This window comes from Roseomonas sp. USHLN139 (assembly GCF_037145735.1).
Taxonomy (GTDB): domain Bacteria; phylum Pseudomonadota; class Alphaproteobacteria; order Acetobacterales; family Acetobacteraceae; genus Pseudoroseomonas.
In genome coordinates this window covers 166,234-220,956 of record NZ_JBBCWY010000006.1, presented here as the reverse complement: position 1 = coordinate 220,956, position 54,723 = coordinate 166,234, and the positions used below count along the sequence as shown (strand labels likewise).

Below are 54,723 nucleotides of genomic sequence, written 5' to 3'. Positions count from 1 at the left end.
ACCGGCGGCAGGCGAGGTGGCGGCATGGGCGGCTGCCTGGCGCAGCATCGCCTCGAGGGCGGCGCGGAGGGTGGGATCGACCGGCATGATTGTGGACGTTGGGGCGTTTCCGCCGGCGTCAAGACCGGGGCCGGGCGGGCGATGCCGCCGCACATCCATCGGCCGGCTGCGGCGTTGTCCCGCCAGCCGCCCCCGCGAGGAACCGCCGATGTCCGACCGCCTCCCGCCCGCCAACCGCCGTGGCATGCTGAAGCTGGGCAGCGCCGCCGCCGGGCTGCTGCTCGGCACGCCGGTCCTGGCGCAGCCCCGCTACGCCCCGCCCAGCCCGGTCGATACCGGCCGCGTCGCCGAGGGCCGCGTCACCTTCCCCGACTGGCGCGCCGAGGCCGATCCGCGCACGCCGCCGCCGCCGGCGCCGCTGCCGCCCGGTGAGCGCGTCGGCTTCGCCATCGTCGGCCTCGGCCGGCTCAGCCTGGAGCAGCTGCTGCCGGCCTTCGCCGAATGCCGCCTGGCCCGGCCGGCGGCGCTGGTCTCCGGCACGCCGGAGAAGCTGCGCGCCGTCGCCGCGCAATACGGCATCCCGGAGAGCGCCTGCCACGACTACGCCTCCTTCGAGCGGCTGCGCGACAACCCGGCGGTGCAGGTGGTCTATGTCGTGCTGCCCAACGGCATGCACCGCGAGTTCACCGAGCGCGCCGCGGCGGCCGGCAAGCATGTGCTCTGCGAGAAGCCGATGGCCAACAGCGCCGAGGAGGCGCGCGCCATGATCGAGGCCTGCGCCCGCGCCAGGGTCCGGCTGATGGTCGCCTACCGCATCCAGTACGAGCCCTACAACCTGGCGGCGCTGCGCCTGGCGCGCAGCGGCGAGCTCGGCCGGCTGGTCGGCATGAGCGCGGTCAATGTGCAGACCGTCGCCGCCAACGGCGCCGAGCAGTGGCGGCACAAGAAGGCCATGGCCGGCGGCGGCGCGCTGCCGGATATCGGCCTCTACGGCCTGAACACCGCGCGCTTCCTGAGCGGCGAGGAGCCGGTCTGGATCCAGGCCAGCCAGTTCAGCCCGCCCGGCGACCCGCGCTTCGCCGAGGTGGAGGAGACGCTCTCCTTCACCCTGCGCTTCCCCTCCGGCTTCATTGCCCAGTGCCTGACCAGCTATGGCGCGCGCGACGACAAGGTGCAGCGGCTGAACTTCGCCGGGGCCACGATCGACATGCCAAACGCCTACAAGTACCAGGGCCAGCAGCTGCACCTGGCGCGCAACCTCGGCGGCCAGGACCAGCGCAGCAGCGTCATCCTGCCGCACCGCAACCAGTTCGCCGAGGAGATCGACCACATGGCGCAATGCGTGCTGCGCGACGCGGCGCCGCGCACGCCCGGCGAGGAGGGGCTGCAGGACCAGGTGCTGATGGAGGCGATCTACCGCAGCGCCGCCGAGGGCCGGGCGGTCGAGCTGCCGCCGCAGCCGCGGCGCGACATGTTCCGCCGCCTGCCGGACGGGATCGGCTGAGCGGCGGCCCCCCGGCGCCAGCGGGTGCCGGGGGGGAGGCAGCGCCTCAGAAGTCGAAGCTGGCGGAGACGATCACCGTGCGCGGCGAGCCGACGGTGACATAGGTGCCGGTGGTCAGCCAGTATTCCTCGCCGAACAGGTTCTCCAGATTGGCGCGGAAGGTGACCGGCTTGCCGGAGATCTCGGTGCGGTAGCGCGCGCCGATGTCGACCCGCGTCCAGCTGTCGAAGCGCGCCGTGTTCGCCGTGTTGATATAGGCGCCCGAGGTGTAGATGACGCGGCCATTGACCGCGAGGCCGTCGACGCCCGGCACGTCCCAGTCCAGCGCGCCGGAGAAGCTGCGGTCCGGCACGCCCTGGGCGTCGTTGCCGCGCTCGGCGGCGGTTGCCGGGCTGGTCAGCTCCGGCTTGATGAAGGTGGCGCTGGCCATGGCGCGCAGCCCGGGCAGCACCTCGCCATAGGCAGCCAGCTCGAGGCCGCGGTTGCGCTGCTCGCCGTCATAGGAGAGGTCGTTGGCCGGGGTGCGGATGGCGTTCGGCCGGGTGATCTGGAACACCGAGGCCGAGGTGATCACCCGGCCCCAGTCGACGCGCACCCCCGCCTCCATCTGCTCCGACTTGTAGGGCGCCAGCACCGCGCCGAAATTGCGGTAGCCGGCGCCGACGATCTGGCCGCGCGTCAGCCCCTCGGCGTAGTTGGCGTAGAGCGAGACGTTCTGCAACGGCTTGACCACGATGCCGAACATCGGCGTGGTGGCATCGGCGTCGTAGCGGCTGCTGCGCGCGCCGGTCGTGGTGCTGAAGCTGTCGAGCTGCACCTGCTGGTAGCGCACGCCGCCGGTCAGCAGCAGCCGGTCGCCCAGGAAGGAGAGCGTGTCGGCGACGGCGAAGCTGGTCAGCGTCGTCTCGGAGGCCTTGCGCGGATCGGTGCGCGGCAGCGTCACCGGCGGCAGCAGCGCGGGTCGGTAGATGTTGGAGGCGATGCTGCCCGGCTGGGCGATATAGGCATTGCCCGCCTCCTGCTGGAAGCCGGTATAGCCGACATTCAGCGTGTGGCCGACGCCCCCGGTGCTGAAGCGCAGATTGGCGCCGACCGTGCCGCTGACCGTCTTCGAATAGGAATCGTAGAAGGAATTGCCGACGCGGAAATTGCCGGCGGCGTCCACCGCCTGCGAGCTGACCGGGAAGACCTGCTCGTTCCAGCCGTCGCGATAGCCGATCGCGCCATAGACCGTCAGCTGCTCGGTCAGGTCGTATTCCAGCCGGGTGGCCAGGGTGCTGTCCTGCTGCCGCAGATTGGTGTTCGGATACCAGTTGCTGCGCGCGTCCGGCGGCGCCGGGATGAAGGCGGTGGTGGACAGCAGCTGGATCTGCGGCCGGAAGTTCTTGGTGTTGTCGCGCTGGAAGATGCCGTCGACCGACCAGCGCAGCCGCTCGCCGCGATAGTCGAGGCCGAGGGCGGCGACATAGTTCTGCAGGTTGCCGTTGTCGATCGTCGCCTCGCCGTCGCGGTGCATCCCGTTGAAGCGGATGCCCCATTCGCCATTGGCGCCGTAGCGGCGGGCGATGTCGGTGGCGACGCCGAGATTGCCGCTGCCCAAGTAGGTGGTGGTCAGCCGGGTCAGCGGCAGGTCCTCGGCCCGCTTGGTGACGATGTTGATGCCGCCGCCGATGCTGCCGCCGGGGGCGATGCCGTTGATCAGCGCGCCGGGGCCGCGCAGCAGCTCGATCCGCTCGGTGATCTCGGCCGGCACCCGGTTGGAGGAGACCAGACCGTACAGCCCGTTCAGCCCGACATCGGTCGCCGGCACGGCGAAGCCGCGGATCTGGAAGGTGTCGTCGAAGCCGCCGGCGCCGGTGGTCAGCCGCACCGAGCTGTCATTGACCAGCGTGTCGGCGATGGTGCGGGCCTGCTGGTCGGCCATCACCTGGCGGGTGTAGCTGGTCGTGCTGAAGGGCGAGTCCATGACGCTGCGCGCGCCGAGCAGGCCGAGCGAGCCGCCGCGCGCCACCTGGCCGCCGGCATAGGCGGGCGCCAGCGCGCCGGGGGCGGCGGCGGCGCTGACATCAACCGCCGGCAGGGCGACGGCGCCGGCCGGCGTTCCGGAGAGGGCCTGCGCCGGGTCGGCGGCCTGCGCCTGGATGGGGGTCTGCGCCTGAACTGGGGTCTGCGCCTGGGCAGCCGGCCCGAGGGCCAGGCCGCAGGTCAGCAGGGCCGCGGCGGCGCTGCCGGCCGGGGCGGGGGCGGCGCCCGGACGGCGGGAGGATCGAAGCATCGGAGGCGGCCCTTTGTGACGCAGGCTGTCACTGCATTGCGAATGCTTCTCACTAGCTGAAGACATGACGTTCCGGCAAGGTGGCCAGAGCCCTGCGCCGCCGAAGAAATGCCGTGGATCTGGTGCCAATCCTGCCGCGCGCCCCGCCGTCGCCGCGCTGCCTGCGGCACCCGTCACGCAGTTTCGCCTTCCGCTTCGCCGCCAGTTGTGATGAGACTCCAGGGCCTGTCTGTTTCATCACCATGACAACGGAAAACGGGAGCAACGGCCGATGACCGCCGAGATCGAGGACTACCCGACCAGGCCCGACGACTACCTGCCGCACATCATCGCCCGCTGCGTCGACAAGGCGCGGGCGCATCAGCGGCCCTTCCGCTTCAGCCTGAACGGCGCCACGGTGGTGGTGCAGCCCGGCCAGAGCGCCGCCGATGTCAACGACGCGGTGCAGCAGCAATGGCAGGCCGCGCGGTCGCGGCCGGCCAGCGCGGCGGGCCTGCCCGCCTAGCCGGCCGCCGCCGCCCCAGGGATCGCCGCCTCAGGGATCGAAGCGGACCCAGCCCGGCACCTGCGCCGTCAGATTGACCTCGCGCCATTTCGGATGGCGCGGGGGCTGCAGCAGCTCCGGGAATTTCTGACGGAAACGCTCGGCGAAGCGGACCAGCTTGGCGTGCCGCTCGCTGCCCGGGGTCCAGGCATAGACCGCCAGCACGGCGCCGACCGCGACGGTCTGCACGCTCGTGCCCTCGGCCACCAGGCCGGGATAGTCGGCCGGCTCGATCGGCGCCGGCAGGTAGGTCTGCAGCAGCGGCGGCCGCGGCGGCAGTGGCAGCAGGTGCAGCCCGTCCTCGGCGCGCAGCCCGGAGAACAGCCGGGCCGGCTTGCCGGTGACATAGACCAGCGCCGCGATCTCGCCGCGCTTCAGCCGCTCCAGCGCCAGGTCCTGCGGCGCGTGTACGGCCTGCACCGCGACGCCCAGCATGCCGAACAGCACCGAGGCGGTCATCGCCGTGCCGCTGCCGCGCAGGTCGACATTGACCGGGCGGCCGGCCAGATCCTCGACGCGCGTGACCTCGCGGCGGGCCAGCACATGCACCTCCTCGTCGTAGAGCTTGGCGAGGTACTGCACCAGCTGGCCGAGATTGGGCAGCAGCCGGTCGCGCGTCGCCGCCGCCAGCACATCCGATTGCACGATGGCGACGTCGATGCCGCGCACATAGAGCAGGTCGGACAGGTTCTGCAGCGAGCCCTTGCCGATCACCGGCAGCACCCGCATCGCCTCGCCATCATCCAGCACCGCGGCCAGGTCGGCGGCAATGCGGACATAGGTGCCGTCCACCCCGCCCGAGATGACGCCGATCGTGCCGGCATTGGCCGCCCGCGTGGCCTCCGCCAGGCTGCGCCCCGGGCGCGGCGTCTGCGCGCGGGCGGCGCCCGCCACCGTGCCGGCCAGCGCGCCGGTACCGGCCAGCAGGGCGGCGCGCCGGGAAAGGGGATGCATCGACATGGGGCAGGCTTCCTCCTGGGGGGGCGGCGGCTCAGGGTGCGGGCGGGCGGGCGGGCGCCGCCTCGCCCAGTTGTTCGGCCACGGCGCTCCAGCGGGCCGCCAGCGCCGGATCGGCCCGGATGCCGCGGACGCCGAGGCCAGCCAGATAGGCCGGATCATAGGTCCGCCCGAGTCCCGCCGCCGCCCGGCCGCTGCCGGCCTCGGCGGCATAGGCGAAGAGCCGGCGGGCGGCGGAGATGTCGCGCAGGGCCAGCATCTCCTCGGCGCGGCGCAGGATGGCCTCCAGCGCCTCGGGGGCGAGGCGCGGCGCTGCCACGGGGGCGGGGGCCGGGACGGGGGCTGGAACGGGCGCCGCCACGGCGGCGGCCTCGGGCGCCGGGGGGGGCGTCTCGGGCGGTGCCGGGGAGGGGGCCGGGGGCAGCGTCGCGACGGGGGCCGGGGCCGGCAGCGCGGCGGGGGGTTCCGGCGTCGCCGGAAGCGGCGCCTCGGCCGCCACGGCCGGTTCCTGCGCCGCCAGCGCGGCCGCCCGGCGCGACCAGACCAGGGCCAGCAGCGCATCCGCCGGCGTGCCCGCGGCGCCGATGCCGCGCAGGAAATCCGGCTCGTAGGTGCGGCCGAGCGCGGCGGCGGCGCGGCTGCTGCCGCCCTGCGCCGCCTGCCGGTAGAGCTGCCGCGCTGGCTCCACCGCGCCCAGCGTCAGCTGCTCCTCCGCCGCGCGCAGCAGGGCCGCCACCTCGCCGGGCGGGAGCGGCACCGGTGGCGGGGCGGCCAGGGCTTCGACAGGGGCCTCAGCGGGGGCTTCGGCCGGCGGGGCGGCGGTGGCGGCCTCGGCCATGGCGGGCGGCGGCCCGGCCGGCGGCGCCTCGGCGACAGGCGCGGGATCGGCCTCGGGCGCGGCCGGCGCCGCGTCCGGCGTGCCCCCGGCCATCTCGCGGGCCATTTCCTCGGTCATCCCGCCGGAGGTGTCACCGGACACGTCTTCCGCGGTCTCTGAGGGCGCGAGAGGCGGCGGCAAGGGCAGGGCGTCGCTCAGCGCGGTGCTCTCGGGCGCAGGCAGTACCGCCCCGGCGAGCTGCAGCCCCGCGTCATGCGGCGGCGGCTCCCCGGCCGGGGCGGCGGCATCGGGCGCCGGCTCGGCATCCCGCCGGGCCAGCTCGCGCGACAGATCGGCATCGAGCTGGTCGGCGGTGGCCAGCAGCCGGGCGATCTCCGCCTGCAGCGCCGCCATGTCCTGCGGGGGCGCGGCCGCCGGGCTGGCCAAAGGCTCCGCCGCGGGCGGCGGCGGCGCGGCGGAGGGCGCGGCAGCCAGCAGGGCGGGCGGCGGCGGGGCGGGGCCGGGCTCCAGCCAGTGCGGCAGCTGCAGGATGCCGAGCCCGCCGAGGCCGAGCAGCGCCGCCGAGCCGGCGAAGGCCAGGATCCGCGCCGGCCGCCAGCCGGCCTCGTCCTCCGGCGCGCGGGGATACCCGCCCGGCTCGACCGAGGCCGGCCGGGCGGGCTGCGGGGCATGCCGGGGGCCAGGCTGGGGGGCATGCTGGGGAGCACGGGGCGGCGCGGGGCTCATGGCGCCGCCACCGGGCCGGCAGGCGGTCGGAAGCCCGGCTTCCGGGCAGGGCAGGCCGGGCGCATCACATTCACTCACCGAGTAATTTCAATGAAAGAAATTTTCGTTTCTTACATTTACTATCGAGGACTGAAGGACACGCTATGGCCGGCCAGTAGGATCCACAATCTATTTCTTGCCGGCGCCGTCGCGGCTACCGCGCCAGGGCCGCCCGGAACCGCGCCACCCGCGCCGCCTCCCGCGCGGTGACCACCAGCACGGCGGTCGCGCCATCCAGGCTGGCGGCCAGGCCGGCGGCGAGATCGCCGCCCAGCTCGCGCCGCGCCAGCCGGTCGAGCAGGGCGGCGAGCTTCTCCTCCGGGCTGGTGCGCTCCAGGGTGAAGACCTGGGTGGTCCAGCCCTCCCGCTTCGGGATGGCGGCCAGCGCGGCGCGGCGCAGCGCGGCGCGCAGCTCGGCCCCCGGCGCCAGCCGGAAGGGGCGGCCGATGTCGCGGATATCGGCCGCATAGGCGCGGACGCGGAAGCAGCGGGCGGGATCGGTGTCGGTCATGCGGCGCAGCCTGCCATGCGCGGGGCGGCGCGGAAACCGCCGCTCAGCCGGGCAGCCAGGCGGCGGGCAGCACCGCCGCGCGGGCCGGGCGCGGCGCCTGGCGGCGGCGGGCCAGCGCGTCCTCCATCGGCATCAGCCCCTGCAGTGCCTCGTGCAGCGCGGCGCGCGTCGCCTCGCCGGCCCTGAGCAGCGGCAGGCGCGGCGTCGCGTCGCACAGCCCGAGCAGGCCGAGCGCCGCCTTCACCGGCCCCGGATTGCTCTCGGCGAACAGCGCCTGGTGCAGCGGGAAGAGCCAGTCCTGCAGCTGCCGGGCGCGCTCGATCTCCTGCTCGTCCCAGGCCTGCTGCAGGGCTGCGCAGAGCCCGGGCACCAGGTTGGCGGTGACCGAGATGCAGCCCGCCCCGCCCGCTGCCCGATGCGCCAGCGCCGTGGCATCGTCGCCCGAGAGCTGCGGCAGCTCCGCCCCGCAGAGCCGGCGCAGCGCCAGCGGCCGGGTGAGATCAGCGGTGGCGTCCTTGATCGCGGCGATGACGCCCTCCTCGAACAGCCGGGTGATGGTGGCGTCCTCGAAGCGCACCCCGGCGCGGGCCGGCACGTCGTAGAGAATGACCGGCAGGCCGCAGGCGCCGGCCACCGCCCGCAGATGCGCGCGCAGCCCCTCCTGCGAGGGCCGCAGATAGGGCGGCGCGGCGCAGAGCAGCGCCGTGGCGCCGCAGGCCTCGGCCGCCGTGGCCAGGGCGATGGCGGCCGCGGTGCCGGTGGCGGTGGCGCCGGCGATGACGGGGACGCGGTGGCCGACCGCCTCGGCGACCGCGTGCAGCGCGCGCGACTGCTCGTCGGGCGTCATCGCGGCGGCCTCGCCGGTGCTGCCGCAGACGACGACGCCAGCGGCGCCGCGGCTGACGGCGCGCTCGGCCAGCCGGGCCAGCGCGGCGGCATCCAGCGCGCCGTCGCCGGGGCGGAAGGGAGTCGCCAGCGCGGGAATGGCGCCGCCGAGCGACAGGCGGGCATGATGCATCGGCACGGGGCGGCCCTCAGGCGATCGACGACAGGATGGGGAAACGGCCGGTGACCACCAGCGCCGCGCCGGCGCCGCGGCGCAGCCGCAGCCCGGCATAGCCGAGGGCCTGGAGGCGGGCGATCAGGCGGCGGGCGAGGCGCGGCGGCGCGCCGCGCAGCCGCATCGCCAGGCGGCCGTCATGGCCGCCCTGCCGCAGCGCCTTGCGGGCGCAGCAGGCGATCGCCTCCGCCTGCTCCAGCGAGGCGACGCGCGGCGCCACCACGACCTCGGCGGCCTCCGGATGGCCAGGGGGGCGGCAGACGCCGGTGGCGGCGCGGCAGCCGCGGCGGATCGAGGCGCAGAGCAGCTCGGCGGTGCTGCCGCCGACGACGAGGACGCGGTCCTCGGTCGAGGCGTCGACGACATCGAGCAGGCCGCCATCAGGCTCGCTGGACTGGCTGAGGATGGCATGGATGCGGGCGGGGCGGGTGAGCAGGGACATCGCGGCACCGGGCAGACTGTGCGGGTCGGTGCTGTCGGCGGGAATGGGCATGGGTACCTCCACGCCGCGGTTCTGCGCCCTGCCGCCATCAAGAAGCGATGCGGATCGCGGCAGGGATTCATAAAAAGCCGATAAAGGCGCGCTCAGAAATTCCGGCTCAGCACCAGCATCACGCGGTCGTCGCAGATCTTCTGGCCGCCGGCGCAGCGGCCGCGCGCGATGTCGGTGCCGTAATAGCCGATGGCCAGCGTGACGCCGGCGGCCAGCGCGCGCGACAGGCTGGCAGACCAGGTGGCGTAGTCGGGCGTGCCGAAGCGCGGCTCGCGCTCGATCCACTGGTGGCCGAGGCGGCCGGAGGCGGTGAGGCCGAGCGGCAGCGCGACATCCAGCCCGCCCTCGAGATAGACGCCGAGGCCGGACTGTCCGAAGTAATCGGGCGAGACCGCCACCGAGCCGAGCAGGGTGACGGCGTCGAAGCTGCGGCTCGCCTTCAGCACCGCCTCGGCATAGTCGAAACGGTAGCCGCCGGCCGGCCGCGTATAGCCGGGATAACTGTAAAGAACACCGCCGAGATCCCAGGCGATGTCGAGCGCGGTGAAGCGGTAGCCGGCCAGCAGGTCGAGCTCCTGCCGCGCATCGCTGCCGGCGAAAGAAACATTGCTGGCGAAGGCGCCGAGGTAGAGGCCGCTGTCGTGCAGCGCCTCGAGGGTCAGCTGGGCGGCCGGGCGGTTGCGCGTCTGGCTGAGGCCACGGAACAGATAGTCGCTGGCGAGGGCGGGTGTCGCGCCCAGCGTCAGGCCGAGCGCCTCGACGCGAATCTGCGCCGAGGCGGCGACTGGGGCGAGAAGGGCGGCGGCCATGGCGAGGCCGGCCGCGCAGGCAAGGCGGGTCATGTCGGGATCCAGGATGGAGAAGGAGAGGGGAGCCGCGATGGCAGCCCCCCCTGGAAAAAAACTAGCGCAGCGCGTCGAGCGCCAGGTTCAGCCGCAGCACGTTGACGCGCGGCTCGCCGAGCAGGCCGAGTTCGCGGCCCTCGACATGCTCCTGCAGCAGCGCCCGCACGCGGGCCTCGGGCAGGTTGCGGGCGGCGGCGACGCGCGCCACCTGCCGCGCCGCGTTCTCCGGCGAGACATGCGGGTCGAGCCCGGAGCCGGAGGCGGTGACCGCATCGGCCGGCACCGGCCGCGGGCCGGCGGCGGCGACGCGCTCGCGCACGGCCTCCACCAGCTTGGCGCTGGTCGGGCCGAGCTGCGAGGCGGCGCCGGCCGAAGCGTCATAGCCCTCGCCCGCCGCCGAGGGGCGCGGCTGGAAATAGCGGGGTTCGGCGAAGGCCTGGCCGATCAGCGCCGAGCCCACCACGGCACCATTGCGGGTGACCAGGCTGCCGCCGGCCTGGACGGGCAGGGCGGCGCCGGCGAGGCCGGTGATGGCGGCGGGTGCCGCCAGGCCGAGCAGCGCGGTGAACAGCACCACCGTGGTCACGGCAGGACGAAGAACACTGTCCATGGCTCAGGCAACCCCCAGCAGAACTAAAAGAAAATCGATGATCTTGATGCCGATGAAGGGCGCGACAATGCCGCCCAGACCATAAATCAGAAGATTGCGCCGCAGCAGCGCCGCCGCGCCCGAGGGCGTGTAGCGCACGCCGCGCAGCGCCAGCGGCACCAGCGCCACGATGATCAGCGCGTTGAAGATCACCGCCGAGAGGATGGCGCTTTCCGGGCTGGCCAGATGCATGACGTTCAGCGCGCCGAGCTCCGGATAGGAGGCGACGAAGATCGCCGGCAGAATAGCGAAATACTTGGCGACGTCGTTGGCGATCGAGAAGGTGGTCAGCGCGCCGCGGGTGATCAGTAGCTGCTTGCCGATCTCGACCACCTCGATCAGCTTGGTCGGATCGCTGTCCAGATCGACCATGTTGCCGGCCTCGCGCGCCGCCTGGGTGCCGGTCTGCATGGCGACGCCGACATCGGCCTGGGCCAGCGCCGGCGCGTCATTGGTGCCGTCGCCGGCCATGGCAACCAGCCGGCCTTCGGCCTGGGCCTTGCGGATATAGCCCAGCTTGTCCTGCGGCGTGGCCTCGGCGATGAAATCGTCGACGCCGGCTTCCGTCGCGATGGCGGCGGCGGTCAGCTTGTTGTCGCCGGTGACCATCACCGTGCGGATGCCCATGCGGCGCAACTCGGCGAAACGCTCGCGGATGCCGGGCTTGACGATGTCTTTCAGCTCGACCAGGCCGAGCAGCCGGCCGTTCTGCGCGACGGCCAGCGGCGTGCCGCCGGCGCGGCCGATGCGCTCGACCTCCTGGCGAAGCGCGGCCGGCGCCTCCATGCCCAGCGCCTGCAGCAGCGAATCCACCGCGCCCTTGCGGAAGTTGCCGTCCGGCGTGTCGAGGCCGGAGATCCGCGTCTGCGCGGTGAAGGGCACCACCTGCGCGCCCTCGGGCAGGGTGGGCAGCGGCAGGTGGTGGCGCTCGCGCGCGAAGGCGACGATCGAGCGGCCTTCCGGCGTCTCGTCGGCGAGCGAGGCCAGCAGCGCCGCCTGGGCCAGCGTGCCGATCTCGACGCCCGGCGCCGGGACGAAGCCGGCGGCCTGGCGGTTGCCCAGCGTGATGGTGCCGGTCTTGTCCAGCAGCAGCACGTCGACATCGCCGGCCGCCTCGACCGCGCGGCCGGAGGTGGCCATGACGTTGAAGCGCACCAGCCGGTCCATGCCGGCGATGCCGATGGCCGAGAGCAGCCCGCCGATGGTGGTCGGGATCAGCGTGATCAGCAGCGCCGCCAGCACCGGCACCGAGGGCGGCCGGCCGTTCCAGGAAGCCAGGCCGACCAGCGTCGCCACCGCGATCAGGAAGATGATCGTCATGCCGGCGAGCAGGATGTCGAGCGCGATCTCGTTCGGCGTCTTCTGCCGCGCCGCGCCCTCGACCATGGCGATCATGCGGTCGAGGAAGGTCGAGCCGGGGGCCGAGGTGATGCGCACCACCAGCCAGTCGGAGACGACGGTGGTGCCGCCGGTCACCGCCGAGCGGTCGCCGCCGGATTCACGGATGACGGGCGCGCTCTCGCCGGTCACCGCCGCCTCGTTGACCGAGGCGATGCCCTGCACCACCTCGCCATCGGAGGGAACCAGCTCGCCGGCCTCGACCAGCACCAGGTCGCCGACGCGCAGTTCCGTCGCGGCGCGCGGCTGCCACAGTGTGCGGTCGTCGGCGCGCAGCAGCAGCTTGGCGCGCGCCTCGCTGCGGGCGCGGCGCAGGCTCTCCGCCCGCGCCCGGCCGCGGCCCTCGGCCACGGCTTCCGCGAAGGTGGCGAAGAGCACGGTGACCCAGAGCCAGCCGGCGATGGCGGCCTGGAAGCCCCAGGGCTCGCCGCGCAGCGCGGCGGCGATGGCGAGCACGCTGACCAACAGCGAGACCGCCTCGGTGACGAAGATCACCGGGTTGCGCAGCAGCTTCGCGGGATTCAGCTTGACCAGCGCATCGACCGACGCGCGGCCGAGCAGCGCGCGGTCGAGGCCGAGGCCGCCGGCCTCGCGCGGGCGGCCGGTGTCGGCCTGCAGTGACATGTCCATGGGATCGAGACCTCAGAAGGTCTTGCCGGCGAGCATGGCAAAATGCTCCGCCAGGGGACCGAGGGCGAGCGAGGGCAGGAACTGCAGCCCGCCCAGGATCAGGATGACGCCGGCCAGCAGCCCGGCGAAGAGGGGGCCATGCGTCGGCAGCGTGCCGCTGCCTTCCGGCGTCTTCACCTTGGCAGCCAGGCTGCCGGCGATGGCCATGACCGGCACGACATAGGCGAAGCGGCCGAGCAGCATGGCGAGGCCGAGCGTGGTGTTCAGCCAGGGCGTGTCGGCGGTCAGCCCGCCGAAGGCCGAGCCGTTGTTGCCGGCCGCCGAGGTATAGGCATACAGCATCTCGGTCAGGCCATGCGGACCGGCATGGGCCAGCGAGGCGACGGCGGCGGGCAGCACCATCGAGACGGCGGTGAAGCCCAGGATGGTCGCCGGCAGCACCAGCACCGCCAGCATGGCCAGCTTGATCTCGCGCGCCTGCACCTTCTTGCCGAGATATTCCGGCGTGCGGCCGACCATCAGCCCGGCCACGAAGACCGCCAGCAGCGCGAAGACCAGCATGCCATAGAGGCCGGAACCGACGCCGCCCGGCAGGATCTCGCCGAGCTGGATCAGGAACAGCGGCACCATGCCGCCGAGCGGCGTGAAGCTGCTGAACATCGCATTGACCGCGCCGCAGGAGGCGCCGGTGGTGGTCGCCGTGAACAGCGCGGCCAGCGCCAGGCCGAAGCGGACGTCCTTGCCCTCCATGTTGCCCTGCGCCGGATCGACGCCCAGCGCCGCCATGATCGGCGTGCCGGCGGCCTCGGCGGCATAGATCGCGAGCGTCGCGGCCAGGATGAAACCCAGCATCACCAGCATCAGCGCGCGGCCCTGGCGGGCATCGCCGACGATGCGGCCGAAGCTGACGCAGAGCGCGATCGGGATTACCGCCTGCGCCCAGATCTGCAGCGCGGTGACCAGCGCGCCCGGCCCTTCGAAGGGATGCAGCGAATTGACGCCGAAGAAGCCGCCGCCATTGGTGCCCAGATGCTTGATGGCGATCTGGAAGGCCGCCGGGCCGAGCGGGATCAGCTGCGTGCCGCCCTCCAGCGTCGTGGCCTGGACATAATCGGCGAAGCTCTGCGGGATGCCGAGGGCCACGAAGACCAGCCCGAGCACCACCGCCATCGGCAGCAGCAAATAGAGGCAGATGCGGGTGAAATCGGCCCAGAAATTGCCCAGGCTCTGCAGCCCGCCGCGCGCGAAGGCGCGCGACACCGCCATCGCCAGCGCGATGCCCGTCGAGGCCGACAGGAAATTCTGCACGGCGAGGCCGGCCATCTGCGAGAGGTAGGACATCGCCACCTCGCCCGAATAGGCCTGCCAGTTGGTGTTGCTGACGAAGGAGACGGCGGTGTTGAAGGCGAGCCAGGGCGGGATGCCCTCCAGCCCGCGCGGGTTCAGCGGCAGCAGCCCCTGCAGCCGCAGGATGGCATAGAGCAGCAGGAAGCCGGCGGCATTGACCGCCAGCATGGCCAGCGCATAGCCGCGCCAGCTCTGTCCCGCCGCCGGGTCGATGCCGCCGGCGCGGTAGAACAGCGCCTCCACCGGGCGCAGCCAGCGGATGCGGCCCCCGGCGACGGCGGCGATGTAGCGGCCGAGGGGGAGGGCCGCCGCGACCACCGCGGCGAGCACGAGCGCGATCTGCGCCCATCCGATCAGGGTCATGGGATCACAGGTCCTCGGGGCGCAGCAGCGCCCACAGCAGGTAGCCGAGCAGGCCGAGGGCGACGGCCGCGCCCAGGAGCAGGTCGAGCATGGCGGTCAGACCTTCTCGCAGGCGGCGACATAGGCGGCCATCAGGCCGAAGAAGCCGAGGCCGAGCGCCAGCAGCAGGATGTCGATCATCGGGAGGAACTCGCGCGATGGAGAACGGGAAGCCTGGTCGAGGCCTGCCGTTGCTAGGACCGCGGCGCGCAAAAATTCGATATGTCCTGCCGGGCCGCCGCGTAAAAAGCCCATAAAGGCGCGGCATCGGGGGCAGCATTTTTATGGGCTTTTTATGCCGGGGCCCGCGACCTGCTATAGCCTCTTGATGCCGCCGCCGGGTAAGGCCCGGCCGACCGTCCGGAACCGCCGCCGATGCCCCGCTGCTGATGCCCCGCTGCTGATGCCCCGCTGCTGATGCCCCGTCGCCGATGAACGAGCCGCCGCCGCGCCCGGATCCCGATGCCCTGCTGGCGCTCGTGCAGCGCGAGGGGCGCGGGCGGCTGAAGGTCTTCCTCGGCGCCGCCCCCGGCGTCGGCAAGACCTACGAGATGCTGGGCGAGGCGCAGCGCATCCGCGAGGCCGGCACCGATGTCGTCATCGGCCTGGTCGAGACGCATGGCCGCCAGGACACCCTCGATCGCATCGGCGACCTGGAGATCCTGCCGCGGCGGCAGATCCCCTATCGCGGCCAGGCGCTGGAGGAATTCGATCTCGACGGCGCACTGGCCCGCCGCCCGGCCGTGCTGCTGGTCGACGAGCTGGCGCACAGCAACGCCCCCGGCAGCCGCCACCCCCGCCGCTGGCAGGATGTCGAGGAGCTGCGCGACGCCGGCATCGAGGTCTGGACGGCGATGAACGTCCAGCACCTGGAGAGCCTGTCGGAGGATGTCGCGCGCATCACCGGCATCCGCGTGCAGGAGACGGTGCCCGACCATGTGCTGGCCGGCGCCGACAGCGTCGCGCTGATCGACATCCCGCCGACCGAGCTCCTGGAGCGGCTGCGCCAGGGCAAGGTCTATCGCCCCGACCAGGCGGCGCGCGCGCTGAAGGGCTTCTTCCGCGAGGGCAATCTGGCGGCGCTGCGGCAGATCGCGCTGCGCCGCACCGCCGAGCGGGTCGATGCCGATGTCACCGGCTACATGCGGGCGAATGCCATCGCCGGCCCCTGGCCCTCGGCCGACCGGGTTCTGGCGCTGGTCGGCCGCGACGCCACCGCCGAGGAGGTGGTGCGCCAGGCCCGCCGCATCGCCGATGCGCTGCACGCGCCGCTGCTGGCGCTGCATGTCGAGATGCTGGGCGCCCATGCCGGCTTCAGCCCCTCGCCGGCGCTGCGCCTGGCCGAGCAGCTGGGCGCCGAGGTCGCGACCACCGTCGCCCGCGACCTGCCGGCCGCCGTGCTGCGCCACGCCCGGGCGCATAATGCGACGCATCTGGTGATCGGCCGCGGCCGGCCCGGCTTCTGGCGGCGGCTGGCCGGGCGGACGCTGACCGCCGCGCTGGTGCGCCAGGCCAGCGCCTTCACCCTGCACCTGGTGCCCGCCCCCTCCGGCGTCACCCCGCGCATCCGCCGCGAGGCCGCCGGCCTGCCGCGCTGGGCCGCCTGGATCGCCGTGCCGGCGATGGCCGGCGCCACCACCGGGCTCAGCCTCTGGGCCGATGGCATCGTGCCGGAGGGCGGGCTCGGCATGATCTACCTGGCCGGGGTGGTGGCGCTGGCGGCGATGCTGGGCCCGGTGGCGGCGGCGGCCGGCGCCCTGCTCTCCTTCCTCCTCTGGGACTTCTTTTTCCTGTTGCCGCGCTACACCTTCGCCATGTCGGGCATGCAGGAGGTCACCGGCGCGGCGATCTTCTTCTGCGTCGCCCTGCTGCTGGCCGGCACCACCGGCGGGCTCGGGCGCTCGGTCAGCACGGCGCGCGCCCGGCTCGACGGCATGCGAAGGCTGGTCGAGCTGGCGCGCAAGCTCTCCGCCGCCAGCTCGACCGGCGACCTGCTCGGCGTCATCGCCCATGAGGCCGGGGGCCTGGCCGACCGCCCCGCCTGCGTGCTGCTGCCGCTCGATGCCGAGCCGGTGGTGCGCGCCGCGCGTCCCGTCGAGGCCGAGCCCGACGCCGCCTCGATGGCGGCGGCGCGCTGGGCGCTGGCGCGCGGCACCCGGGCCGGCCACGCCACCGACGCGCTGCCCTCGGCCGACTGGCAGTTCCGCCCGATCCGCACCGCGAATGGCGTCATGGGCCTGCTCGGCCTGCGGATGGCCGGCGGCGTGGCGCGCGAGATCGATGCCGAGCGCGACCGTGCCCTCGACGCGCTGATCGACCAGGCCGCCATCGCGCTGGAACGCGCCCAGCTGATGGAGGCGCAGGCGCGCAGCGCAGCGCGCGCCGAGACCGAGGCGCTGCGCTCGGCGCTGCTGGCCTCGATCGGCCATGACCTGCGCACGCCGCTGACCTCGATCCGCGGCGCGCTGGAGACGCTGCAGAATGCCGGCCACCAGCTCTCCGACGCGGTGCGCGACGACCTGCTGGCCACCGCGCGCGAGGAGACGGTGCGGCTGGCGCGCTACCTCGGCAATGTCATCGACATCGTCCGGCTGGAAAGCGGCCAGGTGGCGCCGAAGCGCGAGCCGGTCGACCTGGCCGATGCGCTGCGCGTCGCCGCCGAGCGTGTCACCCGCCGCAGCGGCCGCGCCATCACCCTCGACCTCGCGCCGCGCCTGCCCGAGCCGCGCCTGGACCCGGTCCTGCTCGACCAGATTTTTGCGAACCTCCTCGACAATGCGGTGAAGTTTTCCGAGGCGGAGACGCCGGTCGTGGTGCGCGCGGCGCGGCGCGGGCCGGAGGTCGCCATCGCCGTCGAGGACCAGGGCATCGGCGTGCCGCCCGACCAGCTGACGCAGATCTTCGACCCCTTCTTCCGCGTCCGCCGTGGCGATGCGGCGCCGGCCGGCAGCGGCCTCGGCCTGGCGATCTGCCGCGGCCTGACCCATGCCATGGGCGGCCGCCTCAGCGCCGAGAGCCCGCTCGCCGATGGCCGCGGCACCCGCATGACGCTACACCTGCCGGCATGAGCGCCAGCCGCCCGAAGCTGCTCGTCGTCGATGACGAGCCGCAGATCCACCGCTTCCTCGGCCCCGCCCTCGACGCCGCCGGCTACGAGCCGATCCGCGCCATGACCGGGGAGGAGGCGCTGCGCCTGGCCGCCACCCGGCATCCGGCGCTGATCCTGCTCGATCTCGGCCTGCCCGATATCGACGGCCAGCAGCTGATCCCGAAGCTGCGCGCCTTCCTGGCCGCGCCCATCGTCGTCGTCTCGGCGCGCGGCCAGGAGGACGAGAAGGTGGCGGCCCTCGACGCCGGCGCCGACGACTACGTCGAAAAACCCTTCGCGCTGGCCGAGCTGCTGGCGCGCATCCGCGTCGCCCTGCGCCGCGCCGCGCTGGGCGAGGCCACGCCGGAGGAGACGGTCCTCGCGGTCGGCCCGCTGACCATCGACCTGCCGCGCCGCCAGGCCCGGCTCGACGACGACCCGCCGCTGCACCTGACGCCGCGCGAATGGTCGCTGCTGGTGACGCTGGCGCGCGCCCGCGGCCGGGTGCTGACCCAGCAGCAGCTGCTGACCGCCGTCTGGGGGCCGGCCCAGGCCGAGGAGGCGCAGTATCTGCGCGTCTATGTCGGGCATCTGCGGCAGAAGCTCGGCCGCGCCGCCGGGCTGCTGCGCACCGAGCCGGGGGTCGGCTACCGCTTCGCCGAGTGAGGCGGCGGGGCGCCGTCCCGCCCCAGGCCGACGGCCAGGGCGGCGAGCAGCATCAGCGCGGTGACGGCCGCCAGCATCACCGACAGCGACACCGCCGTCAGCAGCGCGCTGGCCAGGATCACCCCCACCGCATTCGCCGTCCGCAGCAGGGCGAAGACCTCGGCGCGGCGCTGCGGCGGCGCCAGCCGGTCGAGCATCAGCGAGTAGTGCGTGCCCAGCGGCGTCAGCACCAGCCCGACCGCCACGGCGCCGGCCATGCTGGCCTCGACCGAGAGCTGCAGCGCCACCAGCGCCGCGCCCAGCGTCATCAGCCCGAGCTGCGCCGCCACCACCCGCCGCGCCGCCAGCCGGGCGCGCCAGCTGGCCCAGACGCCGCCCGCCACCGCTGCCAGGCAGAGCGGCACGGTGAACAGGAAGGCGAGCTCCGGCGCATGGCCGAAGCGCAGCGCCAGGGCGACGGCGCCGATCTCGATCGCCGCCACCGTGGCGCCGCCGGCCATGGCGCAGAACAGCCAGGGCAGGATGGCGCGGCCGGGCAGCCGGCCGCCGCCGCTGGCCGGGTCGGCCGGCTGCACCGCCTGGCGCAGCCCCGGCACCAGCAGGATCGGCGCCGCGCCCAGCGCGGTCAGCGCCAGCACCGCGACGACCGGCGACAGGCTGCCGAGGCCCGAGGCGGCGACCGGCGCGATCACGAAGGTCAGCTCGTTCAGCGTGCCGGCGATCGCCAGGGCGCGCGGCAGCCGCCCGGCCGGCGCCAGCTGGTTCAGCACGGCGCGCAGATAGCCATGCGCCGCGCCGCTGACCGAGCCGGCCAGCGCCGCCGCCGCCACCAGCCCGGCGAAGGGCGCCTCCAGCGCGGCCAGCGCCGCGACCGCCGCCAGCGCCAGGCTGCGCAGCCCGACCAGCAGCTTCAGGTAGAGCACCGCCGGCAGCCGCTGCCCCAGCCGCGCCACGGGGATCGCGCCCAGCACCTGGGCCAGGGTCATCGCCAGGACCAGCGCGGCGCCCTGGCCGGCATCGCCGGTCAGCTCCAGCGCCAGCAGCGCGAAGGCGATCGGCGCCGCCGCCTGCGGCACGGCATAGCCGGCGGAGGCGGCGAACCAGCGCAGCAGCCGCCGGTCCGGCGCCGCCGCCCCGTCAGTCGCCGGCATCGGCCGCCGCGGCGTTCAGCGCCGCGCGATACTTCGCCGCCGTGATGTTGCGGCCGCAGAGCACCACCGCGACGCGGCGGCCGCGCATCGCCCCGGCCTGCGACAGCAGCCCGGCCAGCGCCAGCGCGGCGGCGCCCTCGACCATCCAGCGGTCATGCTCGGCCAGCAGCCAGAGCGCGCGGCGGATCGCCGCCTCGCTGACGGTGACGCGGCGGTCGATGATTCGGGCGCAGATCTCCAGCGTCATGGCGCCGGGCTCCAGATTGCCGGCGGTGCCGTCGGACAGCGTCGGCTGCTCGGCGACCATGTGGATATGCCCGGCCTCCAGCGCGCGCAGCAGGCAGGGCGAGGTCTCGGGCCAGCAGCCGACCACCTCGGCCTTCGCGCCATGCGCCTTCAGCGCCGTGCCGATGCCGCCGATCAGCCCGCCGCCGCCGACGGCGACGAAGACCGCGTCGAGGTCCGGCGCCTGCTGCAGCAGCTCGAGCCCGACGCTGCCCTGGCCGGCGATGACGTCGGCGTCGTTGTAGGGCGAGAGGAAGACGCGGCCGCTCGCCTCGGCCGCCTGGCGGCCGGCCAGCTCGGCATCCAGGCTGTCGCCGTCGAGCAGCCGCAGCTCGGCGCCATGGCCGCGGATGGCGGCGAGCTTGGCCGGCGAGGCGTCGCGCGCCACGAAGACGGTGACCGGCACGCCGGCCCGCCGCCCGGCCAGCGCCACCGCCTGGCCGTGATTGCCGGTGGAGGCCGTGACCACCCCGCGCGCCCGCCGCTCCGGCGCCAGCCGGCGGATCGCATTGGCGGCGCCGCGATACTTGAAGGAGCCGGTGGTCTGCAGGTGCTCGGCCTTCAGCAGCACCTCGCAGCCGAGCAGCGCGGACAGGCCCGGGCTCGGCAGCAGCGGCGTCACCAGCATGTCCGGCGGACGGCACGCGGCGGCCTCCTCGATGGCGTCGATCAGCGGCATGGGCGGCGTTTCCTCGTTTGGCTGGCAGGTTTATGCCCGTGGCCGGCCAGCGGCAACGCAGCGGGGCGGCCGGCGGCGTCCCCCCGCCGCTCGACGGCCGGCCCCGGGCGTGACAGGCTGGGCCGCCGCGCGACAACCCAGGGTTGCGCCCGGCAATGCGGGACAGGCCGATGCAGAGGACACGCCAGGCGACCCCGATGACCGAATGGAGGGCCTTCCTCATGCGGCACCGCCGGAGCCTCGGCGATCTCGGCCTGCTCTTCGCCGGCCTGGGCGTGCTGCTCTTCCTGGCGCTGGAGCTCGACATCTTCCTGTCGGAGAGCGCCGGCACGGCGCGCGCCGAGGGCCTCGAGCTCGACGAGGCGCTGGCGCTCGGCGCCTGCCTGGCGGTCGGCCTGCTGGTCTTCTCGATCCGCCGCCATCGCGAGCAGAAGCGAGAGATGCACCGCCGCCTCGTCGCCGAGCAGCAGATCCGCGCCCTGGCCTATGAGGACCCGCTGACCGGCCTGCCCAACCGCCGCCGCTTCGACGAGGCGCTGGCGGTGGCGCTGGCGGCGCCGCCCGGCGCCGGGCTGGTGCATGCGGTCCTGATGCTCGACCTCAACGGCTTCAAGCGGATCAACGACGTGCACGGCCATGGCGTCGGCGACGAGGCGCTGATGGTGGTGGCGCAACGGCTGCTCGGCGCGCTGCCGCCGGGCGACCTGGTGGCGCGGCTGGGCGGCGACGAATTCGCCATCCTGGCGCAGCACCTGCCGGGCGCCGAGGCGGCGATGAACCTGGCGCTGCGGGTGATCGAGGCGCTGGCCCCGCCGGTCGCCGCCGGCGAGGCGCAGCACGCCCTCGGCACCGGCATCGGCATCGCGCTGATCCCGCGCGACGGCGACACCGCCGCGGCGGTGCTGCGCCGGGCCGATGTCGCGCTGTACCGCGCCAAGGCCGAGCGCCGCTCGGCGCTGCGCTTCTTCGAGGCGGAGATGGACCACCATGTGCGCGAGCGCGCCCAGCTGGAGCAGGAGCTGCGCGCGGCGCTGGAGGCGGATGCCATCCGCCCGGTGTTCCGCCCGACCGTCGAGCTGCGCAGCGGCCGGGTGGTGGGCTTCGCCGCCGATCCGCACTGGGCGCATCCGCGGCTGGGCACGGTGCCGGCCGAGCGCTTCCTGGCGATCGCCGAGGAGACCGGGCTGATCCACCGGCTGGCCGACCGGCTGCTGCGGCACGCCCTCGCCGCCGCGCGCGGCTGGCCGGACGGGGTGGTGCTGTCGCTCGCCCTGCTGCCCAGCCAGCTGCGCGATGCCGGGCTGGTGCAGCGCATCGTCGCAGCGCTGCAGGAGGCCGGCCTCGACCCGGCGCGGCTGGAGCTGGAGGTGGCCGAGAGCACGCTGGTGCAGGAGCTGCAGGCGGCGCAGCAGGTGCTGGGCGCGCTGCGCGAGCACCGCATCCGCATCGCGCTCGGCAATTTCGGCACCGGCTATTCCAGCCTCTACCACCTGCGCAACTTCCGCCTCGACAAGATCCGCATCGATCGCGGCTTCGTCGAGAGCCTGCAGGATGGCGGCGAGAGCGCGCGCATCGTCAGCGCGCTGGTCGGGCTGGGCCAGGGCCTCGGCATCACCGTGACCGCCGACGGCGTCGGCAGCGAGGCGCAGCAGCGCGCCCTGCTCGGCACCGGCTGCGAGCAGGGCCAGGGCTTCCTGTTCAGCGAGGCGGTACCGGCCGAGCAGACGGCGCGCTTCTTCGACGCGGCGGCGCCGCGCCCCTGAGGCGGCGCCCGCCCGGCGGCCCGGCGGCCCCGGCTATTCCGCCGCCAGCGGCTGCGGCGCGGCGCTGTCCGCCGGCGGGTCGAAGGCGCGGATCGGCGGCAGGTTGCCGGTGAACTTCTCCACCTCGACCACGGTCAGCTGGCCGGTGCAGCCCTGCGCCAGGCCGGAGGTGCCGATGTCGCGCGTCAGCACGTTCGGATTGCCGTGCACGCAGAGGGAGACATCCTCGGCCGGGTCCTCGGGGTCGTACCAGGCGCCGGTCGGCAGCTGCACCACGCCGGGGCGGATGTCCTCGGCCACGCGCACCGCCGCCAGGCAGGCGCCGCGCTGGTTGAACAGGCGGATGATGTCGCCATCCTCGATGCCGCGGGCGGCGGCGTCGGCCGGGTGCAGGGTCGCCACCTCGCGCTCGCGCCGCTTGGCGGCGGCGCTGTGGCCGCCGAAGTCGAGCTGGCTGTGCAGCCGCGTCGCCGGCTGGTTGGCGACCAGGTGCAGCGGGGTGGCGCCGCCCGGCGCCTCCTCGGGCGGGATCCAGGTCGGGTGGCCCGGACAGTCGGCCTCGCCGAAGCCGGCGACGGTCTCCGAGAAGATCTCGATGCGCCCGCTCGGCGTCGGCAGCGGGTTGGCGTCCGGGTCCTCGCGGAAGGCGCGCCAGGGGCCGCCATCATCCGGCTCCTGCGGCAGGGCCAGGCTGCCCATCGCCCAGAATTCCTCGAAATCCGGTGCGGGCAGGCCCTTCTCCGCCAGGCCCTGGCGGGTGCGCTCATACAGATGCGCCAGCCATTCGCGGCTGCTGCGGCCCTCGGTGAAGGCCGCCTCGGTGCCGAGCCGCCGCGAGAGCGCGGCGAAGATGTCGTAATCGTCGCGCGCCTCGGCATAGGGGGGGGCGACGCGCTGCATGGCGACCATCAGCGGGTCGTGCGAGCTGTAGCCGATATCCTCGCGCTCCAGCGTCATGGTCGCCGGCAGCACGATATCGGCATGGCGCGCCGTCGCGGTCCAGGCCAGCTCGTGCACCACCAGCGTGTCGACGCGGGCGAAGGCCTGGCGCAGCCGGTTGAGGTCCTGGTGGTGGTGGAAGGGATTGCCGCCGGCCCAGTAGACCAGCTTGATCTCCGGGTATTTCCGGGTCTGGCCGTTGTAGCGGTAGTCCTGCCCCGGGTTCAGCAGCATGTCGGCGATGCGCGCGACGGGGATGTAGTTGCCGTGCCGGTTGCGGCCCTGCGACAGGGTCGGGCTCGGCACCGCGTTCGCCCGGCGGCCGTAATAGCCGATGGCGCCCAGCGCATAGCCATAGCCGCCGCCGGGCAGGCCGATCTGGCCCAGCGCCGCCGCCAGCACCGCGCCCATCCACACCGGCTGCTCGCCATGCTCGGCGCGCTGCAGCGCATGCGCCACGGTGACCAGCACCCGCTTGCCGTGCAGCCGGCGGGCCAGGGCGACGATCTCCGCCGCCGCGACGCCGGTGATCGGCGCCGCCCAGGCGGCATCCTTGGGCTGGCCGTCGGCCTCGCCCATCAGGTAGCGCTCGAACACTGCCCAGCCGGTGGTGTAGCGGTCGAGGAAGCCGCGGTCGTGCAGCCCCTCCGCCACCAGCGTGTGGACCAGGGCCAGCATCAGCGCGGTGTCGGTGCCGGGCGTGTTGGCGATCCACTCGGCGCCGGCCTCCTCGGGGAGGTCGCTGCGCAGCGGGCCGATCAGGACGAAGTCGCAGCCGCGTGCGCGCGCCGCCTGCATCGCCGGGCGCTCGACATGCTCGCTGATGCCGCCGCCGGCGACCATCGCGTTCTTCAGCGCCATGCCGCCGAAGGCCAGCACCAGCTCGGTCTGCGTGGCGATCTGGTCCCAGGTGACGTTGTGCTTGGTCAGCGCCTCGTAGTTGCCGAGGATATGCGGCACGATCACCGAGGCCGCGCCCGAGCTGTAGCTGTTGACCGAGGCGACATAGCCGCCGAGCGCGGTGTTCAGGAAGCGGTGGATCTGGCTCTGTGCATGGTGGAAGCGCCCGGCGCTGGCCCAGCCATAGGAGCCGCCATAGACCGCGCCCGGCCCGTGGCGGTCGCCGACGCGGCGGATCTCGGCGGCCAGCAGGTCGAGCACCTGGTCCCATTCCATGGCGACGAACTCGTCGCGGCCGCGCTGCCGGTCGGGGCCGGGGCCACGCTCCAGCCAGCCGCGCCGCACCATCGGCCGGGCGATGCGCGCCGGATGCCGCAGGGCGGCCGGGAAATTGTCGAGGATGCCGTTCGGGTCCGGGTCGCCGGGATGCGCCTGGATCACCAGCCCGTCCTCGCCCAGCGCCGCCTTGAACACGCCCCAGTGCGAGCTGTGCTGGCGGAAATCGGCGGCGGTCGGAGCCTTGTTGCCCATGGCGAGCTTCCCTGTCTGGCGCGCAGAACGGTGCGCGGCCGGCGATCTTGCGCGAAGCGCCGGCGGTTGCAAGCCTTTCGCCTGGCGCGGCGGCTTTCCCGGGGCGCGGCGCCCTGGCTATACCGTGCCTGGACCGGCGGCCGGGACCCGCCGCGGCAGGGGAGGGCGGCCATGCTCTGGGAGACCATCGCGCCGCCCGCCGATGTCGCGGCGCCGCAGCCGATGCGGGTGCGCGCCCAGTCGATCCCGCCGCGCCATCACTTCCCCGAGCATGCCCATGCCTGGAAGCAGGTGGTCTATGCCGTCTCCGGCGTGCTCACCGTGGCGGTGGCGGGGCGCTCCTTCGTCATCTCGCCGGAACAGGCGGTCTGGCTGCCGACCGGGCTGGCGCATCGCGTCGGCTCGCTGCTCGGCGCCGAGTTCCGCAGCCTGTGGATCGCCGACAGTGCCGGCGCCGGCCTGCCCGACAGCCCGACGGTGTTCGGCGTCTCGCCGCTGCTGCAGGCGCTGATCCTGGAGGCGGCGGCGATCGAGGGCGCGGCCGATCCCGATGGCTATGCCGGCCGCGTCGGCGTGCTGATCCTCGACCAGCTGCGCCGCGCCCGGCCGCTGCCCGGCGCCCTGTCGGGGGCGCTGTCCTGGCCGCGCGGCGGGCCGCTGAGCACGGTCTGCGAGGCGCTCTACGGCAATCCGGCCGATCCGCGCGGGCCCGAGGAATGGGGCCGCGCGCTCGGCATGTCCGGCCGCACCCTGGCCCGCCGCTTCGAGGCGGAGCTGGGGATGAGCCTGCGCTCCTGGCGGCGGCGGCTGCGGCTGTTCAAGGCGATCGAGCTGCTCGGCGGCGGGCTGGACGTGACCCGCACGGCGATGCAGCTCGGCTATGCCTCGACCTCGGCCTTCATCTATGCCTTCCGGGCGGAGATGGGCTGCAGCCCGCGCGCCTATGGGCGCGGCCGCGCCGCCGGTCAGCCGGCCGCGGCGCCCGACTCCCTGGCCCCTGCCTCTCCGCCCGAGGCGGCCTGCCGCAGCATCGCCAGGTAGCGGCGCTGCGCCAAAGTGCGGCTGCGCACCAGGCCGATCGCCTGGGCCGGCGACACCGCCTGGAAGCGCAGCCGCTGCCGGCTGCGCAGCTGCACGAAGCTGTCCAGGCTGGTCGACAGCACGGTGGCGATCTTCGGATAGCCGCCGGTGCTCTGGTGGTCGGCCAGCAGCACCGTCGGCACCGCATCGCCCGAGACCTGCACCGAGCCGCGGGCGATCGGCTCCGAGGGCATGTCGAGCGCGGCATTGGGCGGCAGCGCCGGGCCGGTCAGCCGCACGCCCATGCGGTCATAGGCGTCGCTCAGCGCATAGGTGGCGCCGAGGAAGGTGGCGATGGTCTCGGGCGCGAAGAAGCGGTCCTGCGGGCCCAGCACCACCGGCACCTCGGCAGGCGGCCGCGCCCAGACCGGCAGCGGGATGGCGCGCGGCGCCAGCCGCCGGGTGTCCTCGATGGTGATGGTCTGGCCCTCGGCCAGCAGCCCGCCGCCCAGCCCGGTCGGGCCATGGGTCGACAGGCTGTCGAGCCAGGGCGCCACCTGCAGCCGGCCGGCGAAGGCCAGGTAGGTCCAGCAGCCCCAGAAGCCGGGGCGGATGGTCAGGCGGCTGCCGGCGCGCAGCGTCAGCACGCTCCAGGCGCCGTGCCGGGCGCCGTCCAGCATCACCTGGAAGCCGCCGCCGGCCACGGCGAGGCTGACCTCGCCCGCCTCGCAGGCCAGCGTCAGCCCGCCGGGCGAGATCTCGATGGCGCCGGCGTCCTCCGGATTGCCCAGCGCGGCCTGGGCGGCGGCGAAGCTGGCGCGGTCCATCGGGCCCGAGGTCGGCACGCCGAAGCGCAGCTTGCCGAAGCGGCCGGCATCCTGGAAGCTGACATGCGGGCCGGCCTGGGTGACGGTGAGGCGGGCGGTGCTCATGCGCGGCTTTCCGCCTCGAACTGGTCGCGGGTGATGCGGGTGAAGCGCACGCTGTCGCCGACATCGAAGAGGAAGGGCCGGTCGCTGTCGCCGCCCTCCAGGATGCGGGTCGGCGAGCGGCCGATATTCCACCAGCCATTCGGCATGATCATGGTGGTGACCAGGCATTGCGGCCCGGCGATGGTGACGCTGCCGGCCGGCGTGCCGCGCACCGGCGCGGTCTTGCGCGGCTGGCGGATCGCCTCGGGCACCCCGGCCAGATAGGCATAGCCGGGGGCGAAGCCATACATGTAGACGCGGTAGTCGCCGGCCAGATGCGCGGCGATCACCGCCTCGGTGTCGAGCCCGGTCGCCGCGGCGACCTGCGCCAGGTCGGGCGCCAGCTCGGCCTCGTAGCAGACGCGCACCTCGCGCAGCGGGCCGGGCCGGGCGACGCCGTCCGGGCCGCCGAGCAGGCGGCGCAGCGCCGCCTCGACGCTATCGTGGTCGGCCAGCATCGGGTCGAAGCGGACCAGGATGTTCACATAGGCCGGCACCGCCTCCAGGAAGCCGGGCACGCTGGCGGGCGAGAGCTGGGCATCCAGCCGCAGCACCCGGTCATGCACGGCGCGGTCGATGCGGTCGCCGAACTCGACCAGCAGCGCGTGGTCGGCGACCGGCCGGAACACCGGATCGGCAGCACTCATGGCTTGGCGAGGAACGGCGCCACGGTGATGCCGGCCTCGTTCAGGCGGCGGCGGATGTGCTGGGCCATGGCCACCGCGCCGGGGCTGTCGCCGTGCACGCAGACCGAGACGGCGTCGAGCTTGATGGGCGGCCCATCGACCACCGGCATCAGCCCGGTCTCGAGGAATTCGATCAGCCGGGTCGCCGCCTCCTCGGGGTCGTGCAGCATGGCGTCGGGCCGGCTGCGCGGCACCAGCTGGCCGTTCGACAGATAGCCGCGATCGGCGAAGATCTCGCTGAAGGTGGGCAGGCCGGCCGCGCGCCCGGCGCGGTCCAGCGCGGTGCCGGAGATCGCCAGCAAGGCGAGGTCCGGCGAGATGGCCTTCACCGCGCGGGCGACGGCGGCGGCGACCTCGGGCTCGGCGGCGGCCCAGTTGCCCAGCGCGCCATGCGTCTTGACGAAGCGGATCTCGGTGCCGACCAGGGCGGCGGCGCCCATCAGCGCGCCGACCTGGGTGGCGACCAGCCGCTCGACCTCGCCCATCGTGTGCGGGATCAGCCGGCGGCCGAAGCCCTCGCGGTCGGCGAAGCCCGGATGCGCGCCGGCGACGACGCCCTGCTCGCGCGCCAGGGTCAGCGTCCTGAACATGGTCTCGGGGTCGCTGGCATGCGCGCCGCAGGCGATATTGGCGCTGGTGACGACCCGCAGCAGCGCGGCGTCGTCGCCCATCTGCCAGGGGCCGTAGCTCTCGCCGAGATCGGAATTCAGGTCGATCGTGCGCGCCATGGGGCTGTCCTCACCGGTTCGCGCCGATCCTATGGCGGGACCGGCGTGGCCGCCAGGGGGGGCGCCCAGGGGGAGGCACCGGGGGGGCGACAGGGGAGGGGTCGCGGCGCCGGCGCGTGGCGCGGCCGGCCTGGGCAGCCGGAAGGCCATCGGCGGCTCCCGGGCCGGGACATGGTCGCGGAACAGCGCGGCATGGCCGGTCGGTCGCCTGGCCATTCCTGCCCGATATCACAGCGAAAACTATGACAGGTGGTGAACGATCACCTAGCATGGTCCGCGCAACGGCGAAGGACGACAGCCCGATGCAGACGCCGGAAGCCCTGCGCCGCCGCCTGGCCTGGCTGCGCGCGGGACCGGGCGCCGCCCTCCCCCTGGCCGAGCCGCATCCGCAGCCCGACCTGAAGCGCGCGGTGCTGATCATGCTGGCCGGCATCGCGCTGTTCTCGGTGCTGAACGGCGTGGTGAAGGACCAGGCGCAGCGCTTCCCGGTCAACCAGATCACCTTCTTCCGCAATGCCTTCGCGCTGCCGCCGCTGCTGCTGATCCTGGCGGCCGGCGGCAGGATCCACCGGCTGCGCATGCGCCAGCCGCTGCGCCACCTGACCCATGCGGCGAGCATGACGCTGGCGCTGATGCTGGCCTATCTCGGCTTCCGCCTGCTGCCGCTGGCCGAGACCACCGCCATCTCCTTCATCCGCCCGCTGATCGTCACCGCGCTGGCGGCGCCGCTGCTGGGCGAGCGCGTCACCTGGATCTCCTGGCTGGCGGTGCTGCTCGGCTTCGCCGGGGTCATCATCGTCGTGCAGCCGGGCGCCGGCGAGATCATCGCCATCGGCGCGCTGTATTCCCTGGCCGGCGCCTTCATCGGCGCGCTGAACACGCTGCAGCAGCGGGCGCTGTCGCTGACCGACCACACCATCGGCATCGCCGTCTGGTACATGGCGATCTCCTCGGCCATGCTGCTGCCGACCCTCTTCTTCTGGTGGGTGACGCCGGGGCTGGCCGATCTGCTCGGGCTGATCGGCATGGGGGTGGCCTCGGGGCTGTGCACCTATCTGGTCATGCGACCGCTGGCCTATGCGGGTGCTGCCGCCCTGGCGCCGGTGCAATATACCGGGCTGCTCTGGTCGATCGTCATCGGCTATCTGTGGTTCGGCGACGTGCCGGGCACCGCGGTGCTGCTGGGCTCGGCGGTGGTGATCGCGGCGACGCTGCTGGTGCTGCGCCGCCGCTGAGGCTGCCGTGCCGCCGGCGCGGCTCAGCCGACCGCTTCGGCGACCGGCGCCGGGGCCAGGTCGGGCGCCTGCCGGGGGGCCAGCTGGCGCAGCACCGGCAGCACTTCGCGGCCGAAGCGCTCCAGCGAGGCCAGCACGCGCGGCGCGGGCAGGCCGGTGAAGCCCATGTAGAGGCTCCAGTGGCTGGGGGCGAGCAGCTCGAAATCCTCGACCAGCCGGGCGGTGACCTGCGCGGCCGGGCCGATCGGCGCATTCTCCAGCAGCCAGTCGATGCTCGGCTCGCCCTCGAAGGGGACTTCCCGCATGAAGGCGCCGTCGCGCGGCGGCACGGCGTCGCGCAGCGACAGGGTGGTGCGCATGAAGCGCAGCATGCCCTCGGCGGCGCGGCGCTGCTCGGCCGGGTCGTCGGTGACGAAGACATAGCGCTGGATGGCGAGCTTCAGCGCGCTGTCCGGCAGGCCGTGCTGGCGCAGGGCGGCCAGCAGCTTCTCGCGCATGCCGAGCGCCGCCGCGGCCCGGCGATGCCCCTGGCTGATGAACAGCGAGGCGCCGGCGCGGGCGGCCCGCGCCAGCAGCCTCGGCTCGCCGCCCGCCAGGAACAGCGGCGGCATTTCTCCTGGATAGGCCGCGATCGGCGCGTCGGGCACCTGGTAATGGGTGCCGTCGAGCTGCACCCGGCCGGTGGTCAACCCGCGCTCGATCAGCGCCCAGCCCTCCTCGAGGATCGCCGTCCGCTCCGCCATCGGGATGGAATAGGTCGAGAATTCATGCGGCTGGTGGCCGGTGCCGAGGCCGAGATTGACCCGGCCCCCGGTCAGCGCCTGCAGCATGCCGAGCTCCTGCACCACGCGCAGCGGGTGGTGCAGCGGCAGCACCACCACGGCCGGGCCGAGCCGCAGGGTCTTCGTCACCGCTGCGCAATGGGCGACCATCATCAGCGGCGAAGGGCAGACCGAGTGACTCGTAAAATGGTGCTCGGCGAACCAGGCGGCGTCGAAGCCGAGCTGCTCGGCCAGCCGCACCTTCTCGACCGTCATGCCGAGGATCTCGGCCGGCGTCTCGTCGGCGCGGTTCTGCGACATCAGGTTGAACAGGGCGATGTCCATGGCAGGCGGGCTCCGGCGTCGTCGTCAGGGATGGAATGTTGCAGTGCGGAAGCGAACGGCCGCCGTCAAGGGGGGCGACGGGCTTGTCCGGCGGCCGGTGGCCTCCCTACATGCCCGGCCAGGCCCCTCGCAGGGCTGCCCCGGCGAAGTATCCGTCGACGCGGCGGCGCATCGGGCGTAAGTCTGGGCCCGCTCCGGCCGGTCTGGCCGGCGGGGCAAGGAAGTCACGATCCATGGGGACGTTTTCTTGCGTAATACGAACTACGGCAATGTGAACCAGCGGCTGGATGATGCCGCCAAGGCCAAGCGCGCGATGCTGGAGGCCTTCAAGGCCCGGCCCGCCGCCGATGATGCGGAAGTGGCGGCGCGGCGTGCCGAGCGCCTGGCCATCGCCGAGGCCCGCGAGGCCCGCCAGGCCGCCAAGCGCGCCGAGCGCGAGGCCGCCCAGGAGGCCGCCCGCCAGGCGCGCGCCGCCGAGGCCGCCGCGAAGCTGGCGGAGGAGGAGGCCGCCGCGGCCGCCCGCATCGCCAATGCCCGCAAGCGCCCGAGCATCACCGCCCTGCTGGCCAGCCATGAGGCGGCCAAGGCGGCGCGCAAGGGCGGCCGCTGACCGGCCCAGGGTATCGGGCCGGGTAGGGATCGGGGAGAAGCGCCGCCACGGCGGCACTTGTCCCCGCGTTTCACCGCTATCCACGTTATCCCCATCTCGCTGCCCGCCGCGTTCCGGTCCATGCAGGGACCGGACCGACGGGCAGCCGAGGAGGGCGCGATGGACTGGGAGCGACAGACGGGCGTCAGGATCACCGTGAACGGCGCCGATGACGTCGCCGTCGAGGCGGCGGCCGGGGAGCTGCGCGCCCGCTTCGGCAACCGCTTCGCCGTGGTCGGCCGGCGCCGCCAGCGTTCGCGCGGCGCGGTCGAGGTCGAGGCCATGCTGCTGGTCAGCGTCACCGCCAGCGAGGATGCCGGGGCGGCGGACCTGCTCGACCTGCTCTATGCCGGCCGCGCGCCGGTGCCCGCCGCCGCGGCCTAGCCGCGCGCCTTGTCCGGCCCCGTTCCCGGCGCCGTTTCCGGCTCTGGGCCGGGCGGGACCGGGCGGGCGGGCCGCGACCGCAGCGGGCCGCGCCAGAACATCACCAGATTGCCGAGCAGCGTCAGCCCGAGGCCGGCGAGCGCCGCCGCGTCCCAGCGATAGCCCTCGAAGACGGTCGAGAGCGACAGCGCCACCACCGGGAAGAGCACGGTCGCATAGGCGGCGCGCGACGAGCCGATCCGCGCCACCAGCATCAGATAGGCGGTGAAGCCGATCACCGAGCCGACCACCGCCAGGTAGAGCAGCGCCGCCAGGTAGCGCCCGTCGGGCGGCGCCACCATCGGCGTGCCGGTCAGCCCGATCAGGCCGAGCAGCAGCGCCGCGCCATAGGACATGCCCCAGGCATTGGCGGTGAGGGGCGAGATGCCGGCGGCGCTGTTGCGGCGCGAGACCATGTTGCCCAGCGAGAAGAGCAGCGTGCCCAGCGCCGCCAGCCCGACGCCCCGCAGCGTGTCGCCGCCGGGATGCAGCAGGCCGTCGCGGCCGAACAGCAGCAGCAGCCCGCCGACCCCGAGCAGCGCCGCCAGCAGCGTGCGCCCGGCGATGCGGTCGCCGAAGAACAGCCGGGCATTGACCGCGTTGCCCAGCGTCGACAGCGAGAAGATCACCGAGAGCAGCCCCGAGGGCAGGTGCGCGGCGGCGCCGTAGAAGCAGAGGAAATTGCCGCTGAACAGGCACAGCGCCTGGGCCAGCAGGAAGGGCTGGTGGCGCCAGCCCGGCAGCGGCAGCCGCCGCAGCGCCGCCAGCAGCGGCAGCAGGATCGCCGCCGCCGCGGCGAAGCGGTAGAAGACCGAGACCGGCACCGGCACCGGCCCGACCTGCCAGGCGATGGCGATCCAGGTGCTGCCCCAGATCAGCACGGTGGTGAGGAAGAGAAGCAGGTTCTGCATGCGGCGCGCTCTAGCAGCCGCGCGCCGCCCGGGTTTGCAGGATCTTGCGGCCGATGCCGCTTGCCGCCGCGCGCGCCGCGCCGCATCCTGGCGCCTCCCCAGCCGCCGGTCGCCGCCGATGCCTTCCAAGCCCTGCACCGTGGCGGCGGCGCTGTCCGCCTCGCGGGCGCGCCTGCTGCACGGCCTGCCGCTCGGCGCCGGACGCGCCGCCGCGATCTGGCGCAACAGCCATGACCGCGTCTTCTATGCGCGGCCCGAGGGGCACACGCTCAGCCTCTATCTGCAGGGCGGCGAGGGCACCCGCCGCCTGGGGCGGCAGGCCGGGCCGGGCCATCCCGGCGCGGTCTGCATCATGCCGGAGGCGCAGTCCTCCGACTGGGAGATCACCGACCCCTTCGCCTTCGTGCATCTCTATCTGCCGGATGCGGCGCTGCGCAGCGCCTTCGCCGAGACCTTCGACCGCGACGCGCGGCTGATGGCGCTGCCGGACCTCACCTTCGGCGAGGCGCCGGTTTTGGCCGCCGCGCTGCGCCGGCTGGCGGCGGCGCTGGTGGCGGGGGACGCGGCGGCGGCCGATGCGGCGGTGGCCGAGGCCATGCCGGCCGCCCTGGCGCTGTCGGCCGGCCAGCGGCTGCCGGTGGTGAAGGGCGGCCTGGCCCCGCATCTGCGGCGCCGGGTGGTCGAGCATGTCGAGGCGCATCTCGACACCGCGCTGCGGCTGGACGCGCTGGCGGCGCTGGCCGGGCTCAGCGCCTTCCACTTCCAGCGCATGTTCCGCCTGAGCCAGGGTGTCTCGCCGCAGGGCTGGATCCTGCAGCGCCGGCTGGCGCGGGCCCGGCTGCTGCTGCGCGGCGCCCTGCCGGTCGCCCGCATCGCCCCGGCCTGCGGCTTCTCCAGCCAGAGCCACCTGACCCGCGCCTTCCGGGCGGCCACCGGGACCACGCCGGCGGCCTATCGCCAGGCCGTCCGGGCGCCGGCAGCGGCCGACCGCCCGGCCGCGTAAGGCCCGCTGGGCTCAGCCTCCGGCTGCGGCCTCCAGCGGCAGCAGCGCGGCCAGCGTCGCGTTGAAGGCCTCGGCCGCCTCGAAGGCCACCCAGTGGCCGGCGCCGGGGATGATGCGCAGTGGCGCCGCCGGGCAGAGCTCCGCGAAGAGGCGGATGCGCTCCTCCATATAGGGATAGGCGATGGCGTCGCGCTCGCCATAGATCACGGCCAGCGGCCGCTCGATGCGCGGCAGCAGGTCGCGCACGGCGGCCTCGCCGACCACCTTGCGGCTGCGCAGCCGGGCGTGGTCGCTGTTCCAGGCCTGGATCGCCAGCGCCAGCTCGTCGATCGCCGCCGGGTCGGCCAGCATCAGGCTGGCCAGGTTGGCGCGATGCGCCGCCAGGCGCTCGGCGCCGTGGCGGTCGCGCACCGGCAGCAGCGGCGTCGGGTCGCGCCGCAGCCCGAGCGCGCCGCAGCCGACCAGGGTGACGCTGTCCAGCAGCGCGCCATGCGCAGCGGCGAGATGCGCCGCGATCACCGCGCCGAAGGAGAAGCCGACCAGGTCGGCCGGGGTGCCGCCGGCCTGCTGGCGGAGGCCCTCGGCCAGCGCCCCGGCGATCTCCCACAGGCCGGCGCCCGGCGGCGGCGGGTCGGACTCGCCGAGCCCCGGCGTGTCCGGCGCCAGCACCCGCCGGCTGCGGGCGAGGAAGGGGATGGTGCGCGCCCAGTGCCGCCAGGAGCCGGCGCCGCCATGCAGCAGCAGCAGCGGCGGCCCGTCGCCCCATTCATGCCAGACGATGCGGCCGCCGCCGAAGGCGGTCTCGCTGCGGCGGGCGGAGGCTTCCAGGGCGTCGAGGATCGGGTGCATGGGCCGGATGATCGCGCTGCCCCGGCGGGCTGGCAATCGCCGGCCCGGCCGGTCAGTCCTGCCGGTCAGCGCGGCATCCAGTCCGCCAGCACCCCGGCGGCCGCCGCGCTGTGCTCGCCGAGCATCAGGCAGTGCGGCGCCTCGGGCAGCAGGCGATGCGTGCCGCCGAGGAAGCCAGCGATCGCCGCGTCCTGCCCGGCCGGGTGGCGCGCGGCATCGTCGCGCCCGGCCTCCAGCACCAGCACCGGCCGCCCGCGCAGCGCCGCCGGATCGACCCGGATACGCAGCGCATAGCGGTCGTTCAGCGCGCGCGGGCTCTCGGCGCAGAGGCTACCCAGCCAGGCCTCCTTCAGCGGCGAGGGCGGCGGCCGGCCGCCCATCCAGCGCTCGATGGCGATGGCCTCGGGCGGCGGCGGCAGCAGCGCGCCCTCGGGCACTTCCGGCACCGCTTGCACCCCCGGCAGGTTGCCGGGCGGCGAGGGGGCGAGCAGCGCCAGCCCGGCGCAGGGGGCGCCAGCGGCGGCGGCGGCCAGCACCACCAGCGCGCCCAGGCTGTGCCCGACCAGCACCGGCGCGCGGCCGGTCTCCTGCTGCAGCAGCGCCGCGGCCTCAACCACGTCGGCGGCATAGTCGAGCACGCCGGTGGTGGGCGGGAAGCCGGCGGCGGCCAGCGCGCCATGGCCGCGCAGGTCGAGCGCGGCGCTGGCCAGGCCGCGCGCCGCCAGCAGGGCGCGCCATTCGGTCCAGCAGGCGGCGGCGTGGTAGCCGCCATGCACCAGCAGCAGCGGCGCGGTGGTGGCGTCCCAGGCGGCGGGCGGGTGCAGCAGCGCCTGCGACAGGCGCCGCGGCGGCGGCACGCTCACTCCGGCTCGATCCGGGCGATGCGCACCCATTCGCGCCAGCGCGCCGTGTCGGCGGCCAGGAAGTCGCGCGCCGCATCGAGGCCGAGGCTGCGCGGGGTCAGGCCCTGTTCCTCAAAGGCATTGCGGACCTCGGGCGCGGCGACGGCCTCGGCCATCGCCGCATTGGCGCGGGCCAGCAGGGCGGGCGGCGTGGCGGCGGGGGCGGCCAGGCCCATCCAGCCCTCCATCGCGAAGCCGGGCAGCGTCTCGGCCACCGCCGGGATCTCGGCGCGGCGCGGATTGCGCTGCGGCGCGCTGGTGGCGAGGGCGCGCAGCCCGCTGCCCTCCTGCAGGGCGGGTGCCGCCGACAGCGCGTCGAGGAAGGCGAAGGCCACCTCGCCGCCGCGCAGGTCGGTCAGGATCTGGGTGACGTTGCGGTAGGAGACGCCGGTCAGCTCGGTGCCGGTCGCCTCCCGCAGCAGCTCGGCCGGCACGCGGGAGGAGGAGGAGTAGTAGCCGAAGAACAGCCCGCCCTGCTTCGCCTTCGCCGCCGCCACCAGCTCGGCCACGGTGCGGTAGGGCGCGCGGGCGTCGGTCACCAGGATCGAGGCGAAGCTGCCGAACAGCCCGACCATGGCGAAGTCGCGCACCGGGTCATAGGGCAGCTTCTTGAACAGGAAGGGATTGGCGGCGTGGGTCGAGTTGGTGGCCAGGACGAAATTATGCCCGTCGGCCGGCATCGACTTGGCGGCGTCGGTGCCGATCACCGCGCCGGCGCCGGGCCGGTTCTCCACCACCACCGGCTGGCCGCGCCGCTCCAGGAAGCGGCCGAAGACGCGGGCGGTGAAATCGGCGCCGCCGCCGGGGGCGGAGGGGACGATGATGCGGACCGGCCGCGCCGGCCAGGCCTCCTGCGGGGTCTGGCCAGTCTGCGGGGTCGTCTGGGCCTGCGCCCGGCCGGTGCCGGCGGCCAGGGCCAGGGCAAGACCGGCCGCGGCGCGGCGGCGGATCGTCAGCATCGTTTCACTCCGAGTCTTTGTCGGCGGAAAGAGAATACCGCCAGGCCCGGGCTGCAAGGGGTAATCCGCGGCCGCCCCCCCCCCGCCGGTCAGCCCTCCGGCGCGGCCATGCGGCGCTGCAGCCGGGCGATGGCGCCGGGCAGGCCGCGCACCTGCAGCACGCGGCCGCGCTCGTCGTAATCCTCGGCCAGCACGCGGACGCTGTCATAGATCTCGCCGATCAGCCCCTGCCGGGCATAGGGCAGCGACAGGGTGGCCTCCTCCATCTCCGCCTCGAAGAAGCCGATGATGCGGTCGTGCAGCGCGCTGACATCCTCCGGCGCATGGGCGGAGAGCATGATCGCCTCCGGGTGCTTGGCGGCGAGTTCGGCGCGGCGCCCTTCCTCCACCCGGTCCATCTTGTTCAGCACCAGGCGCGAGGGCACCGCATCGGCGCCGATCTCGCGCAGCACGCTGCGGCTGACCTCCAGCTGCGCCTCGTAGGTCGGGTCGGAGGCATCGACGACGAAGAGCAGCAGCGAGGCCTCCAGCGCCTCGGTCAGGGTCGAGCGGAAGGAGGCGACCAGGTCGTGCGGCAGCTGCTTGATGAAGCCCACCGTGTCGGAGACCAGCACGCGCGGCCGCGTCTCCGGCTGCAGGATGCGCACCGTGGTGTCGAGGGTGGCGAAGAGCTTGTCCTCGACCAGCACCGCGCTGCCGGTCAGCGCCCGCATCAGCGAGGACTTGCCGGCATTGGTATAGCCGACGAGGGCCACCCGCAGCTGGTCGCGCCGCGCCGCGCGGCGGTTGTCGCTGTCGCGCTGCACCGCCTCGAGCTGGCCGCGCAGCTCGGCCAGGCGGTCGCGGATCTTGCGGCGGTCGAGGTCGAGGGTGGTCTCGCCGGCGCCCGGCCCCTGCTGCCGGCCGCCGCCGCCGGAGGATTCGCGCAGCCGGGGTGCGACGTATTTCAGCCGCGCCATCTCCACCTGCAGCTTCGCCTCGCGGGTCTTGGCGTGGCGGTGGAAGATCTCGACGATGACGCCGGTGCGGTCCAGCACCTCGGCGCCGGTCGCGCGCTCCAGGTTGCGGATCTGGCTGGGCGAGAGCTCGTGGTCGACGATCACCACATCGGCGCGCGGCGGCGCTGCGTCCTCGCCGTCGCTGTCCCCGGTGGCCGCCGCCGCCCCGGCCGCGCCCTCGAAGCGGGCGCGCGCCTTGGCGCGGGCGGCCGGCGCCATCGAGGTGACCTGCCCGTCGCCGCCGGTGAAGCCGGCCAGCTCGGTCAGCTTGCCGCTGCCCAGCAGGGCGCCGGCGCCGGTGCCCTCGCGCCGCTGCGACACCTGGCCGACGACCTCGTAGCCCAGCGTCTTCACCAGCCGGCCGAGCTCCTCCAGGCTGGCGGCATGGGCGATGTCGTCGACCTCGGGCAGCTGGATGCCGACGAGGACGGCGCGGGGGGTGGGCGCTTTGGTTTCCATGCCCCCGCCATAGCACGCCGCGCGCCGAGGCGCCGCCTCACGCGATCCTGAGGTTGCGCCCCGCCGGCCGGGCTGCGACGCTCCGCCCGCGAATCCGTGAACCGGCGCCCGCGGCGCCCTGGCCGCCGCCTCCCGGTGGCGGGGGGCGGCGCGCGGCGCGCAACCCGATGGAGTCCGACATGCCGGTTGAAGCCAAGTACAAGACGACGGCCACCGCGACGGGCGGCGGCCGTGACGGCCGGACCAGCCTGGCCGATGGCACGATGGACCTGCAGCTCGTCGTGCCGAAGGAGCTCGGCGGCCCGGGCGGCGACGGCGCCAATCCCGAGAAGCTGTTCGCGCTCGGCTATTCGGCCTGCTTCCTCGGCGCCATGCGCGTCGCCGCCGGCCAGCTCAAGACCAAGCTGCCCGAGGGCACCACGGTGACCGCCACCATCGGCATCGGCCCGCGCTCCGAGGGCGGCTTCGGCATCACCGCCGCGCTCGACGTGCTGCTGCCCGGCATGGCCGAGGCGGAGGCGAAGCAGCTGGTCGAGACCACCCACGGCATCTGCCCCTATTCCAACGCCATCAAGGCCAGCGTCGACGTGGTGACCACCACCCGCGGCTGAACCGCCCGGCGCGGCGGCGGGGCAGCGCGCCCCGCCGCCGCCCGGCGCCGCTTTGACTTCCTGCCCGCAGGTGACATCCTCCCCGGCAAGAACAATCCGGGGAGGATGCCATGTTCACGCTCACCGCCGCGCAGCTGCGGCTGCAGGGCCTGGCGCGCGAGGTCGCCGAGAGCGTCCGCGGCCGCGCCGCCGAGACCGACCGCAGCGAGCGCTACCCGTGGGACACGGTGCGCGACATGACCGCGGCCGGGCTGATCGGCTACACCATCCCGAAGACGCATGGCGGCCAGGGCGGCAGTTTCCTCGACGCCGTCATCATCGTCGAGGAGATGGCGCGCGTCTGCGGCGTCACCGGCCGCATCGCCGTCGAGGCGAACATGGGCGCGATCTCCGCCATCATGCGCTACGGCACCCCGGCGCAGCAGAAGCTGGCGGCCGAGACCGTGCTGGCCGGCGACAAGCCGGCGATCTGCATCACCGAGCCCGAGGCCGGCTCGGCCGCGACCGAGATGACCACCGCCGCGGTGAAGCGCGGCGACAGCTATGTGCTGAACGGCCGCAAGCACTGGATCACCGGGGCCGGGGTCTCCAAGCTGCACCTGGTCTTCGCCCGCGTCTTCGACGAGCAGGGCCAGGCGCAGGGCATCGGCGGCTTCATCATCCTGCGCGACGATCCGGAGGCGCTGGCGGCGCGCGGCTTCCGCATCGGCCAGCGCGAGCCGACCATGGGGCTGCGCGGCATCCCCGAGGCCGAGGTGATCATGGAGGACCATGTGGTCCCCGCCGCCATGGCGCTGCAGCCGCCCGGCGGCTGGGGCCGCGGCTTCGCCGAGCTGATGAACGCCTATAACAGCCAGCGAGTCGGCGCCGGCACGGTGGCGCTCGGCATCGCCCAGGGCGCCTTCGAGGCGGCGCTGGACTATGCCAAGTCGCGCCACCAGTTCGGCCGGCCGATCGGCGAGTTCCAGGGCCTGCAATGGATGCTGGCCGACATGTCGATCCAGCTCAACGCGGCGCGGCTGGCGCTCTACCACGCCGCCGCCAGCGCCGATCCCTTCCCCGACCCACTGCTGGCGGCGCAGGCCAAGGTGCTGGCCTCCGAGATGGCGATCAAGGTGACCAACGACGCGCTGCAGGTGTTCGGCGCGCGCGGCTATTCCCGGAACCAGGCGCTGGAGCGGATGTGCCGCGACGCTCGCATGTTCACCATCGGCGGCGGCACCGCCCAGGTGCTGCGCACCCAGATCGCCGGCCGCCTGCTCGGCTGGAAGCTGCCGCAGACCCGCGACGGCCACGCCCCGCCGGCCGGCCGGCTGGCGGCCGAGTGAGGGGGGCGCGGCGATGATGCGCGATCCCCAGGGCTATCCGCTCTCGACCGACAGCGCCGCGGCGGCGGCGCTCTACGGCCAGGCGCAGCGGGCGCTGCTCGAATACCGGCTCGATACCATGGCGACGATCAAGGCGGCGGTCGCCGCCGATCCGGATTTCGCGCTGGCGCATTGCCTGCGCGGCTGCCAGTTCATGATGTACGGCTCCTTCTCCGTCCTGCCGCAGGCAAAGTCGGCGCTGGCGGCGGCCGAGGCGCTGGCGGCGCGCGCCACGCCGCGCGAGCGGCAGCACATCGCGGCGCTGCGGCACTGGAGCGAGGGCCGGGTCGGCGCCGCCATCACCACCTGGGAGGCGCTGCTGGCCGAGCATCCGCGCGACATCGTCGCGCTGCGGCTGCACCACTTCAACTGCTTCTGGTCCGGCCGCCAGCATGCGCTGCGCGGCGGCCCGGCGGCGCTGCTGGAGGCCTGGTCGGAGGACCTGCCCGGCTACGGCAATGTGCTGGGCATGCTGGCCTTCGGCCATGAGGAATGCGGCCAGTACCGCGAGGCGGAGCGCCTCGGCCGGCTGGCGGTGGAGCGCAACCCGGACGACCTCTGGGCGATCCATGCCGTCGCCCATGTGCTGGAGATGGAGGACCGCCAGAACGAGGGCATCGCCTGGCTGTCGCGGCCGGTCGAGGCCTGGTCGGACCGCAACCCCTTCAAGGGCCATCTCTGGTGGCACCTGGCGCTGTTCCACCTGGAGAAGGAGGAGCACGAGCAGGTGCTCGCCCTCTACGACCGGTCGGTGCAGAATGACGGCTCGACCTTCTATCTCGACATCCAGAACGCCGCCTCGCTGCTGGCGCGGCTGGCGCTGCGCGGCGTCGATGTCGGCACCCGCTGGGAGGCGCTGGCCGATTTCGCCGAGAAGAGCATCGGCGACCACGCGCTGATCTTCACCGACCTGCACTACATGATGGCGCTGGCGCGCACCGGGCGCTTCGCGGCGGCCGAGCGGCTGCTGCGCTCGATGGAGGAATATGCCGCGGCCGGCACCGCCGATGCCGCGCCGGTGGCACGCGGGCTCGGCCTGCCGCTCTGCCGCGGCATCCTGGCCTATGAGCAGGGCGACTATGCCGCCGCCATCGGCCATCTGGCGCCGCTGCACAATGACGACGCGCCGATCGGCGCCAGCCATGCGCAGCGCGACATCGTCGACCAGTATCTGATCGAGGCGACGATCCGCGCCCGGCGGCTGGGCCAGGCGCGGATGCTGCTGGCCGAGCGGTCGCGGCTGCGGCCGCGCAACCAGGCCGCCGCGGCGCGGCACCGCGCGGTGGTCGCGCAGCTGCAGGGCGAGGCGCGCACCTAGCCGGAAGGCGGGAGAGCCGGGGGATGCGCCAGTAGAAGACAAGCTGAATCGCGGCCGCTGTTCTTTTCCGTACTATGCCGGGTTGAAGATGATCCCGGGAATTCTTCCGCTTTGTCGGCAACAACCTCGGCGGGCGATGCGTTCCAGGCGCATCCCCCCCGATGGAGTTGCCCGCATGTCCGATGACCGCACCACCATGCAGGATCCGCGCTACCAGTATCCGCGCCCGCCCTTCGACCGCCAGCCGCAGCCGGCCCCCGGCCTCGCCGCCAAGATGGAGCCGCGCCCCGACCATGGCGAGGAGAGCTACCGCGGCCATGGCCGGATGGCGGGGCGCAAGGCGCTGATCACCGGCGCCGATTCCGGCATCGGCCGCGCCGTCGCCATCGCCTTTGCCCGCGAGGGCGCCGATGTCGCGCTGAGCTACCTGGAGAGCGAGGAGGCCGATGCGCGCGAGGTCGTGGCGCTGGTCGAGGCGGCCGGCCGCAAGGCGCTGGCGCTGCCCGGCGACGTCACCTCGGAAGCCTATTGCCGCCGGCTGGTGGAGGAGGCGGAGCGCGGGCTCGGCGGCCTCGACACGCTGGTCGTCAATGCCGGGCGGCAGCAGACCCGCCCCTCGGTCGAGGCGCTCAGCAGCGAGGATTTCGACCGCACGATGAAGACCAATCTCTACGCGCTGCACTGGCTCGCCCAGGCGGCGGCGCCGCGGCTGCCGCCGGGCGGCGCGGTGATCACCACCGCCTCGGTGCAGGCCTATGAGCCCTCGGCCATCCTGCTCGACTATGCCACCACCAAGGCGGGTATCGTCGCCTATACCAAGGGCCTGTCGAAGCAGCTGATCGAGCGTGGCATCCGGGTCAATGCGGTGGCGCCCGGCCCGTTCTGGACGGTGCTGCAGCCGAGCGGCGGCCAGCCGCCGGAGAAGGTGGAACAGTTCGGCGCGCACAGCGCCTTCGGCCGGCCCGGCCAGCCGGTCGAGCTGGCGCCAGTCTATGTGCTGCTGGCCTCGCAGGAGGGCAGCTTCATCACCGGCGAGGTCTATGGCATCACCGGCGGCGCCGGCATCGCCTGAGGCCAGCGGCTCAGCCGCTGGCGGGCAGGCCCAGCGCCTGCGCCAGGGTGGCGACGAGGCGGCGCAGCTCCACCGGCTTCTGCAGCCGCGGCAGGTGCTGCAGCCCCTCGGGGATCACCGCCTCGTCATAGCCGGTGATCACCAGCAGCGGCACGCCCTGCTGCCGCAGGCGCTCTACCAGGCGGAAGCTCGGCCCGGCGCCCAGGTTGATGTCGACCACCGCCGCGGTCGGCGATGCGGTCGGCGCCGCCGCCAGCGCCGCCAGCGCTGCTGGCTCGCTGCCCCAGGGCCCGATCACCTCGGCGCCGGCGCCGCGCAGCGCATGGGCGGTGTCGCTGGCCAGGTAGTAGTCATCCTCCAGCACCAGCACGCGCTGGCCGCGGAGATCGGCCTCGCCGCTCATGTCGAGGCTGCCGCCGAAGATTCCGGCCGGGACCGGCGCGCCGGTCTCCAGCAGGCTGGCGCCGCCCTGCAGCGGGAATTCCAGCCGGCAGCGCGCGCCCTCGGGACCGAGCACCAGGCTGCCCTGGCCCTGCAGCTCATAGGGCAGCAGCCCCTCGATCAGCTCGCTGCCGAAGCCGCGGCGGCGCGGCAGGCCGGCGGGCGGCAGCGTGACGCCGCTCTCCTGCCAGTCGAGCCGCAGCCAGTCGCCCGCCTCCCGCCGCGCCACCTGCCAACGCACCGCGAGGCGCCCCTCCGGCACCGCGAAGGCGCCGTGCTTCAGCGCGTTGGTGGCCAGTTCGTGCACCGCCAGCGTCAGCACCTCGGCCGCCTTGGCGGAGAGCAGCAGCTCCGGCCCGGCGATGTCGAACTGCCGCTCCTCGCCGGCGGCGGCGACCAGCTCGTCGCGGATCACCGCATGGATGCTGGCGCCCATGTTGGCGGAGCGGGTCAGCAGCGCCTGCACCCGCGCCAGCGTCAGCAGCCGGCCGGACATCAGGTCGCGATATTCCTCGACGCTGCCGGCGCTGCGCGCGGTGCGGCTGGCGACCGAGCGGATCACCGCCATGATGTTGCGCACCCGGTGCTGCAGCTCGGCCAGCAGCACCGCCTGGTGCTCGGCCAGCAGCCGCGCCTCGGTGACGTCGCGGGCGATGGCGGCGATCCGCCGCACCACGCCGCCATCGTCGCGCAGCGGGAAGCCGGTGCTGCGGATCCAGCGGAAGGAGCGGTCGCGGGCGCGGAAGATGCGGTATTCCTGCACCACGGTCTCGCCCTGCGCCACCTGGGCGACGCGGCGCGCGGCGGCCTCGCGCTCCTCCGGCACGATCAGCGCGTGCAGCAGCATGGGGTCGCCATAGACCGCCTCGGGCGTGACGCCATAGACCGCCTCGATCGCCGGGCTGGCATATTCGAAGGCGTAGCTGGCGGCGTCGCGGATCCACAGCGCGTCGGAGGAGGAGGCGGCGAACTGGCGGAAGCGCTCCTCGCTCTGCTGCAGCGCCGCGCCGCTGCGCTTCAGCGCGTCGATATCGGCGACCACCGGGACCTGGCCGGTGACCCGGCCCTCGGCGTCGCGGATCGGCACGGCGGAGAACTGGGTCCAGACCTCGCGCCCGTCCTCCTGGGTGTAGAGCATCTCGATGCCGGGCACGACGGTCTCGCCGCGCAGCGCGCGGGCGCCGGGGAAGTCGCGCGCGGCCAGCGGCGCGCCATCGGCGCCCTGGCCGCGCCAGCGCCACAGGCGCTCGGGATCGGTCGACGGCATCCGCCCGCTCGGCATGAAGCGCCGCATCTCGGGATTGGACAGCACCAGCCGGCCGGCGCGGTCGACGATGCCGACGCCGATCGGCAGCACCTTGAAGATGGCGGCGAGCTGTTCCTCGTTGCGCCGCGCAGCCGCGGCGGCGCGGGCATGCTCGACCGCGGCCCAGCTGCGCTCGGCGATCTCCTGCAGCAGCAGCGTCTCCTCGGCGCTCCAGGCGCGCGGCGCCGCCTGCTGCGCATAGAGCAGCGCCACCCAGCGGCCCGCCTGCAGCACCGGCACCGCCAGGCCTGCGCGCCAGCCGCCCGGCATCGGCTGCGGCGCCGCGGCGATCGCCAGCACCTGCCCGGCCTCGGCATGGCCTCGCAGCGCGGCGCCGAAGGCCTCGACCGGGTGGCAGCCGGCGGCGCCGGGCAGGACGCCGTTGCTCCAGTCGCGGCCGATCCGCAACCGGGTGCCCTCCGCCGTGACCTCGGCCAGGCCGCAGCGGTCGACGCCCAGATGCCGGCCGAGCTGCTCGCCGGCCAGCGCCATCAGCTGCTGCGGATCGGCCTCCGGCTGCAGCGCGTCGCCCAGGCGCAGCAGCAGCGCCTGGCGCGCCTGCAGGCCGCGCAGCGCCTCCTCCGCCTGGCGGCGGGCGGTGATGTCGCGCGCCATGCCGATCCATTCGAGGATCTCGCCGGCCGCGTCGAGGATCGGGACCGCGCGCGAATGCGTCCAGGCCAGGCTGCCATCCGGCCGGCGCACGCGATGCTCCATGTCGAAGGGGCAGCGGCCCTGCACCGCCTCGCGGATGCGCTGCCGGACCGCCGGCTGGTCCTCGGCCAGGATGTAGCGGTCGAGCCAGGTGGTGCTCGGCCGCGGCGTGCCGGCGAGGAAGCGGCCGCCCTCCAACTCGCGCATCTCCCGCCAGTCCGGGCTCATGCGGTAGCTGACATCCGGCGAGGCGGCGGCGAAGGCGCGGAAGCGCGCCTCGCTGTCGCGCAGCCGCTGCTCGTCCTGCACGCGCCGGGTGACCTCGACGAGGGTGACCAGCACGCCCGCCACCGGGGGCGCCACCCCCGGCGCCGGGGCCGCGCCGCGCACCGGCGAGACGGTCAGGTCGAACCAGGCCGGCCCGGCGCCGGCGCCGCGCGGCAGCGGCTCGGCCAGGAAGGTCTGCGCCTCGCCCCGCAGTGCCGCCGCGCGGGCCGGCACGGTGAAACGGTCCAGCGCCGGCCAGCCCGCCAGGCCCGCCTGGCCCAGCCCGGCCGGCAACGGGGAGCCGGCCAGGGCGGCGAAGGCAGGGTTGTGGATCTGCAGCTGCCGGGGTCCCCAGAGCAGCGCCATGCCCAGCGGCGCCCCCAGGATCAGCTCCACCACCGCCTGCAGCGCCTCCGGCCAGGCAGGGCAGGGGCCAAGGGCGGTCGAAGCCCAGTCGAAGCGCCGCACCTGCTCGGCCGGCGCCACTGCGCCAGCAGGCCAGCCGGGCGGTGTCACGAAGTCATTGGCCATGCCGCACCTTATCCGGAAAGCCGCGGCTGACGCCAATGATCGACGGGCGGACCGCCGGGCCGGGCCCGGCGATCCGCCGTCAGCGCGGCGACTAGGGCAGCCCGGCCGGACGCGCCCCCGGGCGGGCGGGATCGTCCGGGCTTCCCGTCTTGGCCGCGTCCCGCGGCGCCTCGCCGTCGGCGACCGCCGCCTTGCCGGCCTCGGCCACCCGGTCGATGCCATGGTCGGCCGCCTCGGCCAGGCGGCTGCCCGCGGCGCCACCGGCCGCCGCGGCGCGTTCGGCCACCGTCTGCACCGTCTCGCCCAGGGTCTGTGCCGAGAGGCCGTCGCGCTGCAGCTTGTCGCGCGCCGCGCCATAGGTCTCGGCGGCGGCCTCCTGCAGGCGCTCGGCCTCCTCGCCGAGGACCTCGCCGGCCTGGGCGGCGCCCTCCGCCACCGCCTCGCGCAGGCTGCGGGCGGCGGCATCGCTGGCCTCGCCCATCAGCTTGTCCTCCGCCTCGCTGCGCGGCAGCAGCGCGCCGAGCGCGGCGCCGGCGGCCAGGCCGAGCACCCCTAGCAGCAGCGGCCGGGCATCGCCGAGCGCCGCCCAGTCCTGCCGCAGCCGGTCGCCGGCGGCGCCGAGCGCGGCCTGACCCTGGGCCAGGCCCTGGCCGGCCGTCTGCTGTGCCGCGCCGGCCTGCTCGCGCAGCCGGCCGACACCGGCCTGCAGCGCCTCGCGGCCGGCGTCGAGGCCGTCGCTGACGCTCTCCATCGCGCTGCGCCCGGCCTGGCGCAGCCCGTCGGCGGCATCGGCCGCCTGGTCGCGCAGGCCGGCCGCGGCCCCGCTCGCCTGGTCACGCAGGCCGGCGGCGCCCTCGCCCAGCCGTCCGACCAGACCCGGGCCTTCCGGCGCCGTGCCATGAAGGGGCCGGCTGGGGGCGGGCGGCGGCAGCAGCGGCGGATGCGCCGGCGCCAGGCGGACCGGCGCCGCGGCCTCCTTGCGGTCGGCCAGCAGCAGCCAGCCGATGCCGGCGCCGATCAGCATCACCGGCAGCGGGTTGTCGCGCAGCTGGCCGCCGAGGTTGCGCACGAAATCGGCGCCGCCGGAGCCGCGCGCATAATCCATCGCCTGGTCGACCAGCTGGCCGGGCGAGAGGCTGCCGCGCAGCGTCTCGATGGTGGCGCCGAGCCGTTCGCGGCTGCGCTCCACCTCGCTTTCCAGCTCGGCGGCGGAGCGGCCGGCGGGATCGGTGGTCTGGCTCATCGCACGGCCTCCTTGGCCAGGCTGGCGTCGCGGGACAGCTGGGTGGCGGTGCGCTCCGGCACCAGGCTGGCGGCGCGCAGCCGCGCCTGGCCGCTGCGCAGCATCAGCCAGGCGACCAGCGCCACCACCAGGCCGACGATGACACCGGCCAGCCAGGGCTGCAGACCGCCATGGTCGACCAGCGCGGCCACCACCGCCTGCAGCAGGATCACCACCGCCGCCAGCAGCATCGCCGCCGCCAGGCCGATGGCGACGGCGGCCTGCACGACGCGGGCCATCTTCTCGCTGAACTCGGCGCGCGCCAGCTGGATCTCCTGGCGCAGCAGAGTCGTTGTCTGCTCGAGCAGGTTGCCCACCAGGTCGGGCAGGCCGCGGGCATTGTCAGACGGCATCGGAGCCTCCCTGCGGCACGACCGGCATGCTGCCGGGGCCAGCGCTGCCGGGGCGATGCGCCGCGGCGCCGCCCAGGCTGGCGGCGGGCAGGGTCAGCGGCCGCGCCGGGGCTTCCGGCACGGGCGCGGACCAGCCCGGCGCCGCGGTGGCACCGGCTGGCAAGGCAGAACTGCCGCCGCCCGCCGCGCCGGCCGAGGCCGTGGCGGGGCTGCTGCTGCGGGCGAAGCGGACCAGCGCGAAGCCGGCCAGCGCGGCCGCCCCGAACACCGCGGCGGGCTGCCGCCGCGCCAGGCTGCGCGCATCCTCGAGCAGCTCGCCCAGGCTGCGCTCGCGCAGGCTTCCGGCCATGCCGCCGACGGAATCGGCCGCCTGGCGCAGATAGCCGGCCAGTTCCGGCGCGCGCTCCTGGAGGTCGTCGGCGATGTTCTGCACGGCGCCGGCCAGCCCCTCGACACGGGCGGCGCCGGCGGCGCGGCCCTGCTCGGCCAGATCGGCCGCGCCGCGCTGCGCCGCCTCGGCGACGCGCTGCGCGCCATCCTGCAGCGTCTCCGCCGTGGCGCGGCCCTGCTCGCGCAGCGCCTCGCCGGTCTCGCGCGCGGCCTCGCCGGCCTCGCGCTTCAGCGCGGCGGTATCGTCATGCAGCCTGCGCCGCGCCTCGTCGACCCCCATCGCCGGGGGCGACGGGGTGGAGGGGGCGGCGGGTGGCAACGGCTGGTTCGCCGTCATGCGGACTCTCCTGTCGCAAGGGGCCGGAAGCCGCCGTTCAGGCGGCGCCCCGGGCCTCCTGGTTGGTGGAGCGCTCGGCCATCTCGCTGAGCAGCGCGTCGGTCTTCTTCTCCTCGGCCAGCGTCTCCTCGAGCAGCCGGACGATCTGCTTCTGGCCGCTGCCGCGCGCCCAGGCGATCAGCGTGCCATAGCGGGCGATCTCGTAATGCTCGACGGCCTGGGCCGAGGCGACCAGCCCGGCATCGCGCACCGGCGACGGCTCCGGCGCCATCTCGAGCAGCTCGTCGCATTCCTCGATCAGCCCGTTGATCGCCTCGCAGGTGACGCCCTGGGCGCGCTTGCCGAGTTCCTCGAACACCTGCTGCAGCCGCTCGATCTGCTGCTGCGTCTGCTCGCGGTGCAGCTGGAAGCTGTCGCGCAGCGCCGGGTCCTGCGCGGCGCGCGCCATCTTCGGCAGCGCCTTCAGGATCTGCCGCTCGGCGTAGTAGACGTCCTTCAGCGTGTGCAGGAACAGGTCGTCGAGGGATTTGATGCTGGGCATGTCGGTATCCTTGTCGCGCGGTGGGTGGGGGAAGCCGCGGGTCAGCGCGGCTTGATCTGCTCGTTCTGCGCGCCGGAGCCGGGGCGGGCGGGGCCGAGCACCGGCGCCTCGCCCATCGGCGTGGCCTGCATGGCGCTGAACTGGCCGCGGCCATCCATCGAGGGGCCGGCGGTGAAGCGGCCCTCGGGCGGCGGCACGCCCTCGGTGCCGGTGGCCATGTAGACGTAGCTGAATTCCTGCCGCTCCAGCCCCTGGTCGAAGCTGTTCGGGATCGGCAGCGCGGCGGCACCGCCCATCTCCTCGATCGCCGCCAGCCACTGCTGCTGGTGCATGGTGTCGCGGGCGATCAGGAAGCTCAGCATGTCGCGCATGCCGGGATCCTTGGCGGCGTTGTAGAGCCGCACCGCCAGCGTGCGGCCGGTCGCCTCGGCGGTGACATTGGCATACATGTCGGCGGCCAGGTTGCCGCTGGCATAGACATGCGAGCAGTCGAAGGGCACGCCATCGGCATTGGTCGGCATCGCCGCCAGGCCGGTGGAGAGCAGGTGGCGCTGCAGCATGCCCTCGACGATATGGCGCGGCCGTTCGCCGCCGAGCACCGCATTGACCACCGGGCTCGCCTCGGCGGCGCTTTCCTGCAGCGTCAGCGGGGCGTTCTCGAGGTTGAGCGCGACGGCGGTCGCCAGCATCTCGATATGCCCGATCTCCTCGGTCGCGGTGTGCAGCAGCATGTCGCGGTAGCGGGTGTCGGGGCCGCGGGCGCCCCAGGCCTGGAAGAAGTACTGCAGGCAGACGCGGATCTCGCCTTCGACGCCGCCGATCGCCTGCTGCAGCTGGCGGGCGAAGAGCGGATCGGGCGTCTCGACGCGGACGGGATATTGCAGGCGCTTGTCATGAAAGTACATGGAAGATCCTGTTGTCCTGCGGGCCGGCGGTGGCGATGAAAGCCAACCCATGTTAAAAACTTTGCTGTCTCCGCCTGCAAAAGGCGAATGGGACAGGCATCCCGCTGCGACAACCCGGGCAGCGTGCAGGGGTTTCGGCGGCGGCGTCGATTCAGGCCGATCGGCGCAAATCAGTGCCGCCGCGCGGCATTTTCCCCAACCTAGGTTAAGCGCCGTGCCGCCGACTGTCGGAAATGCCGCCGATGTCGAATGCGGCGAAGCTCTGCGCCGCCCGCGGCGTTTGAGTCGCCGTCGACAACATCGGAGAGCCATCATGCAGGAAAGCTATCGCGACACCTATGTCACCGGCCTGGTCAACGCTCGCGCGCTGGAGACGCAGGCGATCGAGCTGATCTCGCGCCAGCTCGACCGTCTCGAGAACTACCCGCAGCTGGAGGCGCGGCTGCGCGAGCACCTGGCCGAGAGCGAGCAGCAGCGGACGCGGCTCGACGAGCTGCTGCGCGAGCACGAGACCTCGCATTCCTCGATCAAGGACTTCATCACCGGCATGGTCGGCAACCTGGCGGCGCTGGGCCATGCGCCGATGCAGGACGAGATCATCAAGAACTCGCTGGCGAACTATGCCTTCGAGCATTTCGAGATTGCGTCCTACAAGTCGCTGCTGACGCTGGCGGAGCTGGCCGGCGACAGCCGCGCGCCCGGGCTGCTGCGCCAGTCACTGGCCGAGGAGGAGCGCATGGCGCAATGGTGCGCCGACAATCTCGACGACATCACGCGCCGCTACGCAGCGCGGCGCGCCAGCGGCGAGCAGGCCAGCCGCTGACCTGACCCCGCCGCGCGGCCGCAGGGCCGCGCGGCGGCAGGCCGCCCGGTCAGCGCCGGTTGCGCACCGGCACGGTCTGCCGGGTGAGCTGCGGCGTCTCGCCCTGCTGCCAGGCATTGGCGCCGGCGGCGGGCCGCGGCACCGGGATGTCGCGCCGCGCGGCGCGGCTCTCCGCGACGGAAACGCCGAGCCGCCGGTCGCGCGCCGCCACCAGCGCCGGGTCGAGCTGGCCGTCGGCGGTAAAGCCCATCATCAGCTGCGGAATGCCGAGCGGCAGCGTGTCGCCGCGATCGACCTGCCAGGTGTGCCAGGTCTTGCCATAGGTCGTGGCCAGGCGGCGCATCGCCAGCGTCTCCACCGCCTCGGGAATGCCGGGCATGACCAGCAGGCCGGAGGTGGTCTCGTGATGATGGCTGTGCCAGAGCGGCTTCTCATCCTCCGGCAGCTGCAGGAAGAGCTTCTCGGAAATGATGTATTCGAGGCCGATCAGCCGCGCCCCGGCGTGATTGGCGTCGAAGATGGTGCACTGGTGCAGATCCTCGGTCAGGTGGGTACAGTAGTGGTGCGCCTCCACCGCGCGGCCCATGTCGTCGGCGTAGAAATGGAAGCCGTCGAGATAGAGGTTCATGGCGTTGAGCGGCGCCTTGCCCTGCAGCAGCGCGGCGCCGGCGTCGAGCAGGCGGTCGGCGGCGGGCGGCGGCGGCTGGTGCTGCGCCAGGGCCTGGCCGCAGCCGCAGGCCAGGGCGGTGGCCGCGCCGGCGGTGAGCCCCGCGCCAAGACCGCGGCGGCCGAGCAGTCGGTTCATGCGCCTGTCTCCTTCGAAGGGGCGGTGACGGCGGCCGATGCCCGGCTCAGCCGCCGGGCGCGCCTTCGGCCGGCTGCAGCGGAGGGGCCGATGCGGGACAGTCGCGCAGCGCCGCCTCGAGCTCGGCGGCACGGTGCCGGGCGGTGTGGCCGGCCAGCACGCGGCGGCGCGCTGCGTCGGCCTGGCGCTGCCGCTCCGCCTCGGGCTGCGCCAGCGCCTGCAGCACCTCGGCCGTGCTGCGCACCAGCCGGATCTCTTCCGGCGGCGACAGGATGGTCTCGATGCCCGACCAGACATCGGAGAGCAGCGGGGTGCCGCAGGCCGCCGCCTCGAACAGCCGCACGCTGGGGCTGAAGCCGGCGGCGATCATGTCGGCGCGGGTGAGGTTCAGCGTGTAGCGGCTGGCCGAATAGAATTCGGGATGCGCGGCGGGCGGCACATGCTCGAGCCGCTCGACATTGGCCGGCCAGGCGATCTCCGCCGGGTACTGCGCGCCGGCGACGGCGAAGCGCAGCTGCGGCGCCTGGCGCGCCGTCTGCAGCAGCAGCCGCTCCAGCCCCGGCTGGCGGTCGTCGCTGTAGGTGCCGAGATAGCTGAGGTCCCAGCGGCGCGGCGTCGCGACCGGCGCATAGGCCTCGGCATCGACCGAGCAGTAGAGCGGCCGGGCGCGCGGCGCGCCATAGGCCTCCTCCAGCTGGCGCAGCGTCGGGCCGCCGGTGAAGGAGAGGTAGAGATCGTAATCGGGGATCAGCGCCGGCGAGAGGTAGTCGCAATCGCCGCGCTGCAGCCGCGCCAGCGTCACCGGCGTGTCGATGTCGTAGAAGGCGAGCACCCCCGACGTCCAGCCGCGCAGCAGCCGGGCCAGCTCGGCGCCCTGCGGCACGTAGGAGCCGATGATCACCGCATCGGCCGCGGCGATCCGCCCGCGCCAGCGATCCAGCCCGGCCAGCCCGTCGTAGAAGGCGAGCTCGCAGAAATCCGGCTCGGCCAGGTCGCGGCGCTCGCCGCGATACCAGGGCATGTCGCGCTCGAGGAACAGGATGCGATGACCGCGCGCGGCGAAGGCGCGCAGCAGGGCGCGGTAGGTGGTGGCATGGCCATTGCCCCAGGAGGAGGCGAGGCTCAGCCCCAGCACGACGATGTCGAGCGGCGCGCTCACCGCACGGCATCCATCGCCGGCGCCATGGCACGGTGCGCGCGCAGCAGGCGGTCGACCTCCACGGCGCGCAGCGCATAGGTGTGGTCGCGCAGCACGCGCTGGCGGGCCGCCTCGCCGATGGCGCGGGCGCGTTCCGGCGTCAGCGCGGCCAGGTGCTCGGCGACGTCGCGGCCGTCGCGCGCCACCAGCACCTCGTCTCCTTCGGCCAGGAACTGCTCCAGCCCGGTCCAGGCATCGGTGATCAGGCAGGCGCCGGCGCCGCAGGCCTCGAAGACGCGGGTGGCAGGCGAATAGCCGGTGGCCGCCATGCTGTCGCGGGCGATGTTCAGCACGGCGCGCGGCGTCACGTTGAAGGCATTGTGGTCACGGGTATAGACATGGCCGAGAAGCCCGACATTGGCCGGGCGCGACTTCTGCTCCCAGCCGCTGCCGCCGAGCAGGAAGCGTTGCAGCGGCAGCGCGGCGGCGGGGCGCAAGAAGAATTCCTCGACCCGCGCCTCGCGGTCGGGCAGGCGGTTGCCGAGGAAGCCGAGATCGGCGGCGAAGCGCGGATCGGGCGGCACCGGATGATGCGTGCTGGGATCGAGCGCGTTGTAGACCGGCTGGCAGCGCCGCGCGCCGAGCGCCGCATAGGCGGCCACCACCGGCGGCCCGCCGCCATAGGTCAGCACATAGTCCAGCGCCGGCAGCGCCTGGCGCAGCGGATGCCCTGTCTGCGGCTGGATTTCCGCCAGGGTCGCCGGCGCGTCGACATCCCAGAAGATGCGGATGGCCTCAGGGCGGGCGGCGGCGACCAGGCCGGTGATCAGCGCATCGTCGAAGACGCCGACGCCGCTGGCCTTGACCACCACATCGGCCTGCGCCGCTTCCGCCACCACGCGGCGCAGCGCTGCCTCGGTCGCGTCATAGACGACGACGCGCGCCCAGTCCGGCGGCTCCATGTCGCGGTGCTGCTGCCGGTCGAAGGCGTCGGGCTCGTAGAAGGTGATCTCGTGGCCAAGCGCCGCCAGCTCGCGCAGCAGCCCGCGATAATAGGTCGCCGCGCCATTCCAGTAGGAAGACAGCAGGCTCGACCCATAGAAAAAAATCCTCATGGCGCATGCTCCAGGCTGCCGAGGCCGAGCCGTGCCAGGATGGCCAGCAGCTCCTGCGCGCGGTGCGCGCAGCTGTGCCGCGCGCGGATGGTCTGCAGTCCCTGCGCGGCCAGGTCGCCGCGCAGATCGGCATCCAGCATCAGCCGCGCCAGCTGCCGCTGCATCGCCGGCCCGTCCTCGGCGACGAGGAAATCCTCGCCCGGGGTGAACAGGCCCTCGGTGTCGTCCCAGGGCGCCGAGACCAGCGGGATGCCGCAGGCCAGCGCCTCGAAGACGCGGATGGTCGGGATGCCGGGCAGCAGGCCGCGATAGAAGCGGCGCGGCACGTGCACGGTCGCCAGATGGCGGGCGAAGACCGCCGGCGCCGCCGCATTGGCCAGCCAGCCGCGGTAGCGCGCGCTATGCGCGCGCAGCGCCGCCAGCGCCTCGGGCGGGTAGCGCACGCCATGGATGTCGAGCGGCAGGCCGAGCGCCTCGGCCGGCCGCAGCAGGAATTCCTCGATCTCGGCGCTGCGCTCGCCATCGCCCCAGTTGCCGATCCAGACCAGCCCCTGGCGCGGCCCGGGCGTCGCCGGCGGGTGGAACAGCCGCAGATCGGCGGCCTCGTGCCAGGTCCAGACGCGGTCGCCCCAGCCCCAGTGGCGATAGACCTCGGTCAGCGCGGCGCCGAAGGCGAGCACGCCGTCATAGGCCGAGAGGTCGAAGGCGCGGATCGCCTGCGGGTCGCTGACGGCGCGGTGATGCGTGTCGTGGAACAGCAGGCGGAAGCGCCCGCCGCCGCGCCGCAGCGCGCCGAGCGCCGCGACCAGCACGGGGTCGTTCCATTCGTGGACGATGACGACCTCGGCGTCATCCACCAGCGCGGCGGGATCGGCGGCCGGCGCATAGGTCTCGGGCCGCAGCTCCGGATAGGCGGCGGCGAAGGGGGCGAGCCCGGTCGCTCCGTGATCGGCCAGCAGATTGTCCAGGCTCCAGCTGCGCTCTGGCTCCAGCGCGCGCACCGCATGGCCGGCGGCGACTAGCTCGCGCAGCACGCCACGCAGGAAATGCGCATTGCCGTGGTTCCAGCAGGAGCGCAGCGAATGGGTGAAATAGGCGATCCTCACACCAGCGTCTCCTGCATCGCCTCGCGGTAGAGCGCGGCCATCCCCTGCTGCATGGCCTGCACGGTGTAGCGCGCCGCACGCGCCGCGGCGGCCGCGCCGAGCTCGCGCCGCCGCGCCGGGTCGCGCATCAGCCGGTCGATGGCGACGGCCAGGCCGGTCGGCCGCGCATCGGGCAGGTAGCAGGCGGCCTCGCCCCAGATCTCGCGGAAGCCGGGAAGCTCGGCCAGCAGCAGCGGCGTGCCGGCCTGCGCCGCCTCCAGCACGGCGAGGCCGAAGGGCTCGTAGCGCGCGGTGGAGACGAAGAGGGCAGCGCGCGCATGGCCTTCCGCCATGCCCGCCGCATCCAGCCGGCCGAGCAGCCGCAGATGCGGCAATTCGATCGCGCCGCCCTCGGGCGCCGCCACCGGCCCGGCGGCCAGCACCGGCCATTCCAGCCGGGCCGCGGCGGCGTCGAGCGCGGCCAGGTTCTTGGCGCTGTCCCACAGCCGGCCGGCGGCGAAGACGAAGCTCTCCGGCAGCGCCATCGAGGGGGCGACCGGCGGCAGCGGGCTGCGGCCGTTCATCACCACGGCGGGCGGCCGCGCCAGGCCGTAGAGCCGCGCCGTCACCGCGGCGAAGGCGGCGCTCGGCGCCACCAGCCGCGTCGCCAGGCGATAGGCGGCGGCGACCTGGTCGCGGCGCCAGCGCAGCCCGGGCGGCAGCGGCGCCGCGTGCTGCGCCGCCCACCAGCTGGCGACGCAGGAATGGCAGGCGATCACCAGCGGCTGGCGGAAGGCGCCGCCGGCGGCATAGGCGGGGCTGTTCAGATGCACCAGCTCGGCCCCCTGGGCCGTCGCCAGGGCCGCCAGCGCGGCGCCGGCCTGCAGCACCGCCTCCGGCGTCGCCGCCGTCCAATCCAGCGGCAGGCCGGTGGGCAGCAGGCGCAGGCCGGGCACTGCGGCGGCCTCGGCCTGCTGCGCGGCGCCCGGCGCCGGGCCGGTGACCGCCAGGCTGACCCGCGCGCCCTCCGCCGCCAGGCCGCGCGCCAGGTCGAGCGCATAGGTCCAGACGCCGCCGACGGCATCGGCCGTCATGAAGATCTGGCGTGGCGCCGTCACGGCAGGGCGGGTGCCGTGTGCCGCGGCGCCGCCGGCGCCTGCTGCAGCCAGGCCGCCAGCCGCGCCAGCCCCTCGCGCCAGGGCAGCGGCGCGCCGAGGCCGAGCAGCTGCCGCGCGGCCCGCGTGTCGGAGACATAGTAGCGCT

52 protein-coding genes (2 of these 52 cut by a window edge) are annotated in these 54,723 nt (G+C 74.2%); 15 read left to right on the top strand and 37 right to left on the bottom strand.

The window, feature by feature from the left end:
- Positions 1-87, bottom strand: the 5' portion of a protein-coding gene (locus WFI16_RS17730; protein ID WP_419899170.1) for a hypothetical protein. 216 nt of this gene lie to the left of the window's left edge; the window shows 87 of its 303 coding nt (coding positions 1-87); its start codon is at positions 85-87; the stop codon falls past the left edge of the window.
- 121 nt (positions 88-208) lie between these two features.
- Here WFI16_RS17730 and WFI16_RS17725 point away from each other — a divergent pair, with 121 nt between their 5' ends.
- Positions 209-1,504 (top strand): Gfo/Idh/MocA family protein, encoded by a 1,296-nt coding sequence (locus WFI16_RS17725; protein WP_419899169.1) that lies wholly within the window; start codon positions 209-211, stop codon positions 1,502-1,504.
- 46 nt (positions 1,505-1,550) lie between these two features.
- Here WFI16_RS17725 and WFI16_RS17720 read toward each other — a convergent pair whose 3' ends face one another.
- The gene (locus WFI16_RS17720) at positions 1,551-3,779 is read right to left on the bottom strand and encodes a TonB-dependent receptor (RefSeq protein WP_419899168.1); all 2,229 of its coding nucleotides are present in this window, start codon (positions 3,777-3,779) and stop codon (positions 1,551-1,553) included.
- 271 nt (positions 3,780-4,050) lie between these two features.
- On the opposite strand from WFI16_RS17720, the gene WFI16_RS17715 reads away from it, so the two are divergent.
- Positions 4,051-4,284, top strand: a complete 234-nt coding sequence (locus WFI16_RS17715) for a hypothetical protein (protein ID WP_419899167.1) — start codon at positions 4,051-4,053, stop codon at positions 4,282-4,284.
- A gap of 30 nt (positions 4,285-4,314) precedes the next feature.
- Here WFI16_RS17715 and WFI16_RS17710 read toward each other — a convergent pair whose 3' ends face one another.
- The 11 genes from WFI16_RS17710 to WFI16_RS17665 form a co-directional block, all read right to left on the bottom strand.
- Entirely contained in the window at positions 4,315-5,283 is a 969-nt protein-coding gene (locus tag WFI16_RS17710) for a TAXI family TRAP transporter solute-binding subunit (RefSeq protein ID WP_419899166.1), read from the bottom strand.
- Between the two features lie 31 nt (positions 5,284-5,314).
- Positions 5,315-6,844, bottom strand: coding sequence for a hypothetical protein (locus WFI16_RS17705; protein WP_419899165.1), 1,530 nt, complete (start codon positions 6,842-6,844; stop codon positions 5,315-5,317).
- 193 nt (positions 6,845-7,037) lie between these two features.
- Positions 7,038-7,394 (bottom strand): hypothetical protein, encoded by a 357-nt coding sequence (locus tag WFI16_RS17700; protein WP_419899164.1) that lies wholly within the window; start codon positions 7,392-7,394, stop codon positions 7,038-7,040.
- 43 nt (positions 7,395-7,437) lie between these two features.
- Entirely contained in the window at positions 7,438-8,412 is a 975-nt protein-coding gene (gene dapA / locus WFI16_RS17695; protein ID WP_419899306.1) for a 4-hydroxy-tetrahydrodipicolinate synthase, read from the bottom strand.
- A gap of 16 nt (positions 8,413-8,428) precedes the next feature.
- A complete protein-coding gene (locus WFI16_RS17690) occupies positions 8,429-8,947 on the bottom strand; it encodes a hypothetical protein (RefSeq protein ID WP_419899163.1) in 519 nt (172 codons plus the stop codon).
- A gap of 92 nt (positions 8,948-9,039) precedes the next feature.
- Positions 9,040-9,789: a TorF family putative porin gene (locus WFI16_RS17685; protein ID WP_419899162.1), complete on the bottom strand. Its 750-nt coding sequence runs from the start codon at positions 9,787-9,789 to the stop codon at positions 9,040-9,042.
- 61 nt (positions 9,790-9,850) lie between these two features.
- Positions 9,851-10,402, bottom strand: coding sequence for a potassium-transporting ATPase subunit KdpC (kdpC, locus tag WFI16_RS17680; RefSeq protein WP_419899161.1), 552 nt, complete (start codon positions 10,400-10,402; stop codon positions 9,851-9,853).
- A 3-nt stretch (positions 10,403-10,405) separates the two neighbouring features.
- Entirely contained in the window at positions 10,406-12,469 is a 2,064-nt protein-coding gene (kdpB, locus tag WFI16_RS17675; protein WP_442970705.1) for a potassium-transporting ATPase subunit KdpB, read from the bottom strand.
- 12 nt (positions 12,470-12,481) lie between these two features.
- A complete protein-coding gene (kdpA, locus tag WFI16_RS17670; protein ID WP_419899160.1) occupies positions 12,482-14,179 on the bottom strand; it encodes a potassium-transporting ATPase subunit KdpA in 1,698 nt (565 codons plus the stop codon).
- Positions 14,180-14,183: 4 nt separating this feature from the next.
- Positions 14,184-14,270: a K(+)-transporting ATPase subunit F gene (gene kdpF, locus WFI16_RS26950; RefSeq protein ID WP_442970707.1), complete on the bottom strand. Its 87-nt coding sequence runs from the start codon at positions 14,268-14,270 to the stop codon at positions 14,184-14,186.
- A 5-nt stretch (positions 14,271-14,275) separates the two neighbouring features.
- Positions 14,276-14,431: a hypothetical protein gene (locus WFI16_RS17665; RefSeq protein WP_419899159.1), complete on the bottom strand. Its 156-nt coding sequence runs from the start codon at positions 14,429-14,431 to the stop codon at positions 14,276-14,278.
- 218 nt (positions 14,432-14,649) lie between these two features.
- On the opposite strand from WFI16_RS17665, the gene WFI16_RS17660 reads away from it, so the two are divergent.
- Together WFI16_RS17660 and WFI16_RS17655 are read left to right on the top strand one after the other, a co-directional pair.
- Positions 14,650-17,286: a sensor histidine kinase KdpD gene (locus tag WFI16_RS17660; RefSeq protein WP_419899158.1), complete on the top strand. Its 2,637-nt coding sequence runs from the start codon at positions 14,650-14,652 to the stop codon at positions 17,284-17,286.
- Positions 17,283-17,972: a response regulator transcription factor gene (locus tag WFI16_RS17655; protein ID WP_419899157.1), complete on the top strand. Its 690-nt coding sequence runs from the start codon at positions 17,283-17,285 to the stop codon at positions 17,970-17,972. The genes WFI16_RS17660 and WFI16_RS17655 overlap by 4 nt, the downstream gene beginning before the upstream one ends.
- Here WFI16_RS17655 and WFI16_RS17650 read toward each other — a convergent pair.
- Positions 17,954-19,123, bottom strand: coding sequence for an MFS transporter (locus tag WFI16_RS17650; RefSeq protein WP_419899156.1), 1,170 nt, complete (start codon positions 19,121-19,123; stop codon positions 17,954-17,956). The genes WFI16_RS17655 and WFI16_RS17650 overlap by 19 nt on opposite strands.
- The gene (locus tag WFI16_RS17645) at positions 19,110-20,087 is read right to left on the bottom strand and encodes a threonine/serine dehydratase (RefSeq protein ID WP_419899155.1); all 978 of its coding nucleotides are present in this window, start codon (positions 20,085-20,087) and stop codon (positions 19,110-19,112) included. The genes WFI16_RS17650 and WFI16_RS17645 overlap by 14 nt, the downstream gene beginning before the upstream one ends.
- 197 nt (positions 20,088-20,284) lie before the next feature.
- Here WFI16_RS17645 and WFI16_RS17640 point away from each other — a divergent pair, with 197 nt between their 5' ends.
- Complete coding sequence (locus WFI16_RS17640; protein WP_419899154.1) at positions 20,285-21,850, top strand: putative bifunctional diguanylate cyclase/phosphodiesterase; 1,566 nt, start codon at positions 20,285-20,287, stop codon at positions 21,848-21,850.
- 33 nt (positions 21,851-21,883) lie between these two features.
- On the opposite strand, the gene WFI16_RS17635 is transcribed toward WFI16_RS17640, so the two are convergent.
- Positions 21,884-24,220, bottom strand: a complete 2,337-nt coding sequence (locus tag WFI16_RS17635; protein WP_419899153.1) for a molybdopterin guanine dinucleotide-containing S/N-oxide reductase — start codon at positions 24,218-24,220, stop codon at positions 21,884-21,886.
- A 171-nt stretch (positions 24,221-24,391) separates the two neighbouring features.
- Between WFI16_RS17635 and WFI16_RS17630 the strand changes: the two genes are divergently transcribed.
- Positions 24,392-25,261 carry an AraC family transcriptional regulator gene (locus tag WFI16_RS17630; protein ID WP_419899152.1) on the top strand — a complete coding sequence of 290 codons (870 nt, stop codon included), beginning with the start codon at positions 24,392-24,394 and terminating at the stop codon, positions 25,259-25,261.
- On the opposite strand, the gene WFI16_RS17625 is transcribed toward WFI16_RS17630, so the two are convergent.
- From WFI16_RS17625 to WFI16_RS17615, 3 genes are read right to left on the bottom strand one after another with little or no spacing between them, the layout of a single operon-like run.
- Entirely contained in the window at positions 25,186-26,172 is a 987-nt protein-coding gene (locus WFI16_RS17625) for a biotin-dependent carboxyltransferase family protein (protein ID WP_419899151.1), read from the bottom strand. The genes WFI16_RS17630 and WFI16_RS17625 overlap by 76 nt on opposite strands.
- Positions 26,169-26,858: a 5-oxoprolinase subunit B family protein gene (locus WFI16_RS17620; RefSeq protein WP_419899150.1), complete on the bottom strand. Its 690-nt coding sequence runs from the start codon at positions 26,856-26,858 to the stop codon at positions 26,169-26,171. Before WFI16_RS17620 ends, WFI16_RS17625 begins: the two co-directional genes overlap by 4 nt.
- A complete protein-coding gene (locus WFI16_RS17615; RefSeq protein ID WP_419899149.1) occupies positions 26,855-27,625 on the bottom strand; it encodes a LamB/YcsF family protein in 771 nt (256 codons plus the stop codon). Before WFI16_RS17615 ends, WFI16_RS17620 begins: the two co-directional genes overlap by 4 nt.
- A gap of 269 nt (positions 27,626-27,894) precedes the next feature.
- Between WFI16_RS17615 and WFI16_RS17610 the strand changes: the two genes are divergently transcribed.
- On the top strand, positions 27,895-28,860 hold the full coding sequence (locus WFI16_RS17610; protein WP_419899148.1) for a DMT family transporter: 966 nt from the start codon (positions 27,895-27,897) through the stop codon (positions 28,858-28,860).
- A 23-nt stretch (positions 28,861-28,883) separates the two neighbouring features.
- On the opposite strand, the gene WFI16_RS17605 is transcribed toward WFI16_RS17610, so the two are convergent.
- Positions 28,884-29,966 (bottom strand): LLM class flavin-dependent oxidoreductase, encoded by a 1,083-nt coding sequence (locus WFI16_RS17605; protein WP_419899147.1) that lies wholly within the window; start codon positions 29,964-29,966, stop codon positions 28,884-28,886.
- A gap of 247 nt (positions 29,967-30,213) precedes the next feature.
- Here WFI16_RS17605 and WFI16_RS17600 point away from each other — a divergent pair, with 247 nt between their 5' ends.
- Together WFI16_RS17600 and WFI16_RS17595 are read left to right on the top strand one after the other, a co-directional pair.
- Complete coding sequence (locus WFI16_RS17600) at positions 30,214-30,576, top strand: DUF6481 family protein (RefSeq protein WP_419899146.1); 363 nt, start codon at positions 30,214-30,216, stop codon at positions 30,574-30,576.
- A 159-nt stretch (positions 30,577-30,735) separates the two neighbouring features.
- Positions 30,736-30,999: a hypothetical protein gene (locus tag WFI16_RS17595; protein WP_419899145.1), complete on the top strand. Its 264-nt coding sequence runs from the start codon at positions 30,736-30,738 to the stop codon at positions 30,997-30,999.
- Here the strand turns inward: WFI16_RS17595 and WFI16_RS17590 are convergent.
- The gene (locus WFI16_RS17590; RefSeq protein WP_419899144.1) at positions 30,996-31,949 is read right to left on the bottom strand and encodes a DMT family transporter; all 954 of its coding nucleotides are present in this window, start codon (positions 31,947-31,949) and stop codon (positions 30,996-30,998) included. The genes WFI16_RS17595 and WFI16_RS17590 overlap by 4 nt on opposite strands.
- Before the next feature lie 118 nt (positions 31,950-32,067).
- Here WFI16_RS17590 and WFI16_RS17585 point away from each other — a divergent pair, with 118 nt between their 5' ends.
- Positions 32,068-32,952 (top strand): AraC family transcriptional regulator, encoded by an 885-nt coding sequence (locus WFI16_RS17585; protein WP_419899143.1) that lies wholly within the window; start codon positions 32,068-32,070, stop codon positions 32,950-32,952.
- Between the two features lie 12 nt (positions 32,953-32,964).
- Here the strand turns inward: WFI16_RS17585 and WFI16_RS17580 are convergent, their stop codons facing one another.
- The 4 genes from WFI16_RS17580 to hflX all read right to left on the bottom strand — a co-directional run bounded on the left by WFI16_RS17580 (position 32,965) and on the right by hflX (position 37,119).
- Positions 32,965-33,801 (bottom strand): alpha/beta fold hydrolase, encoded by an 837-nt coding sequence (locus tag WFI16_RS17580; RefSeq protein WP_419899142.1) that lies wholly within the window; start codon positions 33,799-33,801, stop codon positions 32,965-32,967.
- Positions 33,802-33,866: 65 nt separating this feature from the next.
- Entirely contained in the window at positions 33,867-34,664 is a 798-nt protein-coding gene (locus WFI16_RS17575; RefSeq protein WP_419899141.1) for an alpha/beta hydrolase, read from the bottom strand.
- Positions 34,661-35,662: a Bug family tripartite tricarboxylate transporter substrate binding protein gene (locus tag WFI16_RS17570; RefSeq protein WP_419899140.1), complete on the bottom strand. Its 1,002-nt coding sequence runs from the start codon at positions 35,660-35,662 to the stop codon at positions 34,661-34,663. The genes WFI16_RS17575 and WFI16_RS17570 overlap by 4 nt, the downstream gene beginning before the upstream one ends.
- 89 nt (positions 35,663-35,751) lie before the next feature.
- The gene (hflX, locus tag WFI16_RS17565) at positions 35,752-37,119 is read right to left on the bottom strand and encodes a GTPase HflX (protein WP_419899139.1); all 1,368 of its coding nucleotides are present in this window, start codon (positions 37,117-37,119) and stop codon (positions 35,752-35,754) included.
- Between the two features lie 179 nt (positions 37,120-37,298).
- Here hflX and WFI16_RS17560 point away from each other — a divergent pair, with 179 nt between their 5' ends.
- The 4 genes from WFI16_RS17560 (at position 37,299) to WFI16_RS17545 (ending at position 41,487) form a co-directional block, all read left to right on the top strand.
- Complete coding sequence (locus WFI16_RS17560; RefSeq protein ID WP_419899138.1) at positions 37,299-37,730, top strand: organic hydroperoxide resistance protein; 432 nt, start codon at positions 37,299-37,301, stop codon at positions 37,728-37,730.
- A gap of 110 nt (positions 37,731-37,840) precedes the next feature.
- A complete protein-coding gene (acdA, locus tag WFI16_RS17555; protein WP_419899137.1) occupies positions 37,841-39,058 on the top strand; it encodes a 3-sulfinopropanoyl-CoA desulfinase in 1,218 nt (405 codons plus the stop codon).
- A gap of 13 nt (positions 39,059-39,071) precedes the next feature.
- The gene (locus WFI16_RS17550) at positions 39,072-40,415 is read left to right on the top strand and encodes a tetratricopeptide repeat protein (protein WP_419899136.1); all 1,344 of its coding nucleotides are present in this window, start codon (positions 39,072-39,074) and stop codon (positions 40,413-40,415) included.
- Positions 40,416-40,590: 175 nt separating this feature from the next.
- Positions 40,591-41,487 carry an SDR family oxidoreductase gene (locus WFI16_RS17545; protein ID WP_419899135.1) on the top strand — a complete coding sequence of 299 codons (897 nt, stop codon included), beginning with the start codon at positions 40,591-40,593 and terminating at the stop codon, positions 41,485-41,487.
- 10 nt (positions 41,488-41,497) lie between these two features.
- Here WFI16_RS17545 and WFI16_RS17540 read toward each other — a convergent pair whose 3' ends face one another.
- From WFI16_RS17540 to WFI16_RS17515, 6 genes are all read right to left on the bottom strand, one after another.
- On the bottom strand, positions 41,498-44,686 hold the full coding sequence (locus WFI16_RS17540) for a PAS domain S-box protein (RefSeq protein ID WP_419899134.1): 3,189 nt from the start codon (positions 44,684-44,686) through the stop codon (positions 41,498-41,500).
- Between the two features lie 91 nt (positions 44,687-44,777).
- Complete coding sequence (locus WFI16_RS17535) at positions 44,778-45,929, bottom strand: DUF3618 domain-containing protein (RefSeq protein WP_419899133.1); 1,152 nt, start codon at positions 45,927-45,929, stop codon at positions 44,778-44,780.
- Positions 45,926-46,321 carry a phage holin family protein gene (locus tag WFI16_RS17530; protein WP_419899132.1) on the bottom strand — a complete coding sequence of 132 codons (396 nt, stop codon included), beginning with the start codon at positions 46,319-46,321 and terminating at the stop codon, positions 45,926-45,928. The genes WFI16_RS17535 and WFI16_RS17530 overlap by 4 nt, the downstream gene beginning before the upstream one ends.
- Positions 46,311-47,048: a hypothetical protein gene (locus tag WFI16_RS17525; RefSeq protein ID WP_419899131.1), complete on the bottom strand. Its 738-nt coding sequence runs from the start codon at positions 47,046-47,048 to the stop codon at positions 46,311-46,313. The genes WFI16_RS17530 and WFI16_RS17525 overlap by 11 nt, the downstream gene beginning before the upstream one ends.
- Before the next feature lie 37 nt (positions 47,049-47,085).
- Positions 47,086-47,589, bottom strand: coding sequence for a YciE/YciF ferroxidase family protein (locus WFI16_RS17520; protein WP_419899130.1), 504 nt, complete (start codon positions 47,587-47,589; stop codon positions 47,086-47,088).
- Between the two features lie 41 nt (positions 47,590-47,630).
- Positions 47,631-48,494 carry a manganese catalase family protein gene (locus WFI16_RS17515; RefSeq protein WP_419899129.1) on the bottom strand — a complete coding sequence of 288 codons (864 nt, stop codon included), beginning with the start codon at positions 48,492-48,494 and terminating at the stop codon, positions 47,631-47,633.
- A 313-nt stretch (positions 48,495-48,807) separates the two neighbouring features.
- On the opposite strand from WFI16_RS17515, the gene WFI16_RS17510 reads away from it, so the two are divergent.
- Positions 48,808-49,317: a ferritin-like domain-containing protein gene (locus tag WFI16_RS17510; RefSeq protein WP_419899128.1), complete on the top strand. Its 510-nt coding sequence runs from the start codon at positions 48,808-48,810 to the stop codon at positions 49,315-49,317.
- A 49-nt stretch (positions 49,318-49,366) separates the two neighbouring features.
- Here the strand turns inward: WFI16_RS17510 and WFI16_RS17505 are convergent, their stop codons facing one another.
- The 6 genes in view from WFI16_RS17505 to WFI16_RS17480 are tightly spaced (at most 46 nt apart) and all read right to left on the bottom strand, a layout consistent with a single transcriptional unit that may run on beyond the window.
- Entirely contained in the window at positions 49,367-50,122 is a 756-nt protein-coding gene (locus WFI16_RS17505; RefSeq protein ID WP_419899127.1) for an OBAP family protein, read from the bottom strand.
- Between the two features lie 46 nt (positions 50,123-50,168).
- Positions 50,169-51,281: a CgeB family protein gene (locus WFI16_RS17500; protein WP_419899126.1), complete on the bottom strand. Its 1,113-nt coding sequence runs from the start codon at positions 51,279-51,281 to the stop codon at positions 50,169-50,171.
- Positions 51,278-52,375, bottom strand: a complete 1,098-nt coding sequence (locus WFI16_RS17495) for a CgeB family protein (protein WP_419899125.1) — start codon at positions 52,373-52,375, stop codon at positions 51,278-51,280. The genes WFI16_RS17500 and WFI16_RS17495 overlap by 4 nt, the downstream gene beginning before the upstream one ends.
- Positions 52,372-53,481: a CgeB family protein gene (locus WFI16_RS17490; RefSeq protein ID WP_419899124.1), complete on the bottom strand. Its 1,110-nt coding sequence runs from the start codon at positions 53,479-53,481 to the stop codon at positions 52,372-52,374. The genes WFI16_RS17495 and WFI16_RS17490 overlap by 4 nt, the downstream gene beginning before the upstream one ends.
- Positions 53,478-54,578, bottom strand: coding sequence for a glycosyltransferase family 4 protein (locus tag WFI16_RS17485; protein WP_419899123.1), 1,101 nt, complete (start codon positions 54,576-54,578; stop codon positions 53,478-53,480). Before WFI16_RS17485 ends, WFI16_RS17490 begins: the two co-directional genes overlap by 4 nt.
- A protein-coding gene (locus WFI16_RS17480; RefSeq protein ID WP_419899122.1) for an SDR family NAD(P)-dependent oxidoreductase crosses the window boundary here: on the bottom strand, positions 54,575-54,723 show its 3' end. It continues 904 nt past the right edge of the window; 149 of the gene's 1,053 nt are visible here — the last part of the coding sequence; its start codon lies off the right edge, out of view; the stop codon is at positions 54,575-54,577. The genes WFI16_RS17485 and WFI16_RS17480 overlap by 4 nt, the downstream gene beginning before the upstream one ends.

Excerpts from the sequence above, each read along its gene's own strand:
- WFI16_RS17725 (WP_419899169.1), top strand. The coding sequence starts at position 209 with ATGTCCGACCGCCTCCCGCCCGCCAACCGCCGTGGCATGCTGAAGCTG.
- WFI16_RS17720 (WP_419899168.1), bottom strand. The coding sequence starts at position 3,779 with ATGCTTCGATCCTCCCGCCGTCCGGGCGCCGCCCCCGCCCCGGCCGGC.
- WFI16_RS17715 (WP_419899167.1), top strand. The coding sequence starts at position 4,051 with ATGACCGCCGAGATCGAGGACTACCCGACCAGGCCCGACGACTACCTG.
- WFI16_RS17710 (WP_419899166.1), bottom strand. The coding sequence starts at position 5,283 with ATGTCGATGCATCCCCTTTCCCGGCGCGCCGCCCTGCTGGCCGGTACC.
- WFI16_RS17705 (WP_419899165.1), bottom strand. The coding sequence starts at position 6,844 with ATGAGCCCCGCGCCGCCCCGTGCTCCCCAGCATGCCCCCCAGCCTGGC.
- WFI16_RS17700 (WP_419899164.1), bottom strand. The coding sequence starts at position 7,394 with ATGACCGACACCGATCCCGCCCGCTGCTTCCGCGTCCGCGCCTATGCG.
- dapA (WP_419899306.1), bottom strand. The coding sequence starts at position 8,412 with ATGCATCATGCCCGCCTGTCGCTCGGCGGCGCCATTCCCGCGCTGGCG.
- WFI16_RS17690 (WP_419899163.1), bottom strand. The coding sequence starts at position 8,947 with ATGCCCATTCCCGCCGACAGCACCGACCCGCACAGTCTGCCCGGTGCC.
- WFI16_RS17685 (WP_419899162.1), bottom strand. The coding sequence starts at position 9,789 with ATGACCCGCCTTGCCTGCGCGGCCGGCCTCGCCATGGCCGCCGCCCTT.
- kdpC (WP_419899161.1), bottom strand. The coding sequence starts at position 10,402 with ATGGACAGTGTTCTTCGTCCTGCCGTGACCACGGTGGTGCTGTTCACC.
- kdpB (WP_442970705.1), bottom strand. The coding sequence starts at position 12,469 with ATGGACATGTCACTGCAGGCCGACACCGGCCGCCCGCGCGAGGCCGGC.
- kdpA (WP_419899160.1), bottom strand. The coding sequence starts at position 14,179 with ATGACCCTGATCGGATGGGCGCAGATCGCGCTCGTGCTCGCCGCGGTG.
- kdpF (WP_442970707.1), bottom strand. The coding sequence starts at position 14,270 with ATGCTCGACCTGCTCCTGGGCGCGGCCGTCGCCCTCGGCCTGCTCGGC.
- WFI16_RS17660 (WP_419899158.1), top strand. The coding sequence starts at position 14,650 with ATGAACGAGCCGCCGCCGCGCCCGGATCCCGATGCCCTGCTGGCGCTC.
- WFI16_RS17655 (WP_419899157.1), top strand. The coding sequence starts at position 17,283 with ATGAGCGCCAGCCGCCCGAAGCTGCTCGTCGTCGATGACGAGCCGCAG.
- WFI16_RS17650 (WP_419899156.1), bottom strand. The coding sequence starts at position 19,123 with ATGCCGGCGACTGACGGGGCGGCGGCGCCGGACCGGCGGCTGCTGCGC.
- WFI16_RS17645 (WP_419899155.1), bottom strand. The coding sequence starts at position 20,087 with ATGCCGCTGATCGACGCCATCGAGGAGGCCGCCGCGTGCCGTCCGCCG.
- WFI16_RS17640 (WP_419899154.1), top strand. The coding sequence starts at position 20,285 with ATGACCGAATGGAGGGCCTTCCTCATGCGGCACCGCCGGAGCCTCGGC.
- WFI16_RS17635 (WP_419899153.1), bottom strand. The coding sequence starts at position 24,220 with ATGGGCAACAAGGCTCCGACCGCCGCCGATTTCCGCCAGCACAGCTCG.
- WFI16_RS17630 (WP_419899152.1), top strand. The coding sequence starts at position 24,392 with ATGCTCTGGGAGACCATCGCGCCGCCCGCCGATGTCGCGGCGCCGCAG.
- WFI16_RS17625 (WP_419899151.1), bottom strand. The coding sequence starts at position 26,172 with ATGAGCACCGCCCGCCTCACCGTCACCCAGGCCGGCCCGCATGTCAGC.
- WFI16_RS17620 (WP_419899150.1), bottom strand. The coding sequence starts at position 26,858 with ATGAGTGCTGCCGATCCGGTGTTCCGGCCGGTCGCCGACCACGCGCTG.
- WFI16_RS17615 (WP_419899149.1), bottom strand. The coding sequence starts at position 27,625 with ATGGCGCGCACGATCGACCTGAATTCCGATCTCGGCGAGAGCTACGGC.
- WFI16_RS17610 (WP_419899148.1), top strand. The coding sequence starts at position 27,895 with ATGGTCCGCGCAACGGCGAAGGACGACAGCCCGATGCAGACGCCGGAA.
- WFI16_RS17605 (WP_419899147.1), bottom strand. The coding sequence starts at position 29,966 with ATGGACATCGCCCTGTTCAACCTGATGTCGCAGAACCGCGCCGACGAG.
- WFI16_RS17595 (WP_419899145.1), top strand. The coding sequence starts at position 30,736 with ATGGACTGGGAGCGACAGACGGGCGTCAGGATCACCGTGAACGGCGCC.
- WFI16_RS17590 (WP_419899144.1), bottom strand. The coding sequence starts at position 31,949 with ATGCAGAACCTGCTTCTCTTCCTCACCACCGTGCTGATCTGGGGCAGC.
- WFI16_RS17585 (WP_419899143.1), top strand. The coding sequence starts at position 32,068 with ATGCCTTCCAAGCCCTGCACCGTGGCGGCGGCGCTGTCCGCCTCGCGG.
- WFI16_RS17580 (WP_419899142.1), bottom strand. The coding sequence starts at position 33,801 with ATGCACCCGATCCTCGACGCCCTGGAAGCCTCCGCCCGCCGCAGCGAG.
- WFI16_RS17570 (WP_419899140.1), bottom strand. The coding sequence starts at position 35,662 with ATGCTGACGATCCGCCGCCGCGCCGCGGCCGGTCTTGCCCTGGCCCTG.
- hflX (WP_419899139.1), bottom strand. The coding sequence starts at position 37,119 with ATGGAAACCAAAGCGCCCACCCCCCGCGCCGTCCTCGTCGGCATCCAG.
- WFI16_RS17560 (WP_419899138.1), top strand. The coding sequence starts at position 37,299 with ATGCCGGTTGAAGCCAAGTACAAGACGACGGCCACCGCGACGGGCGGC.
- acdA (WP_419899137.1), top strand. The coding sequence starts at position 37,841 with ATGTTCACGCTCACCGCCGCGCAGCTGCGGCTGCAGGGCCTGGCGCGC.
- WFI16_RS17550 (WP_419899136.1), top strand. The coding sequence starts at position 39,072 with ATGATGCGCGATCCCCAGGGCTATCCGCTCTCGACCGACAGCGCCGCG.
- WFI16_RS17545 (WP_419899135.1), top strand. The coding sequence starts at position 40,591 with ATGTCCGATGACCGCACCACCATGCAGGATCCGCGCTACCAGTATCCG.
- WFI16_RS17540 (WP_419899134.1), bottom strand. The coding sequence starts at position 44,686 with ATGGCCAATGACTTCGTGACACCGCCCGGCTGGCCTGCTGGCGCAGTG.
- WFI16_RS17535 (WP_419899133.1), bottom strand. The coding sequence starts at position 45,929 with ATGAGCCAGACCACCGATCCCGCCGGCCGCTCCGCCGCCGAGCTGGAA.
- WFI16_RS17530 (WP_419899132.1), bottom strand. The coding sequence starts at position 46,321 with ATGCCGTCTGACAATGCCCGCGGCCTGCCCGACCTGGTGGGCAACCTG.
- WFI16_RS17525 (WP_419899131.1), bottom strand. The coding sequence starts at position 47,048 with ATGACGGCGAACCAGCCGTTGCCACCCGCCGCCCCCTCCACCCCGTCG.
- WFI16_RS17520 (WP_419899130.1), bottom strand. The coding sequence starts at position 47,589 with ATGCCCAGCATCAAATCCCTCGACGACCTGTTCCTGCACACGCTGAAG.
- WFI16_RS17515 (WP_419899129.1), bottom strand. The coding sequence starts at position 48,494 with ATGTACTTTCATGACAAGCGCCTGCAATATCCCGTCCGCGTCGAGACG.
- WFI16_RS17510 (WP_419899128.1), top strand. The coding sequence starts at position 48,808 with ATGCAGGAAAGCTATCGCGACACCTATGTCACCGGCCTGGTCAACGCT.
- WFI16_RS17505 (WP_419899127.1), bottom strand. The coding sequence starts at position 50,122 with ATGAACCGACTGCTCGGCCGCCGCGGTCTTGGCGCGGGGCTCACCGCC.
- WFI16_RS17495 (WP_419899125.1), bottom strand. The coding sequence starts at position 52,375 with ATGAGGATTTTTTTCTATGGGTCGAGCCTGCTGTCTTCCTACTGGAAT.